This window comes from Mesorhizobium sp. M0854, assembly GCF_040319815.1.
Taxonomy (GTDB): domain Bacteria; phylum Pseudomonadota; class Alphaproteobacteria; order Rhizobiales; family Rhizobiaceae; genus Mesorhizobium.
In genome coordinates, this window is record NZ_JAMYOL010000015.1 from 56,901 (window position 1) to 101,294 (window position 44,394).

Consider the following 44,394-nt stretch of genomic DNA (forward strand, 5'->3'; position numbering starts at 1 on the left):
CAACACCGACGTCAAGCTTCGTCTGGCGCTCTATTCGCGCGACTGCATCAACGCCGTCTCGGCCGAAACCGGCATCCACTATGACGAGCGCAAGAAAGGCATTCTCTATTTCTTCCGCTCGCAGCAGAGCTTTGATACCGGCACCGACAATTATCGTTATCTCGGCGAACACGGCCTGCCGATCGAGATCGTCGGCCGCGACCGGCTGGTCGAGCTCGAGCCCGGCCTTGCCGGCGCCAAGGACAAGATAGCCGGCGGCGTCTATTCGCCGATCGACCAGACCGGCGACTCCAGCCAATTCACGCAGAACCTCGCTGCCTATGCCGCCGAGAAACTCGGCGTCCAATTCCTCTACGGCACCACGGTCGAAGGCCTCGACATCGACGGCGATCGGGTGCGCGCCGTGATGACCTCGGCCGGCCCGGTGGCCGGTGACGCAGTGGTCATTTCCATGGGGCCGGAGAGCGGTCTGCTCGGCCGCCGCTACGGCATCGATCTGCCCGTCTATCCCGTGAAGGGCTATACCGTGACTGTTCCGCTGGAAGATGAAAGCAAGGGGCCGATCATGGGTGGCGCCGACGAGGACCGGCTGATCGGCTATTCCAGGCTGGGAAATCGGCTGCGGATGTCCTCGACGGCGGAGTTCACCGGGTTCGACCGCACGTTCAAGCCACGCGATTTCAACTCGATCCTGAACACCGCCAAGGACCTGTTCCCCGGCGCTTTCGACGAGAGCAAGGCCGAGCTCTGGGCTGGACTTCGCCCGATGATGCCGAACTCTGTGCCGGTCATCGGCCGGGCGCGGTACGACAATCTCTACCTCGACACCGGCCACGGTCATCTCGGCTGGACCATGGCCTGCGGCTCGGGAAAGTTCCTTGCCGACATAGTTGCCGGCCGCAAGCCGGAGATCGATCCGCAAGGATTGTTCTATGTGGGCTAGGCATCTCCGGACATCAGGGCGCCATGAGCTCGGCGGTCAGGCTCGTTCGTCGACCGCCGAACGCCAGGAGCGCACGTAACTTGTCCAGAATGGATCGGCCGACGGTTCGGTCCTTTCGCCTCTGCCTTGCGGTGTCCCCTGGTCCGATGCCAGCAAGGCGGCGCCGATGCTGGTACCAGTCGCAGCCTCGGAGGCAATGACGGCGCGCGCCGCCGCCGCAGCCAGCATGCGGGTGAACAGCCGGTTGCGGGCGAAGGGTCCTTCGACGATGGTTGGACCGTCCGCGCCGATCAGGTCGAGGCAGGTCGCGGTCATCAGCGCCAGGTAGAACGAGATGGTGACAAAGCGCTGGCCGACGCTCATACCGTCCGCGTTAAGCCATGATGCGGTATGATGCGGAAACGGGCCCGAACCCTGTTGGGTCGAGGGCAACAGGGACGTCTTGCGCGCCAGCACCGTGGCAACATCGTCTTCCGTCCAGTTCTCCGATTGGCCCTCGGTCAGCACGGAAAACTCGCGGCCACCCATGAAGCGCGCCGACGGCACGGGATCGCCGAGCGCGTTGACATTGACCAGCGTATCGCGGGCCGGGTCGAGCGCGATCTTGTTGCCGCCAACCGCCATCGACACCACCCAGGTGCCGGTCGAGACCACGGAGAAAGGCGGTCGGTCGGACAGGAGATGTGGCAGCAGCGAGGCGTTGGAATCGTGCAGGCCGCAAAACACCGGCGTTTGCGGGTCGAGCCCGGTCCGTGTCGCAAGCGCGGGCAGGATCGGCCCGAGGCGGTCCCTGGCCTGCCGCACCGGCGCCATTAGCCGGCGCCATTGCAGCCGGTCGACCAGCGACGAAAAATCCGCTTTCCACGGGTTCCACAGATCGGTGTGGCAGCCGAGCGAAGTCACCTCGCTGGCGGCGACGCCGGTCAGGCGCAAGGCCCAGTATTGCGGATACATCAGGATCGCGGCGGTTCTGGCGAAATCCGCCGGAAAGCGCTTCTGCTGCCAGAACAGCTGCGCGCCGAGATTGAGGCCGGCCGGCAGGCGCGGCGTGCCGGTCTCGGAGAACGCCGGACGGATCGTGTCATAGTCCCCGGCAAAGGCATCCGGACCATCGAATTCGTAGTCGAGCACCGGCAGCGCCAGTTCGCCTGATGCGTCGACCAGCACGGACGTTGCGCCATGGGTGGTGATCGATATCGCATCGATGCGCTGCTCGCGGTCGATCTCGGCCAGGCTGCCAAGGATAAACGCCCATAACCGCTCGACGTCATGGTGCGGGTATGGGCCTTGCCGAACCGGCTCGTTCACCATCCTGCGCAGCGCGACTTCGCTTGCTGCGGCAAGATCGACCAGCGCCACCTTGGCGTTGGTCTTGCCGATATCGATGACGGCGACGTGGCGGGTCATTCCATATGGAACATTGTTTCCAGCGGCACCGCCACCGGCTCGTTGTTCGGCTTGGTCTCCATGATGTCCGCCACCTCGGCCCACCAACGCTGCATCACCGGATGCTTCGGCAATTCGTCCATGCCGTGGTCGTCACGGCGCCACAGCACGCCGAACAAGGTGTTGGTCTCTTCGTCGAGATGGATCGAGTAATCGGAGATACCGGCCTGCTTGAGCAGCGCGACCAGCGACGGCCAGATGTCGTCGTGGCGCTTCTTGTATTCGGCCTTCATGCCCGGATTGAGCTTCATCTTGAACGCGTATTTCTCCGGCATCAGGCAAAGCGCTCCCGCCGTACTCGCCGCCACAGGATCGGCAGCGCGATGACGATGATCAGCAGCAGGCCGATGAAGATCGACATAACGATCCCTGGCACATTGAGCAGGCCGAGGCCGAAGGTCACCAGCCCCATGATGAAGGCCGCGAGCACCACGCCCACTATGCTGCCGGCCCCGCCCAGGATGCTGACGCCACCAAGCACCACCATGGTGATGACTTCCAGCTCGTAGCCCTGCGCGATCGACGGCCGGGTCGAGCCGAGCCGCGATGTGATCAGCACTGAGGCGATGCCCGCCATCAGGCCGGTCAGGCAAAACAGGATGAATTTGATACGGCCGACGCGTACGCCGGAAAACTGCGCCGCGACCGGGTTGTTACCGATGGCAAAGACCCGGCGGCCGAAGCTCGTCCGGTGCAGAAGGAACCAGTAGACGACTGCCGCGACCAGGAAAAGCGTCAGTTCGAACGACACCACCCACCAGACATAGCCCTGGCCGAAGAAGGCGAAGCTCGCGGGATAGCCCTTGTAGGCCTGGTCGCCGAGGATGATGAAGGCAATGCCGCGAAACAGGCTCATCGTGCCGATGGTGACGACGATCGACGGCAAGCCGAGCCTGGTGACGAGCAGTCCGTTGAAGGCGCCGCAGCCGAGCCCGACGACGAGGCCGATTGCCACCAGTTCAGGCATGCCGGCGCCGGCCTGCACCGCCATGCCCATCATTGTTGAAGCCAGCGCGATGATGGCGGCCACCGACAGGTCGATTTCGCCGGAGATGATCAGCAGCGCCATGGCCAGCGCGATCAGCGCCTTTTCCGTGAAGTTGAAGGTCAGGTCCGACAACGACCACGCGTCGAGGAAATAGGGCGAGGCAAAGCTGTTGACGGCAAAGATGGCAACCGCCACGACGACCAGCAGCGCCTCCCATGAGAAGATCGCCGACGTCAACGGCTTGTCGAGCCGGTCGGGAATGTGGCGTGGGGCAGGGGTGTCGGTCATGCCGCTTCCGCCTTTTTGAGAATGATGCGGCCTTGCCGGCGTTCGCCGCGCGCGTTGAGCACCACGGCCAGGATGATGGCGCTGCCTGAAATCGCCATCTGCCAGAAAGGTGAGATGTTGATCACCGGCAGCGCGTTGGAGATGATGCCGAGGAACAGCGCGCCGAGCACCGCGCCGCCGACCGAACCGATGCCGCCGGCGATCGAGATGCCGCCGATGACGCAGGCGGCGATGATGTTGAGCTCATAGCCGTTGGCGACCTCGACCGAGGCGATGACGTAGCGCGAAATCCACAGATAGCCGCAGAGGCCGCCGATCATCCCCGAGATGCAGAAGACGATGAATTTCGTCCGTCCGACATCGATGCCGGCATAGACCGATGCGGTCGGGTTGACGCCGATGGCATAGATCGAGCGGCCGAGCGCGGTGCGCGTCATCACGAGGAAGAACAGCGCAATAACCAGCAGGGCGATCCACGACAGTACCGGAATGCCGAGGAAAGCCGCGCGCTGCAGGCCGATGAACTCAGCGCTCATCTGGTCGGCGTTGACCCAGGCGCCGCCTGAAATGACGAACGTGGCGCCGCGGTAGATGGTGAGGGAGCCGAGCGTTACCACGATCGAGGGAATGTTCAGCCGCCATACCAGCAGGCCGTTGATGGCGCCGAGCACCAGGCCGACCAGCAATGCGATGACGATTAGCAGCGGGATCGGGATCGCCGGATGCGCGGCGTTCAGCATTGCCACCACCATGCCGGTGAAGCAGAGATTTGAAGCCATCGACAGGTCGATCGAGCGGGTCAGGATGACGACCATCTGGCCGAGCGCCAGGATCATCAGGATCGACGTGTCGTTGAACACCTGGCGCAGGTTGGCCGGATCGGCAAAACCTGGAAACCGCGTGGAGATCAGCCCGATCAGCACGACGATTGCCGCCAGCAGCCAGACCTCGCGGTGTTTGAGAAGAGCCTTCATGCCGCGATCCCCGCTGCCGTCCTGACCAAGGTTTCGGCGTCGAGCCCTTTATTGTCGTAGACCGCGGCAATGCGGCCCTCGCGCATAACGACGACGCGGTCCGACATGCCGAGGATTTCCGGCAATTCGGACGACACCATGATCACCGACAGGCCTTGCGCGACGAGCTCGGCCATGAAGCCGTGCACGGCCGCCTTCGAGCCGATGTCGATGCCCTTGGTCGGCTCGTCCAGGATGATCACCTTGGGCGCGGTCGCCAGCCATTTGGCGATGACGATCTTCTGCTGGTTGCCGCCCGACAGCGTGCCGACGTCCTGGCTGAGCGAGGAGGCGCGCAGATCGAGCCGCTCGGTGTAGGAGCGGGCCAGCGCGAACTCTTCGGCCAGCCGCAATATGCCGGACTTGGATGTCCGTTTGAGCGAGGGCAGCGAGACATTCTGGAAGATCGGCAGGCCGATCACCACGCCTTGCTTGCCGCGCTCCTCCGGCACATAGACGATGCCGGCGTCGATCGAATCCGCCGCCGATTTCGGCGCGATTGCCTTACCCTCCAGCGTGATCGTGCCGCCGCTGGTGCGGGTGATGCCTGATATCGCCTGCATCACCTCGCTGCGCCCGGCGCCGACAAGGCCGTAGAAGCCGAGGATTTCGCCCCTGTGCAGCTCGAAGCCTATGTCGTCGAACTCGGTCGGGTGCGACAGGCCGGAGACGGCCAGCACCGGCGCGCCGATCTCGGCCTTGCGCTGCGGAAAGATGTGATCGACCGAGCGGCCGACCATCATGCGCACGATCTGGCTCTGGCCGGCGTCCTTGATCAGGCCTTCGCCGACCATCTCGCCGTCGCGGAACACGGTATAGCGGTCGGCGATGCGGTAGATCTCATCGAATTTGTGGCTGATGAACAGGATCGCCTTGCCGTCGCTCTTGAGGAATTCGATCAGCAGGAAAAGCTCTTCGATCTCCTTCATCGAAAGCGCTGCCGTTGGCTCGTCCATGATGACGATCCGCGCGTCGATGGACATGGCGCGGGCAACCGCGACTAGGTGCTTGTTGGCAATGCCGAGGTCCTTCAGCCTGGCGTCGGCGTCGATATGGCCGGCGCCCATCGTGTCGAGCACCTCGCGGGCATTCTTGCGCATGGTGCGCCAGTCGATGGTTTTGAAACGCGTGCGCGGCGCATGGCCGAGGAAGATGTTTTCGGCCACCGTCAGGTCGTCGAACAGCACGGTTTCCTGGTGGATGGCGGTGATGCCGTGCCCGAACGCGGCGTGGGCGCTGGGCAGTGTGACCGGCTGGCCGTCGATGCTGATCGTGCCAGCATCCGGCTGGTAGATGCCGGTCATGATCTTGACCAGCGTCGACTTGCCGGCGCCGTTTTCGCCGATCAGCGCGGTTACCTGGCCGGGATAGAGCGACAGGCCGACATTGTGCAGCGCCCGCACGCCGGGAAAGCTTTTCGAGATGCCGGACAGCGTCAGGCGCGGTCCGGATGACAAAGGCGCTTCATGTGCCACTTCGTGCTGGGCTGTCGTGTCCATAATCGTATCAAGCCCTGTAGCAAGGTTCGTTTGAAAGCGCGGCGGGACCTGAGCCCCGCCGCACCGTTTCGAAGGTCCCAGGATCAATAGATCTTGGAGAACTTTTCGATGTTCGACTTGTCGAACTGGAAGGGCGGAGCCATCGCAGCCGAGTTGGTGTCGTCGAGCGTGACCTTGCCGACGCGGCCGATCGACAGCGTAGCACCGGGCTTGGCCTCTTCCTTCTTCACCGCCAGATCGTGGGCGAGGTAGACGGCGGAGTAGCCGAGGTCGATCGGGTTCCACAGCGCAACCGCCTGGCTGGCGCCATTGTCGATGAACTTTTTGAACTCCGACGGCAGCGCCAGGCCGGTGACGTTGACCTTGCCGATCAGGCCTTCATCGGTCACCACCTGCGCGGCGGCAACGACGCCGACCGTGGTCGGTGCGATGATCGCCTTGAGGTTCGGATAGGACTTCAGCAGGCCCTTGGCTTCGTCCGTGCTCTTGGCCGAGTCGTCGTCGCCATAGACGGTGGCGACGAGCTTAATCTTGGGGAACTTCTCCGGCAGCACCTTCTTGGCCGCGTCGATCCAGGCATTCTGGTTGGTCGCGGTCGAAGAAGCCGACAGGATGGCGACATCGCCGCCTTCCGGCAGGTAGTCGGCGGCCAGCTTGATGATGGTCTCGCCGATCAGGTTGGTATCGGAGGGGTTGAGGTGAAGCTGGCGTCCTTCCGGCGCGACGCCCGAATCCCACGAGATGACGGTAATGCCGCGCTGCATCGCCTTCTTCAGCACTGGCACCAGCGCGTCGGCGTCGTTCGCCGAAATGGCGATGGCATCGACCTTCTGGGCGATCAGCGAATTGACCACTTCGATCTGCGCTTCGGCGGTCGCCTTGGTCGGGCCGGTGTAGATGATGTCGACATCGCCGAGCTCCTTGGCCGCCTCTTCGGCGCCCTTGTTGGCGGCGTCGAAGAAGCCGTTGCCGAGCGACTTCACCACCAGCGCGATCTTGACGTTTTCGGCATAGGCGGCATTCACGAACATGGCGGCGGAGAACGCCGCCGTAACCATCAGTTTCTTCAGAAAGCTCATCGAATATCCTCCCTTGAGCGTTGCATTCCATCGCCGCTGCGGGCGCGAGTGGTTCTCAGGCCTGCAGCGAAGATTCTTCCTTGTTGGTTGCCGTTGTGCGGGCGATGATCAGCGTCACGCCGGCGGTCTCCAGCATCTTGGCTTCGCGATCCTCGATGGCGTCGTCGGTGATCACCGTGGCGATGCGCGACAGGCCGCACAGGATCAGGCTCGAGCGTTTGCGGAACTTCGAGGAATCGACCAGCACCACCAATTCGTCTGCCTGGTCGATCAGTTTCTGCTCGGCCTGGATCAGCAGCGGGTCGCCTTCCATAAGACCGAGCGGCCCCAGCCCTTGCGCGCCCATGAACATGCGGCGCGCGTAGAAATTGCGCGTCACGTCATTGTCGAACGGCGACAGGATGATGTTCTGCTCGCGGTAGATGGTGCCGCCCGACAGCATCACCGTGTTCTTTGAGTGCCTGAGCAAGTGCTCCGCGATCGGGAAGGAATTGGTGAAGATCGGCATGCGGCGGCCGGTCAGGAAATGCACCATCTGGAAGGTGGTGGTGCCGCCATTGATGATGATCGGCTCGCCGTCCTTGCACAGTTCGACGGCTTCCCGCGCGATTGCCCGCTTCTGCGAAGCGTTGATGGTCTCGTTGACGGAAAAGGGCCGGCCGGCAAGGCCGATGAACTGCGGCGGCGAAAGCGCCTCGGCGCCGCCGCGCACCCGGCGCAGCCGTTTTTGCACATGCAATGCCGCGATGTCGCGCCGGATCGTCGCCTCCGACGACTCCGTCAGGTCGACCATCTCCTGCACCGTCACCACAGGCTTTTCCTGGACGGCGGACAGAATGATCCTGTGGCGCTCTTTCTCGTGCATGGTTCCTCCCTGCCGGAGCATCTAGTCACCCAAAGCGCGCAGTGTCAATCATTTCCGATCAGATAATTTCATTGTGCAATGCAATATGACTGATATTGATCGTTTGTGATTGACAAGGCCGCCGCTTGCGTAGAAATTCGTACAAAAGGGACCCGCGCCGTTTGCGTGTCCCAAAGGGAGGATACCTATGCTCGACAAGCGCTCCGGCACGCGCCTCGCCAATCTTTGGGATGACGCAAAAGCGCAAGCAATGAGCGAGCCCGAACGTCTGGTCTATCGCTCGAATGTTCTTGGCTCCGACAAGCGCGTCACCAATTATGGCGGCGGCAACACCTCCTCCAAGATCTGGCAAAACGATCCGCTCACCGGCGAGAGCGTGGAAGTGCTGTGGGTCAAGGGCTCGGGCGGCGACAGCGCCTCGATCAAGCTCGACGGCTTCGCCACGCTCTACATGGACAAATTGCGCGCGCTGAAAGGTCTCTATCGCGGCCTCGAACATGAAGACGAGATGGTCGGCTATCTGCCCCATTGCACCTTCAACCTCAACCCGCGCGCGGCTTCCATCGACACGCCGCTGCATGCCTTCGTGCCGAAGCCTTATGTCGACCATATGCATCCCGATGCCATCATCGCCATTGCCGCCGCCAAGGATTCGCAGGCGCTGACCAAGGAGATCTTCGGCGACACGATCGGCTGGCTGCCATGGAAACGTCCGGGCTTCGAGCTCGGCCTGTGGCTGGAGAAATTCTGCCGCGAAAACCCCGAAGCCAAGGGTGTCGTACTGGCCAGTCATGGCCTGTTCAGCTGGGGCGACACGCCGAAGGAATGCTACGAGACGACGATCTCGGTGATCAACCAGGCGATCGACTGGTTCGAGCGCAAGAGCCAGGGCAAGCCGATTTTCGGCGGCGAAGTCGTCAAATCCCTCGATGCGCCTGCGCGTCGCGCCGCGGCCGCAAAACTGATGCCGAGGATCCGTGGCCTGATCTCGGAGAACAGCCACAAGCTCGGCCATTTCGACGATTCCCCTGCCGTGCTCGAATTCGTCAATTCCAGGGATTTGCGGCCGCTGGCGGCACTCGGCACGTCCTGCCCGGACCACTTCCTGCGAACCAAGATCCGACCGCTGGTCATCGAGTTCGACCCCCAAAATCCCGACGTCGATGCCGTCATTGCCCGTCTTGCCGATGATGTGGCGGAGTATCGCGTCGGCTACCGGGCCTATTATGACCGCTGCAAGCACGCGGATTCGCCACCGGTGCGCGATCCGAACGCCGTCGTCTATCTGATGCCCGGCGTTGGCATGTTCACCTTCGCCGGCGACAAGGCGACGGCGCGCATATCGGGCGAGTTCTACGTCAACGCCATCAACGTCATGCGCGGTGCCTCGACGGTCTCGACCTATGTCGGCCTGCCCGACCAGGAAGCCTTCGACATCGAATACTGGCTGCTCGAAGAGGCAAAGCTGCAGCGCCTGCCGAAACCAAAGGCTCTTGCCGGCCAGATTGCGCTGGTCACCGGCGGCGCCGGCGGCATTGGCCGGGCCACCGCCAACCGGCTGCTGCGCGAGGGCGCGTGCGTCGTGCTGGCCGATATCGACGAAGCAGCCCTTGCCGGCGCCAATGACGAGCTTGCCAAGGCCTATGGCAAGGATTTCGTGCGGCCGGTAGTCATCAACGTCACGTCCGAGGATCAGGTGATCTCCGGCTTTGCCGAAACGGCGGTCGAATTCGGCGGCATCGATATTCTGGTCTCCAATGCCGGCCTGGCCTCCTCGGCGCCGATCGAGGACACCACGCTGACGCTGTGGAACAAGAACATGGACATCCTGTCGACCGGCTATTTCCTGGTTTCGCGGGAGGCGTTCCGGCTGTTTCGGGCGCAGAAGATCGGCGGCAACGTCGTCTTCGTCGCCTCCAAGAATGGGCTTGCCGCATCGCCAAACGCCGCCGCCTATTGCACTGCCAAGGCCGCCGAAATCCATCTGGCACGCTGCCTGGCGCTGGAAGGCGCGGAAGCGCAGATCAGGGTCAATGTCGTCAACCCCGACGCCGTGCTGCGCGGCTCGAAGATCTGGAGCGGCGAATGGAAGGAACAGCGCGCCGCCGCCTACAAGATGTCGACCGACGATCTCGAGGAGCACTACCGCTCGCGTTCGATGCTGAAGCGGTCGGTGTTCCCCGAAGACATCGCCGAGGCGATCTATTTCTTCGCCTCCGATATGTCGGCCAAATCGACCGGTAACATCATCAACGTCGACGCCGGCAACGCACAGAGCTTTACGCGATAAGCAGTCGTTTGAGGGTTGGCGCCGACGCCGGAGCTTTACCCTTCTCCCCGTTACCATACGGGGAGAAGGTGCCGGCAGGCGGATGAGGGGCAGCGCCAACCGAACGCATTTGGGAGGAAACTTTAGTGTCCGAAACCATCATCTCCGCCGATGTTGTCGAGAAAGATAATGCCGCGCGCAACGCCAATCTCAAGCGCGACTACGAGTCCCTCGGCGAGCGCCTCGACCGCCGCGGCATCGCCATCGACGCCATCCGCGACAAGGTCGAGAAATTCGCCGTCGCCATCCCGTCCTGGGGCGTCGGCACCGGCGGCACCCGCTTTGCCCGCTTTCCCGGCGCCGGAGAGCCGCGTGACATTTTCGACAAGATCGAGGACTGCGCCGTCATCCGGCAATTGACGCAGGCGACGCCGACCGTCTCGCTGCATATTCCCTGGGACAAGGCCGATCCGAACCGGCTGAAGCAGGCGGCATCCCGCTTCGGCCTCGGCTTCGACGCCATCAACTCCAACACCTTCTCCGACGCCAGCGACCAAAAACTTTCCTATAAATTCGGCTCGCTGTCGCATGCCGATGCAGCAACACGCCGGCAGGCGGTCGAGCACAATCTCGAATGCATCGAGATCGGCAGGACGCTGGGCTCCAAAGCGCTGACGGTATGGATCGGTGACGGCTCGAACTTTCCCGGCCAGGTCAATTTCGCCAAGGCATTCGAGCGCTATCTCGACGCGATGAAGGAGATCTATGCCGGACTGCCGGACGGCTGGAAACTGTTCACCGAGCACAAGATGTACGAGCCGGCCTTCTATTCGACCGTCGTGCAGGATTGGGGCACCAATTACATCATCGCCAAAGAGCTTGGCGACAAGGCGTTCTGTCTGGTCGACCTCGGCCATCACGCCCCCAACGTCAACATCGAGATGATCGTGTCGCGGCTGATCCAGTTCAAGAAACTCGGCGGCTTCCATTTCAACGATTCGAAATATGGCGACGACGACCTCGACGCCGGCTCGATCGATCCCTACCGGCTGTTCCTTGTCTTCAATGAACTCGTCGATGCCGAGCTTTCAGGTGCAGAAGGGTTCGATCCGGCTCACATGCTCGACCAGAGCCACAACGTCACCGACCCGATCGAAAGCCTGATGCTGTCGGCAATTGAGGTGCAGCGCGCCTATGCTCAGGCGCTGCTGGTCGACCGCAAGGCGCTCGAAGGTTTCCAGCATGCCAATGACGCGCTGATGGCGACGCAGACGCTGAAGACAGCCTATCGCACCGACGTCGAGCCGATCCTTGCCATGGCGCGGCTGAAGACCGGCGGCGCCATCGATCCGGTCGCCGCCTACCGCGCCGCCGGCTACCGAGCGAAGGTCGCAGCCGAACGACCGGCGGTGGCGAGCGTCGGTGGCGGGATTGTTTGATATTGGTGAAAATGAAAACCCGCCACGAAGGGCGGGTCGTTGGAGCCAATTAGCACCACAGCTAGATTAGTAGCATAGCTGCCGGCACAAAGCAAGAACAAAATTGCTGTAACGTGAAAATTCTGGGAGCCGCGATGAAGCGTGGCCTTGTTTCCAACGCTGCGGCGCTCAGAAGTAACGGCATGGATCCTAGGGTCTCCGCGACGCAGCGGAGACCCTAGGATCCATGCCGTTGCAGTCGCCGAAGATTGCAACGGCGGTTGCGAGGCGAACCGGCACAGGCGTGCGAACCCTCCCGATTCTTTCGATCTTCGCAGTAGACTCAACCGCTCCAAGCGCGTTTCCTAGGCCTACCCCACGCCTCGGAGCACGGCCATGCACAACACCCGCCGAACGCTAATCGCCGTAAGCCTTTCCCTCACCCTGACCTTCGTACCCTTCCTCGCCTATGCCGCCTCGCCGCAGCCGGCGAAGGGCGAGCACGGCATGGTGGTGACCGCCCAGCATCTTGCGTCTGAGGTCGGCGTCGAGGTGCTGAAGCAGGGCGGCAACGCGGTCGATGCCGCGGTCGGGGTCGGCTATGCGCTGGCCGTGGTCTATCCGATCGCCGGCAATATCGGCGGTGGCGGCTTCATGACCATCCGCTTCAAGGACGGCCGCTCGACCTTCCTCGATTTTCGCGAGCGCGCGCCGCTGGCCGCGACCAAAACCATGTATCTCGACAAGGACGGCAAGCCGGTAAAAGGCGCCAGTCTCGACGGCTATCTGGCGGTCGGCGTGCCGGGCTCGGTCGCTGGTTTCGAGATGGCGCGGGAGAAATACGGCACGCTGTCGCGGCAGGACTTGCTGGCTCCGGCCATCCGCTTTGCCAAGGAAGGCTTCGTGCTGGAGCAGGGCGATGCGGCCTCGCTCCAGGGCGGCGCGGAGCGGTTGGCAAGGGACCCAGCGGCGGCGGCCATTTTCCTCAAGCCGGACGGCAAGCCCTATGCTGTCGGCGAGCGCCTTGTTCAGCCCGATCTCGCGGCTTCGCTTGCCGCCATTTCCGAACGCGGGGCGGATGCCTTCTACAAAGGCGCGACCGCCGACGCCATCGTCAAGGCGAGTGGCGAGAAGGGCGGCATTCTGGCCAGGGCTGATTTCGAAAGCTATGCGGTGCGCGAGCTCAAGCCGGTGACCTGCAATTATCGCGGCTACGAGATCATTTCCTCGCCGCCGCCGAGCTCCGGCGGCGTCATCATCTGCGAGATCCTCAACGTGCTTGAGTTCTATCCGTTGTCCTATCTCGGCGCCGGTTCGGCCGAGACGGTTCACGTCATGGTCGAGGCGATGCGCCACGCCTATGTCGACCGCAATTCGGCGCTCGGCGATCCCGGTTTCATCGACAATCCGGTCGCAAAACTGCTCGACAAGAATTACGCCAGGGAAATTCGCGAAAAGATCGATCCGTTCCGGGCCGGCGTCTCGCAGGAATTGATGCCGAAGGGTTTTGGCGAGAGCAACGAGACGACGCATTTTTCGATCATCGACAATGATGGCAATGCCGTCGCGGTAACCTACACGCTGAACGGCTCTTTCGGCGCCGGCGTTGTCGCCGCCGGCACCGGCATCCTGCTCAACAACGAGATGGACGATTTCACCCAGAAACCCGGCGTGCCCAATCTCTATGGCCTGGTCCAGGGCGAGGCGAATGCGATTGAGCCGAAAAAGACGCCGCTGTCGTCGATGAGCCCGACCATCCTCGCCAAAGACGGCAAGCCGTTCATGGTCATCGGCAGCCCCGGCGGTTCACGCATCATCACCATCACGCTGGAGGCGATCGTCAACGTCGTCGACCACGGTATGAACATCCAGGAGGCCATCGACGCGCCGCGCATCCATCACCAATGGTTGCCCGACACGGTCTATATCGAACCTTTCGGCCTGTCGCCCGATACCGAAAAGCTGCTTACCGGCATGGGCTACCGCCTCGATCTTGCCGACACGACCTGGGGCCAGGCGGCCGGCATCCTGGTCGGCGGCAAGAGCCTGGCGGAAATCGAGAAGGGTGGCGGCGCCCGCTACAATGGCGCCATCGACAGCCGCGCCGCAGCCGGCAAGGCTATCGGGTATTAGACCCCAAAAGTGGGAATCGGTTTTTCGGATAAGATCATGGTCAACAATAAGATTTCGCTCTGAATCAGGTGACCAGCGCGATCGTGGACGCTATCAGCATCAGCGCCGCGATGCCGACGAACAGGGCGTAAATGCGTGGCCGGTCGAGCAGAAGCGCATTGCCGGATATCCATGCCGCGGTGGCGCCACCAAGCGCGAAAAAGAAGGTGCTGCGGCGCCCGAAGCTCAAGCCGGCAGCCATCAGGCCACCGATGATCAGGGCGCCGAACACGATGATCACGGCGACTGCGTATTTCTCGAAATCGTTGCTGCCGGCGCTCGGGCCGATTGCGTTCAACCTCGACAGATCGTCCGGATCGAACGGGCTGGTCGACCCATATTCGTCTTGACCGACAGGCTCATGCATTATTCGTTCTCCGCAAACCGACAGCAAATCATCAAGCCTCGCCGAGCGCAACCGCTCGCCGAATGTGATCGGCACGGTGTTCAACACTTTCTGGCGGCGGCTTGCCAGAGATTTTTGAATTCGCGCTTGGATCGCCGCCCCGCTGCGCGGCCTGGTCAAGCGCCTTGCCCGAGCTGAACCTTCATGCCGCCCTGGCCAAGGACTGCGTTGCCTGAACGGAAGCCCCAAGCACCGCCTGTGCGCTGTCTGCCTGCCTTTCATCGACATGCGCCAGCACCAGGATCACACCTTGTGCGGCATCTGGCTTGCCTGGCTGCTTGCCGATATCGGACAATGCGCCGAAAAGTCTGCCGGCAACGCAGCCCAAGGCTGCACCGACGAGGGCCGATGCCAGCCATCCCGCGCCGAGGGGATCGATGCCGGGGATATCGAAGGCGCCGAGGCCGGCCAACAAACCCGCCGCGCCAAGGGCGGCACCGGTGCCTGGACCGCGCAAGACGGCGCCGATTTCGTCGTCGTAGGGTCCGATGATACTGATCTGGTGGCGCGCAATTCCTGCCGCCTGAAGTGCTTCGACGGCTCGCGCCGCCTGGTCATGGGAATCAAAAAGTCTGCTGATTGTTCGCATTGAAACTGCCTGTGAGGCCCCCCGGCCCTCGACGGTGCGGCGGGTTCCTGCTGAGCGACGACGCCGAGGAACCGCCTAACGCATACGTCGCCCGCCGCGCATTTCCGAGCGGCGGGCGACGACTGCCCGAGCTTTCACGTCACTCGATGATCTTGACGATCTTGCGCGTGCCTGGGTCGACGACGACGGTGCGGTTGTCGACGACGACATAGCGGTATTTGACGTTGGGGACTTCATGAAGCTCGACGGTATCGGGGAGCGTCGAGCCGATATTGAGCTCCACCCCAGGGATTTTCACCGAGGCCAGCGGCTGCTTTTTCACATACTCCTTGATGATCGTTTCCTGCTGCGGTTCGATGACAACGTCTTGCGCCGCAGCGGCGCCGAGGCCTGCCAGCAGCAAAAATCCCGCCACCGCGGTGGAAAGATGCATTCTCATGGTCGTCTCCTTTGCGAACTCGGTCCGCTCTTCACGCCAAGGCTCACTCGAACGGAAGGCAGCTGAAAACGTTCCGTCGACGGGGCTTCGGTCCCGCCCGGCAGGGACCAACCGACGTGTTGCCGCAGGACCTAAGTCTGATCCTTGCGCGCAAAGGGTGGGTTTGCCGCGTGACCCGGAACCGTGGCGGCGCGTGGCCGTTGCTGGCTGCACGTTCCGGGAGGATTCCATGGAAAAGGTCGACGGTTGCTCGCACCGGTCCTGGCTGTTTCCATTCCGATCGAACCCGGCATCTGCGCAGCACTGTCCCTTCCTGCGCCGATAAGGGTTCGCGCGTCACTTTGTGGCGGGCGAACCCTCAAATTGCTGCGTGCACCAAAGTTGACCCCCTGAAGCGAAGAGAAGGGGCGAGGAGAGCGGAAATGGCCGATGACAAGAGCAAGCGAGACTTCAGCGACCGCAATCGCGTTTCGGCGGATGAATATTATGAGGTCGAATATTTCGCGCGGGAAAATGGTGTTTCGCCCAGCCAGGTGAGCAAGCTGATCAAAAGGACCGGCGGCGACCGGATGATCCTCTCGCAGGCGGTGAAGGCATTGCGCGAGCGCAAGTGAGCTGGCGGCGAAGCCAACGGTGGAAAGGCACTGATCGCGATCGGCCGCGATCCGGCCAGCTATCGACAACGTGCCCGGATGCCGCCGCTTCGGCCAAGCGCAATGCCCCGCTACTTCTTCGATTCCGATGAAGACGGAATTGTCTATTCCGACGATCAGGGAACGTTATATGACGATCTCCCGCTGGTCAGGAAAGAAGCCCTTCGCACACTGGCCGAGATGGCCAGGGATGGCCTTCCTCATCGCAGGATTGCAGTCAAGGTCCGGGACGACCGTGGCGGTCTGGTCCTTGAAGTGGCTTTGACCTTTGCCGTTGAAACGCGGCACTTCGACGAGCGGATTTTCCGGATCGACTTGCGCACGAACTGACGGCTCGATCATCATCGCGCCGACCATCAGATTTCTGGTGCAGCGGCATCTTCCCCTGGCGCGGAACATTAGAAATCTCTAATTGTTATCTTAAGCAGCGGGAACCTCCCAGGTTTCTGCTGCAGATCGGGTGCAACCCGATCGGCCCGCGCCCTCCGCCAGAGGCGCGGGCTTCGTTTGTTTAGCCGATGCGCAACGCCGTTCGGCAGCAGCATATTGGAGGCCTGCGGGAGCATTAGTAGTATCTGTCGCTACCGCGGCGCCCTGGCGCCCAGGCAACGGAGCCCGTCGTCCGACAGGGCGGCGGGCTTTTTGACGCGGGTCGGTCATCACGCAATCGATGAAATTCTGGCCGGCGCCGCTTCGTGTGGCATGGGGTAAGGTGCCCTGACGCAGCGCCGGCCAAGCGGAAATCAGGTCCGCCGCAGCCAGATTGTAGCCGCGCCGGCGCAGCAGGTAATTGCGTGATCGCGGAAGCCGCACCATTGCAGAGCCCTCCCCAGCAGTTCGGCCTGCCCAGCGGCTGAACCGCGGCATTCATTCATTCTGACGATGCATCGGACGCCCCGACGGCGGAAATTGGACACCGCGCTCGCTCGCGACTATGGCGGCCGGCGGTATTCCCTGCAGATTTCGGATGAAAGGCCATTCTATCCTTGTCGCGCCTGGATTCTTATCAGATCGTGGCAAGGTTTGCCTTTACGGCCGCGTTTGCCGGCGTTCTGCTGTTCGCCCTTTTGCCGGAGCAAGTCCTGCGGGGCCTTGGCCTGGCTTTCACGTTTGATCACGACAAGCTCAATCACGCCGCCGCCTTCGTCGTCCTGGCGGCTCTCGGAAGTCTCGGCTGGCCGGAACGCAAGGCGAAGCTGATCGTACTCCTCGTTCTCACGGGCGCGGCGATCGAGGGGCTTCAGGCCGTGCGACTGATAGGGCGCGACCCGGATCTATTCGACTGGGTCGCCGACTGCGCGGGAATCGCGTGCGGACTGATGGTTGCAAGCTGGACAAGGCGGCTCGCCGGTGGATTGCCATAGCTCGAAAGCGCATAACGGAATCGGCGCGCCCGTGCCCCAATAAGGGGAAAGTGGCCGGCGCCACTGGGGGGCGCGTTGGGGTAAGTTGCCTGATGGGGCGCCGGCCAGGCGGAAAAATTACGTCCGCCGCAAAGTAACATAGCAGGAACGGCAAAGCGCGGCAGTAGCGTGATCGCGGAAGGTCCGCGTTGGCGCCTCCGGTGCGGTGACCCGTTTTGGATCAACAAATCTGGCACCTGAATTGCACCGCAGGCAATGCCGGGAAATCCCGGCAATCGTCCCCGAATATGGGGCCTCGCCGCTTCGCAAATGGAGCGGCGGGCCTTTTTGCCGGACGTTGAAAAGTAGGCCGATCAGCGGCTTAGCCGATCACGGTGTGCTTAGCCCGATTTCCCCTGCCAAGTGCTTATTCTCACAAGAGAAATTCTAAAGCGCCCAAGCATCGGTGCTTGACACAGGTTTCGATAACTGGATAAGTGGATACACAGATACGCTCTGATCGGACCAGGGACATGGCAGCTGACGCAATCGAGCCGTTGGGCATCACGACCGCCGAGGAGGAGGCTTATCGCCACATTCAGCGGGCCCTGAGGATGGGGCGTTACCGGGCCGGGGACCGGCTGATCCCGGAAGAGATCGCGACGGAAATCGGCATGAGCCGCATGCCGGTTCGCGAAGCATTCCGCCAACTGGCCGCGGAAGGTCTTGTGGTCATTCGCCCGAACCGTGGCTGCATCGTCGCCGGGCTTACCCTCGATGAGATCTACGAAACCTTTGAAATACGCTCGGTGCTCGAAGGGCTGGCGGTGAGGCTTGCCATGCCGCACATCGATGCCGAAGTGCTTGAAGAACTGGAACGCCAGCTGGACCGCATGGAGCGCGCCAGCCAGACCGGCAGCAGCGACTGGGTCGTGCGCCATCAGGCCTTCCATTTGCAGATTTGCCAACTGAGCAACCGACCCAAGCTGGTCCGGCAGATTGCCAGCCTGCACGTCGTGATCGAACCCTACCTGCGCATCTGGTTCGACTATGTCGACAAGCCCGCCAGCGCGCGTGCCGAGCACGAGATCCTGATCGACGTGCTGCGGTCAGGTGACGCCGGCAAGGCTGAGATCGTCATGCGGGATCATATCGTCGAGACAGCGCCGCTTCTGGCCAACTTCGCAAGTCCCGGCCGCCGCTAGGGAATACCATCTAACTCGTTGAAGCCGGAAGATAATCCGGCACGACGAAAGGGAACTGCCGTACCGGCAAAAAAGAGGAGAATGACATGAAAATTAGCCGCATCGCAGCCATTGCGTCGGTCCTGTTCGGCCCGGTCCAGGCCGCCGTTGCACAAGAAACACCAAAGGCAATTACCATTGCCACCGAAGGAGCCTACGCGCCCTGGAATTTCACAACAGCCGACGGCAAGCTGGACGGCTTCGAAGTCGATCTCGCCAATGATCTGTGCGGGCGAATGAAGATCGAGTGCAAGATCGTCGCACAGGACTGGGACGGCATGATCCCCGCGCTGACCGTCGGCAAGTTCGACGTGATCATGGCGAGCATGTTCATCACTGAAAAACGTCTGAAGGTCATTGATTTTACCCAGCCATATGCGGTTGACCCCTCAGGTTTCGCGGTCGCCAAGGACAGCGAACTGGGCAAGCTCGGCATTTCCAACGAGCGGTTCAAGCTGGACAATGAAGCCTCTTCGCAGGCGGCAATCGACAAGCTCAAGCCATTGCTGAAGGGCAAGATCATTGGAGTTCAGGCTGCAACGGCGAACCTGGAATTCCTGAACAAATACTTCTCGGACGTCGCCGAGATTCGCGAATACAAGACCACCGAGCAACACGATCTCGATCTTGCCGCGGGTCGCATCGACGCGCTCTTCGCGCAACAGACAGCGCTGGCCGCCACGCTGAGCAAGCCGGAGTTCAGCGACTATACGCTTGCAGGACCAGGATTTGTCGGGGGTCTCTTCGGTCTTGGCTCAGGGGCCGGCATCCGCAAAGAGGACACCAAGCTGAAAGACATGCTCAACGGCGCCATCGACGCCGCGACCGCCGACGGCACGATCAAAACTCTGTCGCTTAAATGGCTCAAGAGCGACGTTACTCCAGTCAAGTAAGCGCTTGCCGGCGAACGGCCATTCCTGACCACGTTCCGGAGCTGAGCCGTTCGTCCTGCCGGGGCATCAATGCCGGGGGCATCAATGCCGGGGGTATCAATGCCGGGGGTATCAATGGTTGACGCATTCCGGCTGCTTGGTTTCCAGCACGGAGGTTGGGGGGCTGCTCTTCTCATGGCGGCCTCGGTCACAGTGCTCCTGTCTATGCTGGGCTTTGCGCTTGGCGCTGTATTTGGCGGGCTGGCAGCGGCCGGGCGTCTCCGCAACTCCAAAATATTGAGGTTCTTGGCCCTTGGCTATTGCACGGTTTTCAGGGGCGTGCCCGACCTTCTGACCATTTATCTGCTTTACTATGGAGGTAGTGTCGCCCTGACCTCGCTTGGTCATAGCCTGGGCGGGTCCGGATTCGTCGGCGTTCCGGCCTTTGCCACCGGAACCTTGGCTATCGCGATCATCTCGGGCGCCTATCAAGCCGAGGTCTATCGAGGGGCTTACGTCGCCATCGACCAGGGACAGCACGACGCCGCTTGCGCGCTTGGTCTCAACCGGCTGCAGCGGCTGCGACAGGTTATTTTTCCCCAGCTCCTGAGATACGCGCTGCCAGGTCTCGGCAATGTGTGGCAGTTGGTTCTGAAGGACTCCTCGCTGATATCGGTAATCGGCCTCGTTGAACTGATGCGCCAGGCGCAGATCGCTGCAGGTTCGACCCGTGAACCGTTCATCTTCTACATTGCTGCAGCCTTGCTCTATCTGGCTATCGCTTCCGTCACGGGCCACGCCCTTTACCATCTGGAACGGAAGGCGCCGTGGCGCGTCCGGTCGGCATGATAGATTTCAGTTTTTTCCTCGAGATCCTGCCGAAGCTACTCGCCGGCCTGCCGCTCACGATGGAACTGGCCCTGACTTCCATCGTTGCCGGCTTCATTCTTGCCGTCACATTGGCGCTTGCCCAGCAATCGGAATCGCCCTTCGTCGTCTTGCCGATCCGTGGCTTCGTTGCCGTGTTCAGGGGCACGCCTCTGCTGGTGCAGATTTTTCTGACCTATTATGGCCTTGGTCAGTTCCGGCACCAACTGTCGGCAATTGGATTATGGGCCGTTTTCCGCGAACCCTATTGGTGCGCAATCATCGCGCTGACCCTCAACACCACCGCCTATGGCAGCGAAATCCTCCGCGGCGCGATTCAATCGGTGCCACGCGGCCTTGTCGAGGCGGCGCGGTCTGTCGGCCTGTCCACCTGTTTGACCTATCGGCACGTTATCCTGCCGTTGGCCTTTCGCCAGGCGCTGCCGAGTTACGGCAATGAAATCATCCTGATGATCAAGGGCACGTCTCTGGCTTCCATCGTGACCTTGATGGAGGTGACTGGAATTGCCCAGGGATTGATCTCCCAGACCTACCGCGCCTTTGAAGTCTTCATTTGCGCGGGCGCCATTTATCTCGCTTTGAACTTCGCGATCATCCGTGCCTTGGCGGCACTCGAATACTGGATGTCGCGGCATCTGCGGCACCGCCCCTCGACGATGAGCGACGCCGCCTCTTGAGCACGATCAGAAGGGCATAGCATGCGAAATTTTGAGAAACCAACGCGCTCGGTCGTCGTTTCACGCGAGGCCATGGCCGCCACCTCTCATCCGTCGGCGACCCTGACGGCGGTCGAGATCATGGCGGCCGGCGGCAACGCCATGGATGCCGCCATCGCAGCCTGCGCGGTGCAATGTGTCGTCGAGCCAGCCTCGACCGGCATTGGAGGCGACTGCTTCGCTCTTCTGTCGCGAAACGGATCCGGCGAGGTCATCGCCTACAACGGATCGGGCAGGACACCCGCCGCCCTGACAATTGACTGGTTCCTCGAACGTGGCATGGCCGAGGTGGCCCGCAATTCTCCCGGCTCCGTCACCATCCCGGGAGCCATCGATGCCTGGACCAGATTGCACGCTGATCATGGACATATGCGCTTCGATCAAATCCTGGCCCCCGCTATACGTTTCGCCGAGGAAGGCTACGCCATTTCACCGCGGGTCCATCGTGACTGGGCGTTGGAAGAAGAACTTCTGGCCTCCGATGTAGCCGCGAAACGGATTTTCCTGCCAAACGGCCGCGCGCCACGTGTTGGCGAAGTGCATCGCCAGCCTGAGTTGGCTGCAACGCTGCGGCTGATCGCCAAGAAGGGACGAGAGGCCTTCTATACTGGCCCTGTGGCCGACGACATGGTCGCCTATCTTCGTGGGCTCGGCGGATTGCACACACTTGAAGATTTCGCCTCGGCAACAGGCGAATACGTGACCCCGATCAGCACGGCGTTCCGAGGCTGCGATGTGTTCGAATGTCCGCCGAATGGCCAGGGTGTGATCGCGCTGCTCATTCTAAACATCCTCTCGCGCTTCGAAGCGCACGGCGACCCGCAATCCGCGGACCGGCTTCACCTGGAAATCGAAGCAACACGCCTCGCTTACGCCGCGCGTGACCTGCTCGTCGCCGATCCCGACACTTCCGAGGTCCCGGTGGCCGACATGTTGTCGAATGCCTGGGCCGATCGTCTGGCCGGCATGATTGACCTAAAGCGCGCCCGCGCGGACCTGCCGGCCTTCGATATGCCGCTGCACAGCGACACGGTCTATATTTCGGTTGTCGACAAGGATCGCAATGCGGTCAGTTTCATCAACTCGGTCTTCGACAGCTTTGGCTCGGGCCTGGTCTCGCCACGCTCCGGTGTCGTCTTGCACAATCGCGGGCAAAGCTTTTCGCTTGACCCCAAGCACCCCAATGCAGTGGCGCCGAACAAGCGACCTTTGCATACCATCATACCCGGGATGCTTGCGAGAGACGGCCGGGCAGAAATGCCTTTCGGCGTTATGGGTGGCTACTACCAGGCAATGGGCCACGCGCACCTGCTGACGAAGGTGCTCGATTTCGGGATGGATCTGCAGGAGGCGATTGATCTGCCGCGGGTCGCCCCCGTCAGCGGCACCATGAACGTCCAGGCCGAACACGGGCTCGCTGGCGAAACCGTAGCTGAACTTAGCCGACGCGGTTTCGAAATCATTCCCGCCACGGACCCGATCGGCGGTGCGCAGGCCATTCGCATCGATTGGGCAAACGGGACCCTGCTGGGCGGTTCTGAACCGCGCAAGGACGGCTGCGCCCTCGGTCTGTAGAGCGGTTATGGCCAGAGCGGGATGCAAGATGCCGAAGATGCTCTCCATTGACATTTGGCCGAGCAGGAGCCGCTGGCGCCATGGTCCCGATAATTCTTGCACGCCATCGACAATCCGATCGGCGCGAGGTTGTCACCCATGTCTTAGGTACAAACTGTTACCCATGTCTCCGAGCCGTACAGGGAAAAATGGTGCCCAGAGGCGGATTCGAACCACCGACACGCGGATTTTCAGTCCGCTGCTCTACCAACTGAGCTATCTGGGCCTGCTCCGGTGGGCGGCAATCTGCACACCGGGTTCATGAAAGCGCCGTCGGCACCCCTTGAAAGCGCGTGGGTTATAGCACGGGAATCCGGCCTGTCCAGCGCTTAGAGCATGATCCCGAAAAGTGGAATCCGGTTTTCGGAAAAGATCATGCTCAGACAAAACGCCAGAAGCTGTTCCGTCCGACAGTGTCCGGATGGAACAAGTTCTGGACATTGATTTCAGGCGGGAAACGACAGGCAGTCCGCAAGGCCGATCATCGGTCACGATCGCGGCTGCGAAACCGTCCCAAGCCTGTGGAAAACCGCAGGTGGACGGTGCTATTTCTGGTCGTCGTTCTCATCCTCGTCGTCGCGGCCCGGGATGACGTAGACCCCCTTCAGCCAGCGGTTGAGGTCGATGTCCTTGCAGCGCGTCGAGCAGAACGGGTAGGTTTCGCGCGCCGATGGCTTGCCGCATTCGGGGCAGGGCCGCTTGGGCCGCAACGGCGTGACCTTGTCGTCCGGGCTCATATCCGCGCACCCGACAGCCAGTTGGCGTGCACCTTAAACCCTTCGCCGCTCAAAAGCGCTACCGTCTCGTAGAGTGGCAGGCCGACGACGTTGGTGTAGGAGCCGACAAGCTTGACGACGAAGGCGCCGGCAAGCCCCTGGACGCCATAGCCGCCGGCCTTGCCGCGCCATTCTCCGGATGCGATGTAGGCCTCGATCTCCTCGCGCGGCAGCCGCTTGAAGCGCACCCTGGTCTCGACCAGCCGCAAGCGCTGCTTGCCGCCAGGTGTGATCAGGCAGATGCCGGAATAGACGCGGTGCGAACGGCCGGACAAAAGCCCAAGGCAGTTGGCGGCGTCGTCGAGCGTCTCGGCCTTGGGCAGGATGCGTCGCCCGACGGCAACCACCGTGTCGGCCGCCAGCACGAAGCTCGGCGCGTAGTCCGTCTCGGTTTTCAGCGAGGCCAGCGCTTTCTCGGCCTTCTGCGTCGCCAGGCGCTTGGCCAGCGAGCGCGGGTGTTCGGCGCGCAGCGGCGTCTCGTCGACATCAGCCGGCAGCACACGGTCCGGCTCGATGCCGGCCTGCTGCAGCAGCTCGATCCGGCGTGGCGAACCCGAGGCAAGCACGAGCTTCTGCAAAATGCCCATCGCGATCCCGGCCGGGTCCTTGAACTTACTTGAAGCGGTAGGTGATGCGGCCCTTGGTCAGGTCGTAGGGCGTCATCTCGACCAGGACCTTGTCGCCGGTCAAAACGCGGATGCGGTTCTTGCGCATGCGGCCGGCCGTATGGGCGATGATTTCATGTTCGTTTTCGAGCTTGACCCTGAACATCGCGTTGGGCAGCAGTTCCGTCACGACACCCGGAAACTCGAGGACTTCTTCCTTCGGCATTCGATACCTTTGCTTGGATGGGTACTTCCAGCGCCCCGGCCGGAAAGTTGCGCGGAACCTATATGATAAACGCCCGCTTGTGAACATGCTTAATCCGCGGCGTTTTCAGCCCCGTTGCCGAGGAAACGGCGGCCGATCCGCCCCTTCAGCCGCTCGCGCACGTCGCGGTAGGCGGCCATGATCTGATCGCGCGTGCCGCTGATGCCGGTCGGGTCGGGCATAGGCCAATACTCGACCTCGACGGCCAGCGAGCGGGTGAGTTCGAGCGCGATGTGGTGGGCTTCCGGCGCCAGCGTGACGATCAGGTCGAAATAATCGTCCTCGAGGTCATCCATCGTTCTCGGGTGCCGTTCGCCGAGCGACAGCCCTTCTTCGGCCAGCACGGCATCGACGAACGGATCGCGTTCGCCGCCGCGCACTCCCGCCGAGGCGACGAAGGTGGTAGGCGGGAGCACCTTGCGCGCCAGCAATTCGGCCATCGGCGAGCGCACGGCGTTCATGCCGCAGACAAACAGGATCGAGCGGGGCAGGATCTGGCGGGGCAGCGGGGCGGCCAGTTTCAGCCTCGCCAGTGCAGCACGCAAACCAGCGTGAACAGCCGGCGCGCCGTGTCGAAGTCAATCTCGATCTTGCCGGCAAGCCGGTCCATCAGCCTCTGCGAGCCTTCATTGTGCAGGCCGCGCCGGCCCATGTCTATCGCCTCGATATGGCTTGGCGTCGCGGTGCGGATGGCATCGTAATAGCTTTCGCAGATCATGTAGTAGTCCTTGACGATGCGCCGAAGCGGCGTCAGCGACAGGATGTGGGTGACCACGGCTGCGCCGTCCTCGCGCGTCACCGCGAACACCAGCCGGGACTCGGCCAGCGACAGTTTCAGCCGGTACGGCCCGGCGCCGTCGTCATTGACCGGCTGGAAGCGGTTCTCCTCGATCAGGTCGAAGATCGCCACCGCCCGCTCATGCTCGACATCGGGCGTCGAGCGGCCGATCGTCTCGTCGAGCTCGACATCGATCAGCCTGGCGCGGGTTTGGTCGTAGTCGGACATTTCTACATGTTCAGCCGGATGGCGACGGAGCGTCCATGCGCATCGAGGCCTTCCGCCTTGGCGAGCGTGATCGCCGCCGGCGCCAGTGCCCGCAACTGCTCCGGCCCGAGCTTCAGGATCGAAGTGCGCTTGACGAAATCGAGCACCGAAAGCCCGGACGAAAAGCGCGCCGAGCGCGCCGTCGGCAGCACGTGATTGGAGCCGGCGACATAGTCGCCGATGGCTTCCGGTGTGTGGCGGCCGAGAAACACCGCACCGGCATTGCGCATCCGCGCCAGGAACGCCTCTGGGTCGTCGATGGCAAGCTCGACATGTTCGGCCGCGATGCGGTCGACCAGCGGCAGTGCTGCCTCGATCGTCGGTACCAGGATGACGGCGCCGAAATCGCGCCAGCTCGCCGCCGCCGTTTCTCCGCGCGGCAGGTTCTGCAACTGCCGCTCCACCGCCTGTTCTACCGCTGCGCCAAAGGCACGGTCGTCGGTGATCAAGATCGACTGCGCCGACACATCGTGTTCGGCCTGGGCGAGTAGGTCGGCGGCGATCCAGTCCGGATCGTTGCTGCCGTCGGCGACAACCAGCACTTCCGACGGCCCGGCGATCATGTCGATGCCGACCGTGCCGAACACCTGGCGCTTGGCCGCCGCGACATAGGCATTGCCGGGACCGACGATCTTGGCGACGGGCTTTATCGTTTCGGTACCATAGGCAAGGGCCGCGATCGCCTGGGCGCCACCAACGCGGTAGATTTCGGAGACACCGGCAAGATCGGCTGCCACAAGCACCAGCGGCGGCACCTCGCCGCCGGAGGCCGGCACCACCATGGCGATGCGCTCGACGCCGGCGACCTTGGCCGGTACCGCGTTCATCAGCACCGAGCTCGGATAGCTCGCCGTGCCGCCCGGCACGTAGAGCCCGACGGCCTCGATTGCCGTCCAGCGCGAGCCGAGCTCGACGCCGGCGGCATCGGTGTAGCGGTCGTCCTGCGGCAGCTGCCGCTGGTGGTGGGAGCGGATGCGCTCGCGCGCGAATTTCAGCGCCTCGACCGTCTGCGGATCGGCGGCCTCGTAAGCCTTGGCAATGTCGTCTCTGGAGACGGCGATGCCGAGCCTGGCCAGGTCGCCGCCGCCGAATTTCTGCGTGTACCCGACCAGCGCCGCGTCGCCCTCGGCACGCACCTTGGCGATGATCTCGCGCACCACGGCGTCGACATCGGCCGAGACTTCCCGCTTGGTCAGCAGGAACGCGGCAAAGCGCTGCTCGAAATCGGCGTCGGACTGGCGAAGCGTGATGGCCATCGGCTCAAACCCTGTGGACCGGGCGCGACGTCGCTTCCCAGGCGCCGCCGACATCGGCAAGCCGCGCCTCGATGCATTCGACATCGAGCATGATCGCGCCGCCGCCCGAAAAGATCAGCTCGACGATGCCGGCCGGTTTGTCGAGCGCGAGAAAGCTGATCGCCAGCAGTGACAGCACCTCGTCCGGCTTGTCGCGGGCAATGCCGCTGGTCTTGGCGCCGAGCACCCGGTCGAAATGCAGCACGGCCTGCCGCCGCTCATTGTGCTGGCGGAAGAAGCCGGATTTCGCCTCCCAGACGAAGCGGTTCATGGTCAGCACGAAGCGCTTTACCGAAGGCAGGTATTCGAGATCGCTGACCTTCATGACAGCATCCTGGACATGCGCCGAGATGATGCTCAGATCCTGATCGTCGAGCGCGACAAGCTTGAGGCCATTCATGCGGAATTCGCACCTGCGAGTTGATTATTCGACCTTCTGTTAGGCGGTCTTTCCTGCTCGTGCAACCGCGCCGGAGGTCTTGTCCAGGCAATCGCCCCGGTCAGCGCTGCCCCTCATCCCCCTGCCGGGACCTTCTCCCCGTATAGGGACGGGGAGAAGGGGCTGGCCGCAACCTCGGCACCCTCCCGCAACGCTGGAGATTGGCGAAATCCTTCGCGAGGCGTCCCTTCTCCCCGTCCCTATACGGGGAGAAGGTCCCGGCAGGGGGATGAGGGGCAGCGCCGACCTGAGCCTGCTATGGTCACCCCGAAATGCGCTCGATCTCCGCGCCGCAGCCGGACAGCTTTTCCTCCAGCCGCTCGAAGCCGCGGTCGAGATGGTAGACGCGGTTGACCGTGGTTTCGCCTTCGGCTGCAAGGCCGGCAATGACCAGCGACACCGAGGCCCGAAGATCGGTCGCCATGACCGGCGCGCCCTTCAGCTTCGCTACGCCGTCGACGATCGCCGTCTGGCCGGACAGCGTGATGTGGGCGCCTAGCCGGGCGAGTTCCTGGACGTGCATGAAGCGGTTTTCGAAGATCGTCTCGGTGATGCGCGACTTGCCCTTGGCCATCGTCATCAGGCCCATGAACTGCGCCTGCAGATCGGTCGGGAAAGCCGGGAAGGGCGCCGTCGTCACATCGACCGGCGAAATGCCGGCGCCGTTGCGCCTGACGCGGATGCCGGAATTAGTCTGCGTGATCTCGGCGCCGGTCTGCGAAATGATGTCGAGCGCCGTCTGCAACAGGTCGGGCCGCGCGCCTTCCAGCACGACGTCGCCGCCGGTCATCGCCACCGCCATCGCATAGGTGCCGGTCTCGATGCGGTCGGGGATCACCCTGACGCGGGCACCCGACAGCGCCTCGACGCCGTCGATGGTGATGGTCGCCGTGCCGGCGCCCGAGATCTTCGCGCCCATGGCGTTGAGGCATTCGGCGAGGTTGACGATCTCCGGCTCGCGCGCGGCGTTTTCGAGCACCGTCTCGCCCTTGGCCAGCGAGGCCGCCATCATCAGCACATGGGTGGCGCCGACCGAAACTTTCGGGAACACATAACGGTTGCCGACAAGCCGGCCGTTCCTGGTCTTGGCGATGACGTAGCCGGTGTCGACGTCGATATCGGCGCCCAGCGCCTGCAGGCCTTCGAGGAAGAGGTCAACCGGCCGTGTGCCGATGGCGCAGCCGCCGGGCAGCGACACCTTGGCTTCGCCCATGCGGGCCAGCAGCGGTCCGATCACCCAGAACGACGCGCGCATCTTCGACACCAGCTCGTAAGGCGCCGTCGTGTCGACGATGTTGCGGGCGGAGAAAGTGATGGTGCGCGAATAGCCTTCCTGCTGCTTTTCGCGGCGGCCATTGACCGAATAGTCGACGCCGTGATTGCCGAGGATGCGGATCAGCTGCTCGACATCGGCCAGATGCGGCACGTTCTCCAGCGTCAGCGTGTCATCGGTCAAAAGCGCGGCGATCATCAGCGGCAGCGCAGCGTTTTTCGCGCCCGAGATCGGAATGCTTCCGGCAAGCTTGTTGCCGCCGACAATTCTGATGCGATCCATGAAGAGCGTCCCCTCGGCGCCAAGGCCGGTTTAAATCGGTTGAGTCTGTTGCGGCCATCTAGACCATTGGCCGGCTTGGTTCAAGAAACAGGCTACTCCCCACTTTGGCCCACGCCGACTTGGCCAAAGTACCGGCGACCAACATAGCCGATTCGCGTTAATCTTTTTTCATCACCGCTTGCAGCCCCTCCGGCCGCTTATCGGCGTCGCCGGTCCGTCGCGACCGCGATTGCGCCTTGCGCTTCTGCAGGTTGGCGCGCAACTGCTCGGCCAGCCGGTCCTTGCGGCCCGTTCCGGCTTTTTTCGCTGAACCATCCTTCTTCGGTGATCCATCCTTGTTCGGAGAAACTGTCTTGCCGTTCATCGTTCTGTCCCCGGCCGGCGACCCGCCGGTGCGGATCAAGGGATAGCCAACATTGTGGCACGGCCATGTCCGCAACGATCGCCCGGTGCGGCCTTTCAACCCGTCTTTGTCTTGGCCTTGCGCTTGCCGGTTCGATATGGCAGAAGCCCCGCCATCGGCGGCTGCGGTAGCTCAGTGGTAGAGCACTCCCTTGGTAAGGGAGAGGTCGAGAGTTCAATCCTCTCTCGCAGCACCAGTCTATCCGCACCATGCAGAGCTATGGCCATCGCCGCGCATGACCGACTGAGCAAATAGAGGCTATCAGGGCAGATCGCGACGCATACCGGCTGAATGATACGGAGCCGAGCTGCCTTGTGCCCGGCTCCTCCGGCTTTGACGGGAACCTATGCAGCGTCGCCTGTTAGTTGCCGACGTCGCCGCTCCGGAGCCGCTTCACGCACAAAGCGCGAAGGACCAGAGCGGCATCGGCGTAAGTGATCGCCTTTTCGCCGCCGAAAACCAGTGCATTGCCGACAACCTCTAGGACATCGCCCTCGATGCGCCAAGGAAGAATATCGGTGCAGGTCCGCATGCGGCCGAAGACCGAACTGATCGGCACCATCTGGTCCTCAAATTCCACGTGCGGCTCGTCCGTTCCCGGAATCCAGGTTTGGTAAGCTTCCAAGGCATCGTCGAAGGCTCCGTGCAAATGAATCGGAGCATGGCCCTCATGCAGTGCGGGTAAAAGGCGTGTGGTCATCGGTCTCCTCCTGGATCGCGGCAGCCAGCCAATGCTGCCAGGTAACCCCCGCATTTCGATGATTGGTCTATGGCCGGATGCGACGGGCGCCTACCCAATAGCCGCAAGTGCCGATGCCCCAATAGAAGGCTTCATCCCGTCCTGAGCGGCGAAATTTCGCCTCGGAGTCAGAAGCGTCGTCCGCCTGCGCCTGATCCGGCGCATAACGTGAACGCTCCATGGGCGGGAAAAGGGCGCCGATCACGATCCTGATACAGCCCGGAACGGCTTCCAGAAATGTCTGCGTCATCGTCATCTCCTGATCCTGCGAACATGGACGGCGAAAAGTCAGGCACTTGAAGCGGGCAGTATGACCGGCTTCTTAGCAAATGTCTATCAAACTTGTAGACATTGGCTTGTAAGGAGCGAGCCTCAGACGAAATACCATGCGAGCTTGCCTGTGACTACGGTGGATGCTTGATCGCCAAGCTTCCTGCTATCCGCGCCTCGAACGGCCGCAGCTCCCGGTCTCTTGGCACTTTGCGACGGGGATCAGCTCCATCGCGCCTTCCTCGCGAGCGCGACGGATCTTCAGAATGATCATCCGTCCTTCATGAACCTTGGTCGAGCCGCCAACATGCGATCAGGTGCTCGTCGCCAGCTTGGCTGAGGGGCGGTTCGGCTTTCCAGCAATCAGCAACAGCGAGCGAGCAACGGCCGGCGAAGGCGCATCCCTGGCTCGGGCCCGCCGCGATGTCGGCCTGAGAGATGATCTTCGGCGCTGCATCGTCTGAAGACGCCGCCAGCAGCAGTTTCGTATAGGGATGATTGGGTCCGTGAAAAATCTGGTCGGATGAGCCGGTTTCGACCAGGCGGCCGCGGTACAGCACGCCGATCCTGTCGGCCATGTAGCGCACGACCCTGAGATCGTGGCTGATGAACAGATAGGTCGTGTCCTTGTCGCGTTGCAGGTCGTTGAGCAGGTTGAGAACAGTTGCCTGGACGGAAACGTCGAGCGCCGAAGTGGGTTCGTCGAGCACGACGACCTTCGGCACGCCGGCGAAGGCCCGTGCGATGGCCGCCCGTTGCCGCTGGCCGCCGGATAGTGATCGCGACTTCTGCTCGGCTGTGGCGCCGGCAAGGCGAACCGATTGCAGCAAATCGCTGAGGCGGGCCTTTATCTCACTGCTGCGCAGGCCGGCGAGCCGGCGCAGCGGGCGGCCGAGGATCCTGCCGATCCGCTTACGCGGATTGAGCGTGCGATCCGGCGACTGGAAAACCATCTGCACATCGCGGCGTTCGCCAATACTTCTCTTTTCGACGCGCGGTGCGACCGTCCTGCCGAACAGCTCGACCGATCCGGCGTCTGGCATCTGTAGGCCGGTGACGATCCTTGCCAGCGTCGACTTGCCGGAACCGGATTCGCCGATCAGCCCGAAGGTCTCGCCGTGGCCGATATCGAGATCGATATTGCTGAGCACCAGTTGGCTGCCGAACGCATGGCTGATGCCTTTGCAGGCGATCGCGATTCGGCGTTCTTTGCGCCGGCCCGCGTCTTCATTCTGGACCGCCGAGTGCGATGGCAGGCCGTCCGTCTCCGCCAGTCTTCCATTCCGCTTCGTGTAGTTGAGCGCCGGGATCGAGGCGATCAGCGCCTTCGTATAGGCGTGAGAGGGGTTGTCGAAGACATCGCCGGCGGCGCCGCTTTCGACCACGGTTCCCGACTGCATCACCGCCACCCGGTCGCAGGAGCGCCGGGTCATGTTGATGTCGTGGCTGATCAGCAGAATGCTGGTCTTGTGGTCCTTGCGCAGGCCGGAGAGGATGGCGATGATCTCGGACTGAACGCTGGCGTCGAGCGCCGTCGTCGGCTCGTCCAGCACCAGCAGCGACGGGTCGAGCGCAATCGCGATGGCGATGTTGGCGCGCTGCTGCATGCCGCCGGAGAGTTCGTGTGGATAGAGCCCCAGCACCCGCTCCGGATGGCTCACCCGAACGCGCCCGAGCAGTTCGCAAGCCCGCTCGCGCGCCTCGTCATGGCGCACCGGGCGATGCCGCATGATCGTCTCGGTGATCTGGCGGCCGATCGTCATGCTTGGGTTGAGGGCCGCGCCCGGGTGCTGGTAGACGGCGGCGATATGATTTCCCCTGAGTTGGCGCAACTGCTCGGCGGAAAGGTCGCGGATTTCGCGGCCCTGGAACTCCAGCGCTGACGCCGCGATGCGGGCATTCTTCGGCAGATAGCGCAGGATGGCGAGCGCCACCGAGCTTTTCCCCGATCCAGACTCGCCGACAAGGCCGAGTGCTTCGCCTTCGCCTATGCGCAGGGAGACGCCACTGACGGCGGGATGCGATCCATTGCGCCCTTCATAGGCGATGGAAAGCTGGTCGACGTTCAGAACCGAGGAGGACATTGGGAGCTTGAAACCACTTTCTTCCAGCGTCGCGATCGAGGGCAATCGCTTCCACTTTCGCAACGCATTATATCTATAAAGTTACTCGAATTAGGGCGGAGCGCAATCTAACTTTCATGGCTCAAGAGCGATTGTCGCCGCTTGCCGAAGCAGTGCGACAATCTCCAGGGCAGATCTGGAAGGAGACTGGCATGGCTCGAGACCACATGATCCTCAGCGCATTTTTCTTCAACCCGCAGGGCGATCATCGGATGTCGTGGCGCCATCCGCGGGCGCCGGGCCGGGAGGTGCTGGACTTCGAGTTCTACCGTGATCTCGTGCAAGCGGCCGAGCGGGCCAGGATCGACACCATCTTCGTCGCCGACCACGTTTCGATCTGGGATTCGGTCAAGAGCGGTGTCGCCCACTACGCCAATGCCCGCCTTGAGCCATTGACGCTGCTGTCGGCACTGGCCGGCGTGACCAAACACATCGGCCTGATCACCACGGTGTCGAGCTCGTACAGCGAGCCCTACAATGTTGCGCGCATGTTCGCCTCGCTTGACCATATCAGCAAGGGCAGGTCGTCGTGGAACGTCGTCACATCGGCCATGGACGAGGAGGCGCGCAATTTCGGCCGCGACGGCAACATCGAACATGCGTTCCGCTATGAGCGCGCGGCCGAATTCCTCGATATCGTCAAGGCGCTTTGGGACAGCTGGGAAGACGAGGCGCTGCTGATCGACAAGGAGACGGGCTATTTCGCCGATCCCGACAAGGTCCACCCCATCGATCACAAGGGCAAGCACTTCAAGGTGCGCGGGCCGCTCAACGTCTCGCGGCCGCCGCAGGGCCACCCGCTGATCGTCCAGGCCGGCTCGTCCGAGGACGGCAAGAACTTCGCCGCCGCCCAGGCCGATGCCCACTTCGCCGTCTACAGCACCAAGGAGGATGGAATCAAATATCGCCAGGATATCAACGAGCGGCTTGCCCGCCACGGCAGGCGGCCGGAGAGCTTCAAGATCCTGCCGGGCATCCTGCCGATTGTCGCCGCTTCCGAGGCGGAAGGCCGCGAAAAGCAGGAATACCTCCAAACCCTGCTGCCCGATCAGGTCGGCATCGACCTTCTGTCCAGCTGGAGCGGCATCGATCTCTCCGTCTATCCGCCAGACGGGCCGCTGCCGCCGCTGCCGGACGAGAGCACCTTCAATGGCGGGCGCACATCGCTCAACCGGGTCAAGCAGTGGGCCAAGCAGAATCTCAGCCTGCGTGAGATTGCCCGCAAGCTCGCCAACAGCGGTTCGGTGCCGACCGTCGCCGGCACCCCAGCGCAGATCGCCGACCAGCTGCAGGACTGGTTCGTTTCAGGCGCCGCCGACGGCTTCAACCTGATGTTCCCGCTGCTGCCCGAGGACTGGGTGAATTTCGCCGAGCAGGTGGTGCCGGAGCTGCAGCGCCGCGGCGTGTTCCCGACCGAATACGCGCCGGGAACGCTGCGCGACCGCTTCGGTCTGGCGCGGCCGGCAAACCGCTTCGCCGAGCAGCGCGACAACGCACGCGCCGTGTCCTGACCGGGAGAACGATCATGACCGTCGCGCCAAGATTGCAGCCTCGCGAAGCCGCCGCGCCGCAGCTCGTCAATGTCCTGCAAAGCCCCAAGCGTGTGCGGGTCAAATTCGGCGGCCGCACCATCGCCGACAGCCGCAACGTGCTGGTGCTGCGCTCCAACCATTTCCTGCCGATCTATTTCTTCCCGGCGTCAGCGGTAGACCCGTCGGTGCTGAAGCCCTCGCTGCATCGCGAACCGCATCCAGTCGGTGGCGAGACGGCCTATTGGGATATCGACAGCGGCGACAGGCGCAGTGCCAACGCGGCGTGGGCGTTCATCTCGCCGCCGGACGAAGCGCTGGCGTCCCTGGCCGGGCGGATCGCCTTCACCTGGAAGGCCGTCGACCAATGGTTCGAGGAGGACGAAGAGGTCTTCGTCCATGCGCGAGACCCTTATGCGCGCATTGATGTGCTGCAAAGCACGAGCCATGTGCAGGTCTGGTTCGACGGCGAGCCGATCGCCGACAGTCACCGCCCGGTGCTTTTGTTCGAGACCCATCTGCCGACGCGTTTCTATCTACCGGCGGAAGACATCCGGCTGGAGCGGCTGACGGCGTCCGTTACAACGACGCGATGTCCCTACAAGGGCATTGCCTCCTACTGGTCGGGGCTGCTGAGCGACGGAACGGTGCGCCCGGACATCGCCTGGAGCTACCGGGAACCAATCGCCGAAATGCCGAAGATCAAAGGCCTCATCGCCTTCTATCCGCAGGCCGTTGACCGCATCCATCTCGACGGCGAACCCGTCGCATAGGTTTTCAATTTTCATTTCAAAGCAGGGTTTAACATGACCAAACGCAGGGATATCGACGCACTTCGCAGCCTGTCGGGGGACATCTGGAATGTCGCCGTCGACGAATATCAGGGCGGCTTTCTCAAGCGCCGCGATCTCCTGAAATACGCCGCACTGCTCGGCCTGACAGGCTTTGCCGCCTCGCAGGGGTTCGGAGCCGCACGCGCCGCGGCCGCCGCCGGCGGCACGGTTCGTGTCGGGCTCGGTCAGCCGACCAAGGCGATCGATCCGGTTTCGGTGACCGATCCGGCCAGCATCGGGGTGATCAGCCAGGTCGGCGAATATCTGATCCTGGACGATCCGAAGGACGGTCTCCAGCCGAAGCTCGCTTTGTCGTGGGAGGCCGACGAGACAGCCAGCCGCTGGACCTTCAAATTGCGACAAGGGGTGAAATTCCACGATGGCCGCGCGGTCACCGCCAGGGACGTGGTGGCGAGCTTCGAGCGGCTGGTCGATCCGGCCAGCGGCTCGTCGGCGCTCTCAGCCTACAAGGGCATCCTGTCCAAGGGTGGCGCCAAACTGGTCGACGAGCAGACAGTCGCCTTCGATCTCGACGGTCCCAACAGCAACTTTCCCTTCTATGTCTCCTCCGACGTCTACAATGCGGTCATCCTGCCGGCCGACTATGCCGGCGATTTCGAGAAGACTTTCAACGGCACCGGCCCGTTCAAGCTCGAATCCTTCCGTCCCAAGCAAGGCGCCAGCTTCGTGCGCAACACCGATTACTGGGGCGAGAAGGCACTTCCCGATCGTGTCGAGATCAAGTTCTTCGACGACGAGCAGGCCCAGGTGCTGGCGCTGCAGGCCGGCCAGCTCGACGTCATCCCGAGCACGACGCGCCTGGAACTGGCGATCGAGGGCAACCCCGCCTTCAAGCTGCTCAGCGTGCAGGCAAGCTCGCATGATCAGGTGCATCTGCGAACCGACCAGGCGCCGTTCACCGACAAGCGCATCCGCCGCGCGCTGGCACTCACCATCGACCGCGAGGCGGTGGTCAAGGGCCTGCTGAAGGGCCGCGCCATCGTCGGCAACGACACCCCGTTCGCGCCGATCTTCCCTTCGGCCGATCCGTCGGTGCCGCAGCGCAAGCACGATATCACGGAGGCCAAGCGGCTGCTTGGCGAGGCTGGCGTGCCGAACGGCTTCGAGGTGACGCTGACCACCGAACGCGCCTATGACATTCCCGACTATGCGGTGATCATCCAGAACTTCGCCAAGAAGGTCGGCATCGATGTCAAGCTCAATGTCCTGCCGCAGGACGCCTATTACGGCTCGGCGACCTTCGGCAGCTCGCCCTGGCTGGATTCGGTTCTCGGCATCACCGACTACGGCCATCGCGGCACGCCCGACATCTTCCTCAACGCCACGCTGAAGAGTACGGGAGCCTGGAACGCGGCGCATTTCAACAACCCCGGCTATGATGCGCTGCTGCTCGACTACTCGAAGGCGCGTGACCTCAATGCCCAGCGCCTTGCTGCCGGCAAGATCCAGACGCTTTTGCTTGACGAGACGCCGGCGATCATCAGCTACTTCTCGCAATACAGCCGGATTGTCAGCTCGAAGGTCGAGGGCGTGCGCTTCACCGCAATCTCGCATCTGCTGCTCGATCGCGTTTCCTTCGTCCAGGCATGATCGCGACATGCTGACCGGCCGCATTCTGTCAGCGCGTGTGGGCACTCTTGTCCTCACGCTGTGGCTTGTCAGTGTCCTGGTTTTCTTCGCCGGGCAGGTTTTGCCCGGCGATGTCGGCCGCGTGATGCTCGGGCCGTTTGCCGACGCGCAGGCGGTGGCGGAGCTGAACAAGCGGCTGGGCGCCGACCAGCCAGTTCTCGTCCAGTATTGGCTCTGGTTCAGCAAGGCGGTGTCAGGCGATTTCGGCACCTCGCTTTCGATGCGCGCGCCGGTGGCCCCGTTCGTGCAGGAGAGCCTGAAGCGCTCCGCATCCCTTGCCGGCATTATTTTGGTCTTTCTCATTCCGCTCGGGGTTGGCGGCGGTGTCATCGCCGGTCTCAACGCCGGCCGCCTCATCGACCGGCTGATCGTGATGGCGGGCGTCTCCTTCGGCATCGTGCCGGATTTTGTGTCCGGCCTGATGCTGCTCATCGTTTTCGGCCTGTGGCTGAACTGGTTCCCGATCTCAGGCGTTGCGCCGGATGGCGCGGGCTTCTGGACGCAAGGCTATTATCTGATCCTGCCGGCGCTGCCGCTGGTGCTCAATCTTGCCGGCTACATCGCCCGGATGACGCGGGCCGGCGTGATCGAGGCGATGGCCGCCGACTACACACGCACCGCCGTCCTGAAAGGGCTTGAGCGGCGCGAGATCATCCTTCGGCACGTGCTGCGCAATGCGCTGACCCCGACCATCGCGGTGCTGGCGACGCAGACCGGATACATGCTTGGCGGGCTGGTTGTGATCGAAGCGCTGTTCGGCATCCAGGGACTTGGCAATCTGGTTCTGAACGCGGCCAAGGCGCGAGATTTCCCGATGCTTGAAGCGGGGGTGCTGGTGATGGCGGCAATCTTTGTTCTTTCGGCGGCGGCGGGCGACTTCGTGCTGGCCTTGCTCGATCCGCGGCAACGCCGTCGGACCTCGCCATGACGGATCTGACGGAGTTTCCCGCATCACGGCGCGCCGTGGCCGGTTTTCCGGCGGTGCGCAGGATCGGCAGTGCCTTCTCCGGACTGCCCCCATCGGTCGTGATCGGAACGCTGCTGCTACTGTTCTGGGTCGTATGCGCGGTAGCAGGCAATCTTTTCGTTCCGTATGATCCCTATGCCGAGGATTTTCTGGCGATGCTGACGCCGCCCGATGCCTCGCACTGGTTCGGGACCGATCAGCTCGGCCGCGACGTGCTGTCCCGCATTATCGTCGGATCGCGCGATATCCTGCTGGTTGCGCCGCTGGCGACGCTGGTCGGCGTTGCCGCCGGCAGCATCATCGGCCTGGTGCTCGGCTATTTCGATGGCCTCACCGATGCCATCGGCGCGCGGTTGCTCGATACACTGATGGCGTTTCCATTCATCGTTCTCGTCACCATGACGCTGGTGGCGATCGGGCCGTCGAACCTGACGGTCGTCCTGGTGATCGGCATCGCCTATGCGCCGCTGGTGGCGCGCACCGTCCGCGCCGCCGTGCGCGAGCAGAAGCAGCGCGACTATGTCAGCGCCGCCCGGCTTGGCGGCGAAGGCGCGCTCGCCATCATGTTCCTGGAGATATTGCCCAACATCAGGGAGACCATCCTCATCGAGTTCGTCACTCGGCTGGGCTACGCGTTCTTTTCGATCGCGACGCTGAGTTTTCTGGGCCTCGGCATCCAGCCGCCTTCCGCCGATTGGGGGCTAGCCGTCGCCGACGGCTACGGCTTCCTGACCGGCGGTAAATGGTGGGTCGTCGTTTTCAATTCCGGCGCGATCGTTTCACTGGTCATGGCAACGAACCTAATTGCCCAAGGCTTAGGCGCGTTTGAAAATGGTGATGGATGAATGCGAAGCCGTATTGATGGCCTGAGCTTCGGTCTGCTCGCTATACGGACATTGCTACGTCCATTAGCAGAACGGCATTTTTCTCCGCGAGGCCGAAAAATCGGAACGTAGTTCCTTATCTCTATAGATTTTGTCGAATATCGTCTGCCCCGGTTTGGAAATGACCCGATGCGCATGCAGGGTCCGGGAGATTGACGAGTTGGCAAGGCTATCGGTTCTCGGAATATCCGGCGGCGTAAGCACACCATCGCGCACTACCGCGGTGGTCAACGCGCTGGTCAAGGCAGTCGCCTTGCGCGTCCCGGCAGACACCGGCGTGATCGAAATCACCGAGGCGGCGCCTTCGATTTTCGCCGGGCTGTCTCGTCGTGCGCTCGGCGCGTCTGGCGAAGCGATCATCCAGCGTGTCGAGAAGGCCGACCTGCTCGTGGTCGGAACGCCGGTCTATCGGGCGTCCTACACCGGCGCTCTCAAGCACCTGTTCGACCTCGTCGATCATCGTGCACTGACGGGCAAGACCGTGCTTCTCGCGGCAACCGGCGGAAGTCCATACCATGGCCTGGTTCTCGAACATCAGCTCCGGCCATTGTTCGGTTTTTTCGGGGCCGTCACGGTCCCGACCGGCGTCTACGGCGCGCCCGACGATTTCGTCGATGCCAAGATCGTCGGCGCGGCGATTATCGAGCGCATCTCACGGGCCGCTACCGAAGCGATTTCCTTGCTTAATTCCAGTGATGCAAACACTGCCGTCGCCACGCGCGTCGGTTGAAGCCAATCAAAAGGGGAAACGAACGAAATGACCTCGAATTCCGACAACGTGAAGTTCGCCTACTGGGTCCCGAACGTTTCGGGCGGCCTGGTCATCTCCAACATCGAGCAGCGGACCGGCTGGGACATCGACTATAACCGCAAGCTCGCCCAGATCGCCGAGGCCAACGGCTTCGACTACGCGCTGAGCCAAATACGCTTCACGGCCGGCTATGGCGCCGACAACCAGCACGAATCGGTATCGTTCAGCCATGCCTTGCTTGCGGCGACCACAACGCTGAAAGTCATCGCGGCGATCCTGCCCGGCCCATGGAATCCAGCGCTGGCGGCCAAGCAGATAGCCACCATCAACCACCTGACCAATGGCCGTGTCGCCGTCAATGTCGTCAGCGGCTGGTTCCGCGGTGAGTTCGCCGCCATCGGCGAGCTGTGGCTCGACCATGACGAGCGCTATCGCCGTTCGGAGGAATTCATCCGTGCGCTGCGCGGCATCTGGACCGAGGACAATTTCACTCTGAAGGGCGACTTCTATCGCTTTACCAACTACTCGATGAAGCCGAAGCCGATCGATCCGCAGCCGGAGATCTTCCAGGGCGGCTCATCACGCGCGGCGCGCGACATGGCTGCGCGGGTTTCCGACTGGTATTTCACCAACGGCAACACGCCGGAAGAGATCAAGAAGCAGGTTGACGACATCAAGACCAAGGCGAAGGCCAATGGCCACAAGGTCAAGATCGGCGTCAACGCCTTTGCCATCGCTCGCGAAACCGAGGCAGAAGCGCGCACCGTGCTCGACGAGATCATCGCCAAGGCCAATCCGGAGGCGGTGCAGGGTTTCGCCGATCAGGTCAAGAATGCCGGCAAGGCGTCGCCGGAAGGCGAGGGTAACTGGGCGAAATCCTCGTTCGAGGATCTTGTCCAATACAATGACGGCTTCCGCAGCAATCTCATCGGCACGCCGGAACAGATTGCCGAACGCATCCTCAAGCTGAAGGATGCCGGCGCGGATCTGATACTGCTCGGCTTCCTGCATTTCCAGGAAGAGGTGGAGTTCTTCGGCAAGCGCGTCATCCCTCTGGTGCGCGAACTGGAAGCGGCGCGCGACAGGGAGCTCGTCGCCGCGGAATAGGACACGCGCGGCCTCCAGGCCGCCGCCCGCACGCCTTCAAAATCAGGGACGTTTCATGATTGGTGCTTCGCTGGGAGCCGCCGCATACGAGCGCGCGCCCGAAATTTCCGGCATTCTTGCTGGTGCTGGTCCCGTCGAGGACACGCGCCCGGCGCGCCTGTCGGCAAAGGCTGATGCGATCCTGGCGCTGGGCGGGATCAGCATTTCCTTTGGTGGCGTCACGGCACTGCGGGATGTCGACCTCGAGGTCAAAAGCCGCGAGATTCGCGCTGTGATCGGTCCCAATGGCGCCGGCAAATCCTCGCTGATCAACATCATCAGCGGCCTCTATCACGCCGATCAGGGCAAGATCGCGATCGATAGCCAGTCCTTCTCCCGGGTGTCGGCAAGCCGTCTGGCACGGCTCGGCGTCGCGCGCACCTTCCAGAACCTGGCACTGTTCGGTGGGCTTTCAGTGCGCGACAACATCGCGTCGGGCCGCGTCCACACCCGGCGCGCCAGCTTCGTCGAACATATCGCCGGTCTACCGCGCGCCCGGCGCGAAGATGCCGCGATCGCTGAAAAGGTCGACCAGACAATCGCCTTCCTGCATCTCGAGGCCGTCGCCGATCGCCTGGTCGCAACGCTGCCCTACGGCCTGCAGAAGCGGGTCGAACTGGCGCGCGCGCTTGTCGCCGAGCCGAAGATCCTGCTGCTCGACGAGCCGATGGCCGGCATGACGGCGACCGAGAAGGCCGAGATGGCCGGTTTCGTGCGCGCAGCGCGCGACCGGCACGACGTCACCATCATCCTCATCGAACACGACATCGGCGTGGTCATGGGGCTCTCCGACCGCGTCGCCGTGCTCGACTACGGCCGCAAGATCGCCGACGGGACACCGGCCGAGGTCAGGGCCAATCCGGCGGTGATCCGGGCCTATATCGGCACCGCCGAAGGCGAAGATGGCGAGGGCATCTGATGAGCTACTATGATTTCCTCTTCGTCATCGAGGTGCTGGTCGGTGGCTTGCTCTCAGGCGTCATGTATTCGCTCGTCGCCATCGGTTTCGTGCTGATCTACAAGACGTCGGGCGTGCTGAACTTCGCGCAAGGGTCGATGGTGCTGTTCGCCGCACTCACCTTTGTCAGCCTTGTCGAACGCGGCATCCCGTTTGCGCTTTCGCTGCTCATTACCCTCGCGGTCATGGTTGCGCTGGGCTTCACCATCGAGCGAACTGTGCTGAGGCCGCTGGTCAATCGCTCGCCGATGACGCTGTTCATGGCCACGCTTGGCCTGTCTTACATCATTGAAGGCGCTGCCCAGTTGGTGTGGGGCACGCAGGTGCACGGGCTCGATCTCGGCATCGACGACACGCCGTTCGAGGTCGGCGGTATCCTGATATCGTCGTTCGATCTTCTTGCTGCAGGCATTGCCGCGGCGATGGTCGCCGGCTTGAGCGCATTCTTCTATTGGACCCGCATCGGCCTGGCGTTTCGCGCCGTCGCAGACGACCAGTTCGCCGCGCTCGCCGTCGGGCTGCGGCTGCCCCGGATCTGGGGGACGGTGTGGACGGCCGCGGGGTTCGTGGCACTGGTCGCGGGGCTCTTGTGGGGCGCGCGCCTCGGCGTCCAGTTCTCGCTGTCGCTGATCGTGCTGAAGGCGCTGCCGGTGCTGGTGCTTGGCGGCTTCGATTCCATCCTCGGCGCCATCGTCGGCGGCCTCATCATCGGCGCCAGCGAGAAGCTCGCCGAGGTCTACCTCGGACCCTTTTTCGGTGGCGGCATCGAAGGCTGGTTCGCCTATGCGCTGGCGCTGGTCGTCCTGCTGGTGCGCCCCTCCGGCCTGTTTGGCCAGAAGACTGTCGAAAGGGTCTGACCGATGGCCGTGCAAGCGCTCGATGCCGCAAGGCTTCCCATCGACTGGCAGAGGTTAGCTCTGCCCGTCGCCCTGATTGCCGTGGCCTACGGCCTGATCCCCGCCTATGCGTCGAGCTATCTCGTCGAGGCGATCCTGCTGCCGTTCCTTGCGCTCAGCCTGGCGGCGGTCGGCCTCAACCTTTTGACCGGCTATTGCGGCCAGCTTTCGCTGGGCTCCTCCGCCTTCATGGCGGTCGGCGCTTTCGCCGCCTACAATTTCAACCTTCGGGTCGAAGGACTGCCGCTGGCTGCAACCATGATCCTGGCCGGGATTTCGGCCGCCGGCATCGGCGTCGTGTTCGGATTGCCGAGCCTGCGCCTGCGCGGCTTCTATCTCGCCGTCTCGACGCTCGCCGCCCAGTTCTTCGTGCAGTGGGCGCTGACCAAGTTCGGCTGGTTCTCCAACGACAACCCTTCCGGGGTGATCTCGGCGCCGCACCTTGCCGTTGCGGGCTTCTCGCTCGACAGGGCGACGGGCCGCTACCTGCTCTCGGTGACCACGGTCATCGTGCTCACGGCGCTCGTCTGGCGCCTGGTCAACAGCGCGACCGGCCGCAATTTCATCGCCGTGCGCGACAACGAAACCGCCGCGCGGGTGATCGGCGTCCCTGTGCTGAAGACCAAGCTGCTCGCGTTCGCCATCTCGTCCTTCATCATCGGCGTCGCCGGGGTGCTGTGGGCCTTCACCTATCTGCGCACCGTCGAGCCGGCCGGCTTCAATCTCGACCGCTCGTTCCAGATCCTGTTCATCATCATCATCGGCGGGCTGGCCTCGATACGCGGCGCCTTTCTGGGAGCGGCGTTCATCGTCATCTTTCCGCTCATCCTGTCGCGGCTTGGCGCCTTCCTGTTTGGCGGACTGTTCGATTCGGGTGTTCTCGACATGAGCCAGCGCATCGTGCTCGGCGCGCTCATCATCATCTTCCTCATCGCGGAACCGAACGGGCTGTCGGCCCTCTTCGACCGCCTGAAACGACGGATCGGCTCAAGGTCCAGCTGAGCGCCGCTCGACATCCTCTCACGGACCACAACCTCAGGAGACGCAAGCCATGACCTTCTTCAGTCACCTCAAGAAAGCGGCGATCGCCACGGCTTTCGTCCTCGGCGCGACGGCGGTCCACGCCGACGAGCAGTATTTTCCCCTGCAGAGCTACCGCGTCGGCCCTTATGCCGCCGGCGGCACCGGCTTCTTCGGCGGCTTCATCGACTATCTCAACCTGATCAACATCCGCGACGGCGGCGTCAACGGCGTCAAACTGACCTGGAGCGAGGGCGAGACGCAGTATGAGGTCGAGAAGGGCGTCGAGGTCTATGAACGATTGAAGAGCAATCCCGGCATCGCCGCCTGGAACCCGCTTTCGGTCGGCATCGCCTATGCCATGATCGACCGCATCACCGATGACAAGGTGCCGCTGATTACCATCAACCACGGCCGCACCGACACCACGGACGGACGCGTGTTCCCTTACGTCTTCCCGCTGCTGCTCAATCCCTACAGCGAGACCTCGGGCATCGTGAACTATATCGCCTCCAAGGAAGGTGGCCTCGACAAGCTCAAGGGCAAGAAGATCGTCGTGCTCTATCACGGCTCGCCCTATGGCAAGGAGACGATTCCGATCTATGAGCTGCTGTCGCAGAAATACGGCTTCGAGCTGTCGCAGATCGAGGTTCCGCATCCAGGCAACGAGCAGCAGGCGCAGTGGCTGACGATCCGTCGCGAGCATCCGGACTATGTGGTGCTGCGCGGCTGGGGCGTGATGAACCCGGTTGCGCTCAAGACCGCGCAGAAGACCGGCTTCCCGGCCGATCACATCGTCGGCAATGTCTGGTCGAATTCGGAAGAGGATGTGATCCCCGCCGGCGATGCCGCCAAGGGCTATACGGCCATCACCACCCAGGCGTCAGGCGAGCAGTATCCGGTAGTCCAGGAGATCGTCAAAACGGTCTACGGCGCCGGCAAAGGCAATCTCGAGGAAAAGAGCCGTATCGGCTCGGTCTACCACAATCTCGGCATCGTCAACGGCATCCTCAATGTCGAGGCGGTCCGCATCGCGCAGGCCAAGTTCGGCAACCGCACGCTCACCGGCGACGAAGTCCGCTGGGGCTTCGAGCATCTCAAGCTCGATCCGGCACGCGTCGAGGCGCTGGGCGCCAAGGACCTGTTCCACTCGATCAACGTCTCCTGGGACAATCACGAAGGTGACGGCTACGTGACCTTCCAGCAGTGGGACGGCAAGAAGTGGAACGTCGTCTCCGACTGGATTGCGCCCGACTGGAAGCTGCTGCGTCCGATCATCGAGAAGTCGTCCGAGGCCTATGCCAAGGAAAAGGGCATCAAGATCCGCACGGCCGAAGACGCCGAAGCAGTGGTCAGCAACTGAAGTCCAACAACTCGCGGCCCGCCCACCGGCCCGGCGCGGTTTAAAGGCAATTTTGGATGGAAATATTTAAAACCCCGCAAAAAAGCTCCAATACGGGAGTCGCCGGGGGTGCGGGGTATTTTTTTAAAAAGTCTCAGG

Annotated in this window: 45 protein-coding genes and 2 tRNA genes (1 of these 47 cut by a window edge); 24 read left to right on the plus strand and 23 right to left on the minus strand. The window is 62.7% G+C overall.

The annotated features are described in order from the left end of the window. Nucleotides 1–943, plus strand: partial view of a D-amino acid dehydrogenase gene (locus NKH99_RS21720; protein ID WP_353015453.1) — the 3' portion only. Its footprint begins 308 nt before the window's first position; only the last 943 of its 1,251 coding nucleotides appear in the window; its start codon lies beyond the left edge, outside the window; its stop codon occupies nt 941–943. Nucleotides 944–979: 36 nt separating this feature from the next. On the opposite strand, the gene NKH99_RS21725 is transcribed toward NKH99_RS21720, so the two are convergent. From NKH99_RS21725 to NKH99_RS21755, 7 genes are all read right to left on the minus strand, one after another. Continuing rightward, nucleotides 980–2,350: an FGGY-family carbohydrate kinase gene (locus NKH99_RS21725; RefSeq protein ID WP_353015455.1), complete on the minus strand. Its 1,371-nt coding sequence runs from the start codon at nt 2,348–2,350 to the stop codon at nt 980–982. Beyond that, nucleotides 2,347–2,664 (minus strand): L-rhamnose mutarotase, encoded by a 318-nt coding sequence (rhaM, locus tag NKH99_RS21730; RefSeq protein WP_353015458.1) that lies wholly within the window; start codon nt 2,662–2,664, stop codon nt 2,347–2,349. Before rhaM ends, NKH99_RS21725 begins: the two co-directional genes overlap by 4 nt. Next, nucleotides 2,664–3,665, minus strand: coding sequence for an ABC transporter permease (locus tag NKH99_RS21735; protein ID WP_352541322.1), 1,002 nt, complete (start codon nt 3,663–3,665; stop codon nt 2,664–2,666). Before NKH99_RS21735 ends, rhaM begins: the two co-directional genes overlap by 1 nt. After that, entirely contained in the window at nt 3,662–4,639 is a 978-nt protein-coding gene (locus tag NKH99_RS21740; protein ID WP_352851869.1) for an ABC transporter permease, read from the minus strand. The genes NKH99_RS21735 and NKH99_RS21740 overlap by 4 nt, the downstream gene beginning before the upstream one ends. Then, nucleotides 4,636–6,177 (minus strand): sugar ABC transporter ATP-binding protein, encoded by a 1,542-nt coding sequence (locus NKH99_RS21745; protein WP_352488251.1) that lies wholly within the window; start codon nt 6,175–6,177, stop codon nt 4,636–4,638. Before NKH99_RS21745 ends, NKH99_RS21740 begins: the two co-directional genes overlap by 4 nt. 83 nt (nt 6,178–6,260) lie before the next feature. Beyond that, complete coding sequence (gene rhaS, locus NKH99_RS21750; RefSeq protein WP_352541324.1) at nt 6,261–7,256, minus strand: rhamnose ABC transporter substrate-binding protein; 996 nt, start codon at nt 7,254–7,256, stop codon at nt 6,261–6,263. A 55-nt stretch (nt 7,257–7,311) separates the two neighbouring features. Then, complete coding sequence (locus NKH99_RS21755; protein WP_352488252.1) at nt 7,312–8,121, minus strand: DeoR/GlpR family DNA-binding transcription regulator; 810 nt, start codon at nt 8,119–8,121, stop codon at nt 7,312–7,314. Between the two features lie 187 nt (nt 8,122–8,308). Here NKH99_RS21755 and NKH99_RS21760 point away from each other — a divergent pair, with 187 nt between their 5' ends. The 3 genes from NKH99_RS21760 to ggt (NKH99_RS21770) all read left to right on the plus strand — a co-directional run bounded on the left by NKH99_RS21760 (nt 8,309) and on the right by ggt (NKH99_RS21770) (nt 13,941). Beyond that, nucleotides 8,309–10,411 (plus strand): bifunctional rhamnulose-1-phosphate aldolase/short-chain dehydrogenase, encoded by a 2,103-nt coding sequence (locus NKH99_RS21760; protein WP_352819308.1) that lies wholly within the window; start codon nt 8,309–8,311, stop codon nt 10,409–10,411. 125 nt (nt 10,412–10,536) lie between these two features. Then, on the plus strand, nt 10,537–11,829 hold the full coding sequence (rhaI, locus tag NKH99_RS21765; protein ID WP_353015461.1) for an L-rhamnose catabolism isomerase: 1,293 nt from the start codon (nt 10,537–10,539) through the stop codon (nt 11,827–11,829). A 375-nt stretch (nt 11,830–12,204) separates the two neighbouring features. After that, nucleotides 12,205–13,941, plus strand: coding sequence for a gamma-glutamyltransferase (ggt, locus tag NKH99_RS21770; protein WP_353015464.1), 1,737 nt, complete (start codon nt 12,205–12,207; stop codon nt 13,939–13,941). A gap of 64 nt (nt 13,942–14,005) precedes the next feature. Here the strand turns inward: ggt (NKH99_RS21770) and NKH99_RS21775 are convergent, their stop codons facing one another. The 3 genes from NKH99_RS21775 to NKH99_RS21785 form a co-directional block, all read right to left on the minus strand. After that, entirely contained in the window at nt 14,006–14,347 is a 342-nt protein-coding gene (locus NKH99_RS21775; RefSeq protein WP_292663955.1) for a hypothetical protein, read from the minus strand. Between the two features lie 181 nt (nt 14,348–14,528). Next, nucleotides 14,529–14,975: a hypothetical protein gene (locus NKH99_RS21780; protein ID WP_352541327.1), complete on the minus strand. Its 447-nt coding sequence runs from the start codon at nt 14,973–14,975 to the stop codon at nt 14,529–14,531. Nucleotides 14,976–15,114: 139 nt separating this feature from the next. Further along, the gene (locus NKH99_RS21785) at nt 15,115–15,414 is read right to left on the minus strand and encodes a DUF1236 domain-containing protein (RefSeq protein ID WP_353015467.1); all 300 of its coding nucleotides are present in this window, start codon (nt 15,412–15,414) and stop codon (nt 15,115–15,117) included. A gap of 422 nt (nt 15,415–15,836) precedes the next feature. On the opposite strand from NKH99_RS21785, the gene NKH99_RS21790 reads away from it, so the two are divergent. The 8 genes from NKH99_RS21790 to ggt (NKH99_RS21825) all read left to right on the plus strand — a co-directional run bounded on the left by NKH99_RS21790 (nt 15,837) and on the right by ggt (NKH99_RS21825) (nt 22,705). After that, nucleotides 15,837–16,028: a DUF3606 domain-containing protein gene (locus NKH99_RS21790; protein ID WP_023719459.1), complete on the plus strand. Its 192-nt coding sequence runs from the start codon at nt 15,837–15,839 to the stop codon at nt 16,026–16,028. A 102-nt stretch (nt 16,029–16,130) separates the two neighbouring features. Beyond that, on the plus strand, nt 16,131–16,397 hold the full coding sequence (locus NKH99_RS21795; RefSeq protein WP_352501726.1) for a DUF6894 family protein: 267 nt from the start codon (nt 16,131–16,133) through the stop codon (nt 16,395–16,397). 656 nt (nt 16,398–17,053) lie between these two features. After that, complete coding sequence (locus tag NKH99_RS21800; RefSeq protein ID WP_353015470.1) at nt 17,054–17,431, plus strand: VanZ family protein; 378 nt, start codon at nt 17,054–17,056, stop codon at nt 17,429–17,431. A 536-nt stretch (nt 17,432–17,967) separates the two neighbouring features. After that, on the plus strand, nt 17,968–18,615 hold the full coding sequence (locus tag NKH99_RS21805; RefSeq protein ID WP_352683191.1) for a GntR family transcriptional regulator: 648 nt from the start codon (nt 17,968–17,970) through the stop codon (nt 18,613–18,615). 86 nt (nt 18,616–18,701) lie between these two features. Then, nucleotides 18,702–19,547 (plus strand): transporter substrate-binding domain-containing protein, encoded by an 846-nt coding sequence (locus NKH99_RS21810; RefSeq protein WP_353015472.1) that lies wholly within the window; start codon nt 18,702–18,704, stop codon nt 19,545–19,547. Between the two features lie 114 nt (nt 19,548–19,661). Further along, nucleotides 19,662–20,375: an ABC transporter permease gene (locus NKH99_RS21815; protein ID WP_502900093.1), complete on the plus strand. Its 714-nt coding sequence runs from the start codon at nt 19,662–19,664 to the stop codon at nt 20,373–20,375. Next, nucleotides 20,372–21,091: an ABC transporter permease gene (locus tag NKH99_RS21820; protein WP_352501748.1), complete on the plus strand. Its 720-nt coding sequence runs from the start codon at nt 20,372–20,374 to the stop codon at nt 21,089–21,091. The genes NKH99_RS21815 and NKH99_RS21820 overlap by 4 nt, the downstream gene beginning before the upstream one ends. Before the next feature lie 21 nt (nt 21,092–21,112). After that, nucleotides 21,113–22,705 carry a gamma-glutamyltransferase gene (gene ggt, locus NKH99_RS21825; RefSeq protein ID WP_353015477.1) on the plus strand — a complete coding sequence of 531 codons (1,593 nt, stop codon included), beginning with the start codon at nt 21,113–21,115 and terminating at the stop codon, nt 22,703–22,705. Nucleotides 22,706–22,894: 189 nt separating this feature from the next. Here ggt (NKH99_RS21825) and NKH99_RS21830 read toward each other — a convergent pair. The 10 genes from NKH99_RS21830 to NKH99_RS21875 form a co-directional block, all read right to left on the minus strand. Further along, nucleotides 22,895–22,970 (minus strand) — tRNA-Phe (locus NKH99_RS21830). 319 nt (nt 22,971–23,289) lie between these two features. Further along, nucleotides 23,290–23,481: a DNA gyrase inhibitor YacG gene (gene yacG / locus NKH99_RS21835; protein WP_023677402.1), complete on the minus strand. Its 192-nt coding sequence runs from the start codon at nt 23,479–23,481 to the stop codon at nt 23,290–23,292. Further along, complete coding sequence (locus tag NKH99_RS21840; RefSeq protein WP_352470150.1) at nt 23,478–24,107, minus strand: Maf-like protein; 630 nt, start codon at nt 24,105–24,107, stop codon at nt 23,478–23,480. The genes yacG and NKH99_RS21840 overlap by 4 nt, the downstream gene beginning before the upstream one ends. A 25-nt stretch (nt 24,108–24,132) precedes the next feature. Next, nucleotides 24,133–24,351 carry a translation initiation factor IF-1 gene (gene infA, locus NKH99_RS21845; protein ID WP_006200926.1) on the minus strand — a complete coding sequence of 73 codons (219 nt, stop codon included), beginning with the start codon at nt 24,349–24,351 and terminating at the stop codon, nt 24,133–24,135. Between the two features lie 89 nt (nt 24,352–24,440). Further along, nucleotides 24,441–24,923 carry an arsenate-mycothiol transferase ArsC gene (locus tag NKH99_RS21850; protein WP_502900094.1) on the minus strand — a complete coding sequence of 161 codons (483 nt, stop codon included), beginning with the start codon at nt 24,921–24,923 and terminating at the stop codon, nt 24,441–24,443. Then, nucleotides 24,911–25,396: a UPF0262 family protein gene (locus NKH99_RS21855; protein WP_352470151.1), complete on the minus strand. Its 486-nt coding sequence runs from the start codon at nt 25,394–25,396 to the stop codon at nt 24,911–24,913. The genes NKH99_RS21850 and NKH99_RS21855 overlap by 13 nt, the downstream gene beginning before the upstream one ends. Before the next feature lie 2 nt (nt 25,397–25,398). Further along, nucleotides 25,399–26,691 (minus strand): histidinol dehydrogenase, encoded by a 1,293-nt coding sequence (gene hisD / locus NKH99_RS21860; protein ID WP_352470152.1) that lies wholly within the window; start codon nt 26,689–26,691, stop codon nt 25,399–25,401. Nucleotides 26,692–26,695: 4 nt separating this feature from the next. After that, on the minus strand, nt 26,696–27,130 hold the full coding sequence (locus NKH99_RS21865; protein WP_352470153.1) for a DUF2948 family protein: 435 nt from the start codon (nt 27,128–27,130) through the stop codon (nt 26,696–26,698). Nucleotides 27,131–27,431: 301 nt separating this feature from the next. Further along, nucleotides 27,432–28,724, minus strand: a complete 1,293-nt coding sequence (murA, locus tag NKH99_RS21870) for a UDP-N-acetylglucosamine 1-carboxyvinyltransferase (protein ID WP_023677408.1) — start codon at nt 28,722–28,724, stop codon at nt 27,432–27,434. 157 nt (nt 28,725–28,881) lie between these two features. Further along, nucleotides 28,882–29,127 carry a hypothetical protein gene (locus NKH99_RS21875; RefSeq protein WP_502900092.1) on the minus strand — a complete coding sequence of 82 codons (246 nt, stop codon included), beginning with the start codon at nt 29,125–29,127 and terminating at the stop codon, nt 28,882–28,884. A gap of 121 nt (nt 29,128–29,248) precedes the next feature. On the opposite strand from NKH99_RS21875, the gene NKH99_RS21880 reads away from it, so the two are divergent. Further along, nucleotides 29,249–29,323, plus strand: a tRNA-Thr gene (locus tag NKH99_RS21880). 165 nt (nt 29,324–29,488) lie between these two features. Here the strand turns inward: NKH99_RS21880 and NKH99_RS21885 are convergent. From NKH99_RS21885 to NKH99_RS21895, 3 genes are all read right to left on the minus strand, one after another. Further along, nucleotides 29,489–29,827, minus strand: coding sequence for a BRA0787 family protein (locus tag NKH99_RS21885; RefSeq protein ID WP_352613946.1), 339 nt, complete (start codon nt 29,825–29,827; stop codon nt 29,489–29,491). Between the two features lie 67 nt (nt 29,828–29,894). Beyond that, on the minus strand, nt 29,895–30,122 hold the full coding sequence (locus tag NKH99_RS21890; protein ID WP_352541336.1) for a hypothetical protein: 228 nt from the start codon (nt 30,120–30,122) through the stop codon (nt 29,895–29,897). Between the two features lie 295 nt (nt 30,123–30,417). Continuing rightward, entirely contained in the window at nt 30,418–32,220 is a 1,803-nt protein-coding gene (locus NKH99_RS21895) for a dipeptide ABC transporter ATP-binding protein (protein ID WP_353015479.1), read from the minus strand. Nucleotides 32,221–32,411: 191 nt separating this feature from the next. On the opposite strand from NKH99_RS21895, the gene NKH99_RS21900 reads away from it, so the two are divergent. From NKH99_RS21900 to NKH99_RS21950, 11 genes are all read left to right on the plus strand, one after another. Further along, nucleotides 32,412–33,770 carry an LLM class flavin-dependent oxidoreductase gene (locus NKH99_RS21900; RefSeq protein WP_353015481.1) on the plus strand — a complete coding sequence of 453 codons (1,359 nt, stop codon included), beginning with the start codon at nt 32,412–32,414 and terminating at the stop codon, nt 33,768–33,770. Between the two features lie 14 nt (nt 33,771–33,784). Further along, nucleotides 33,785–34,561 (plus strand): DUF427 domain-containing protein, encoded by a 777-nt coding sequence (locus NKH99_RS21905; RefSeq protein WP_353015483.1) that lies wholly within the window; start codon nt 33,785–33,787, stop codon nt 34,559–34,561. 33 nt (nt 34,562–34,594) lie between these two features. Beyond that, on the plus strand, nt 34,595–36,232 hold the full coding sequence (locus NKH99_RS21910) for an ABC transporter substrate-binding protein (protein WP_353015485.1): 1,638 nt from the start codon (nt 34,595–34,597) through the stop codon (nt 36,230–36,232). A gap of 7 nt (nt 36,233–36,239) precedes the next feature. Beyond that, entirely contained in the window at nt 36,240–37,199 is a 960-nt protein-coding gene (locus NKH99_RS21915) for an ABC transporter permease (RefSeq protein ID WP_352685312.1), read from the plus strand. Beyond that, nucleotides 37,196–38,083: an ABC transporter permease gene (locus tag NKH99_RS21920; protein ID WP_352774736.1), complete on the plus strand. Its 888-nt coding sequence runs from the start codon at nt 37,196–37,198 to the stop codon at nt 38,081–38,083. Before NKH99_RS21915 ends, NKH99_RS21920 begins: the two co-directional genes overlap by 4 nt. A 199-nt stretch (nt 38,084–38,282) precedes the next feature. Further along, complete coding sequence (gene msuE, locus NKH99_RS21925; RefSeq protein WP_353015488.1) at nt 38,283–38,852, plus strand: FMN reductase; 570 nt, start codon at nt 38,283–38,285, stop codon at nt 38,850–38,852. 27 nt (nt 38,853–38,879) lie between these two features. After that, nucleotides 38,880–39,980 carry a dimethylsulfone monooxygenase SfnG gene (gene sfnG, locus NKH99_RS21930; protein WP_023722893.1) on the plus strand — a complete coding sequence of 367 codons (1,101 nt, stop codon included), beginning with the start codon at nt 38,880–38,882 and terminating at the stop codon, nt 39,978–39,980. A gap of 55 nt (nt 39,981–40,035) precedes the next feature. Continuing rightward, entirely contained in the window at nt 40,036–40,938 is a 903-nt protein-coding gene (locus tag NKH99_RS21935) for an ABC transporter ATP-binding protein (RefSeq protein WP_352517943.1), read from the plus strand. Next, nucleotides 40,938–41,834 (plus strand): branched-chain amino acid ABC transporter permease, encoded by an 897-nt coding sequence (locus NKH99_RS21940; protein WP_352541345.1) that lies wholly within the window; start codon nt 40,938–40,940, stop codon nt 41,832–41,834. Before NKH99_RS21935 ends, NKH99_RS21940 begins: the two co-directional genes overlap by 1 nt. Nucleotides 41,835–41,837: 3 nt before the next feature. Next, the gene (locus tag NKH99_RS21945; protein ID WP_023722896.1) at nt 41,838–42,875 is read left to right on the plus strand and encodes a branched-chain amino acid ABC transporter permease; all 1,038 of its coding nucleotides are present in this window, start codon (nt 41,838–41,840) and stop codon (nt 42,873–42,875) included. A gap of 49 nt (nt 42,876–42,924) precedes the next feature. Beyond that, nucleotides 42,925–44,256, plus strand: coding sequence for an ABC transporter substrate-binding protein (locus NKH99_RS21950; protein ID WP_352516270.1), 1,332 nt, complete (start codon nt 42,925–42,927; stop codon nt 44,254–44,256). Nucleotides 44,257–44,394 lie beyond the last annotated feature (138 nt).

Coding starts and splice junctions, on each gene's coding strand:
- hisD (WP_352470152.1), bottom strand. CDS start 26,691: ATGGCCATCACGCTTCGCCAGTCCGACGCCGATTTCGAGCAGCGCTTT.
- NKH99_RS21815 (WP_502900093.1), top strand. CDS start 19,662: ATGGTTGACGCATTCCGGCTGCTTGGTTTCCAGCACGGAGGTTGGGGG.
- NKH99_RS21740 (WP_352851869.1), bottom strand. CDS start 4,639: ATGAAGGCTCTTCTCAAACACCGCGAGGTCTGGCTGCTGGCGGCAATC.
- NKH99_RS21790 (WP_023719459.1), top strand. CDS start 15,837: ATGGCCGATGACAAGAGCAAGCGAGACTTCAGCGACCGCAATCGCGTT.
- NKH99_RS21755 (WP_352488252.1), bottom strand. CDS start 8,121: ATGCACGAGAAAGAGCGCCACAGGATCATTCTGTCCGCCGTCCAGGAA.
- NKH99_RS21780 (WP_352541327.1), bottom strand. CDS start 14,975: ATGCGAACAATCAGCAGACTTTTTGATTCCCATGACCAGGCGGCGCGA.
- NKH99_RS21920 (WP_352774736.1), top strand. CDS start 37,196: ATGACGGATCTGACGGAGTTTCCCGCATCACGGCGCGCCGTGGCCGGT.
- NKH99_RS21905 (WP_353015483.1), top strand. CDS start 33,785: ATGACCGTCGCGCCAAGATTGCAGCCTCGCGAAGCCGCCGCGCCGCAG.
- rhaS (WP_352541324.1), bottom strand. CDS start 7,256: ATGAGCTTTCTGAAGAAACTGATGGTTACGGCGGCGTTCTCCGCCGCC.
- NKH99_RS21940 (WP_352541345.1), top strand. CDS start 40,938: ATGAGCTACTATGATTTCCTCTTCGTCATCGAGGTGCTGGTCGGTGGC.
- NKH99_RS21810 (WP_353015472.1), top strand. CDS start 18,702: ATGAAAATTAGCCGCATCGCAGCCATTGCGTCGGTCCTGTTCGGCCCG.
- infA (WP_006200926.1), bottom strand. CDS start 24,351: ATGCCGAAGGAAGAAGTCCTCGAGTTTCCGGGTGTCGTGACGGAACTG.
- yacG (WP_023677402.1), bottom strand. CDS start 23,481: ATGAGCCCGGACGACAAGGTCACGCCGTTGCGGCCCAAGCGGCCCTGC.
- NKH99_RS21785 (WP_353015467.1), bottom strand. CDS start 15,414: ATGAGAATGCATCTTTCCACCGCGGTGGCGGGATTTTTGCTGCTGGCA.
- NKH99_RS21910 (WP_353015485.1), top strand. CDS start 34,595: ATGACCAAACGCAGGGATATCGACGCACTTCGCAGCCTGTCGGGGGAC.
- NKH99_RS21725 (WP_353015455.1), bottom strand. CDS start 2,350: ATGACCCGCCACGTCGCCGTCATCGATATCGGCAAGACCAACGCCAAG.
- NKH99_RS21840 (WP_352470150.1), bottom strand. CDS start 24,107: ATGGGCATTTTGCAGAAGCTCGTGCTTGCCTCGGGTTCGCCACGCCGG.
- NKH99_RS21915 (WP_352685312.1), top strand. CDS start 36,240: ATGCTGACCGGCCGCATTCTGTCAGCGCGTGTGGGCACTCTTGTCCTC.
- NKH99_RS21895 (WP_353015479.1), bottom strand. CDS start 32,220: ATGTCCTCCTCGGTTCTGAACGTCGACCAGCTTTCCATCGCCTATGAA.
- ggt (WP_353015464.1), top strand. CDS start 12,205: ATGCACAACACCCGCCGAACGCTAATCGCCGTAAGCCTTTCCCTCACC.
- NKH99_RS21900 (WP_353015481.1), top strand. CDS start 32,412: ATGGCTCGAGACCACATGATCCTCAGCGCATTTTTCTTCAACCCGCAG.
- NKH99_RS21865 (WP_352470153.1), bottom strand. CDS start 27,130: ATGAATGGCCTCAAGCTTGTCGCGCTCGACGATCAGGATCTGAGCATC.
- murA (WP_023677408.1), bottom strand. CDS start 28,724: ATGGATCGCATCAGAATTGTCGGCGGCAACAAGCTTGCCGGAAGCATT.
- NKH99_RS21795 (WP_352501726.1), top strand. CDS start 16,131: ATGCCCCGCTACTTCTTCGATTCCGATGAAGACGGAATTGTCTATTCC.
- NKH99_RS21820 (WP_352501748.1), top strand. CDS start 20,372: ATGATAGATTTCAGTTTTTTCCTCGAGATCCTGCCGAAGCTACTCGCC.
- ggt (WP_353015477.1), top strand. CDS start 21,113: ATGCGAAATTTTGAGAAACCAACGCGCTCGGTCGTCGTTTCACGCGAG.
- rhaM (WP_353015458.1), bottom strand. CDS start 2,664: ATGCCGGAGAAATACGCGTTCAAGATGAAGCTCAATCCGGGCATGAAG.
- NKH99_RS21735 (WP_352541322.1), bottom strand. CDS start 3,665: ATGACCGACACCCCTGCCCCACGCCACATTCCCGACCGGCTCGACAAG.
- NKH99_RS21935 (WP_352517943.1), top strand. CDS start 40,036: ATGATTGGTGCTTCGCTGGGAGCCGCCGCATACGAGCGCGCGCCCGAA.
- NKH99_RS21950 (WP_352516270.1), top strand. CDS start 42,925: ATGACCTTCTTCAGTCACCTCAAGAAAGCGGCGATCGCCACGGCTTTC.
- NKH99_RS21945 (WP_023722896.1), top strand. CDS start 41,838: ATGGCCGTGCAAGCGCTCGATGCCGCAAGGCTTCCCATCGACTGGCAG.
- NKH99_RS21745 (WP_352488251.1), bottom strand. CDS start 6,177: ATGGACACGACAGCCCAGCACGAAGTGGCACATGAAGCGCCTTTGTCA.
- sfnG (WP_023722893.1), top strand. CDS start 38,880: ATGACCTCGAATTCCGACAACGTGAAGTTCGCCTACTGGGTCCCGAAC.
- NKH99_RS21855 (WP_352470151.1), bottom strand. CDS start 25,396: ATGTCCGACTACGACCAAACCCGCGCCAGGCTGATCGATGTCGAGCTC.
- NKH99_RS21760 (WP_352819308.1), top strand. CDS start 8,309: ATGCTCGACAAGCGCTCCGGCACGCGCCTCGCCAATCTTTGGGATGAC.
- NKH99_RS21890 (WP_352541336.1), bottom strand. CDS start 30,122: ATGACGATGACGCAGACATTTCTGGAAGCCGTTCCGGGCTGTATCAGG.
- NKH99_RS21885 (WP_352613946.1), bottom strand. CDS start 29,827: ATGACCACACGCCTTTTACCCGCACTGCATGAGGGCCATGCTCCGATT.
- NKH99_RS21775 (WP_292663955.1), bottom strand. CDS start 14,347: ATGCATGAGCCTGTCGGTCAAGACGAATATGGGTCGACCAGCCCGTTC.